Source organism: Diaminobutyricibacter sp. McL0608 (assembly GCF_039613825.1).
Lineage (GTDB): Bacteria > Actinomycetota > Actinomycetes > Actinomycetales > Microbacteriaceae > Diaminobutyricibacter.
In genome coordinates, this window is sequence record NZ_CP154826.1 from 970,302 (window position 1) to 1,027,451 (window position 57,150).

General features: G+C 67.7%; 51 protein-coding genes (2 of these 51 running past the window's edge). 28 read left to right on the plus strand and 23 right to left on the minus strand.

All coding sequences use genetic code 11. The features are described from left to right. Positions 1-647, minus strand: the 5' portion of a protein-coding gene (locus AAYO93_RS04505) for a glycosyltransferase family 2 protein (RefSeq protein WP_345763816.1). The gene continues 268 nt to the left of window position 1, outside the view; only the first 647 of its 915 coding nucleotides appear in the window; the start codon lies at positions 645-647; its stop codon lies off the left edge, out of view. 173 nt (positions 648-820) lie between these two features. Here AAYO93_RS04505 and AAYO93_RS04510 point away from each other — a divergent pair, with 173 nt between their 5' ends. Genes AAYO93_RS04510 through AAYO93_RS04520 form a run of 3 tightly spaced genes read left to right on the plus strand, consistent with a single transcriptional unit; the run spans position 821 to position 3,933 of the window. Next, entirely contained in the window at positions 821-2,041 is a 1,221-nt protein-coding gene (locus AAYO93_RS04510; RefSeq protein WP_345764814.1) for a rhamnosyltransferase WsaF family glycosyltransferase, read from the plus strand. Next, positions 2,034-2,963, plus strand: a complete 930-nt coding sequence (locus tag AAYO93_RS04515) for an NAD-dependent epimerase/dehydratase family protein (protein WP_345763817.1) — start codon at positions 2,034-2,036, stop codon at positions 2,961-2,963. The genes AAYO93_RS04510 and AAYO93_RS04515 overlap by 8 nt, the downstream gene beginning before the upstream one ends. Further along, positions 2,932-3,933 (plus strand): glycosyltransferase family 2 protein, encoded by a 1,002-nt coding sequence (locus AAYO93_RS04520; RefSeq protein WP_345763818.1) that lies wholly within the window; start codon positions 2,932-2,934, stop codon positions 3,931-3,933. The genes AAYO93_RS04515 and AAYO93_RS04520 overlap by 32 nt, the downstream gene beginning before the upstream one ends. Positions 3,934-3,939: 6 nt before the next feature. Here the strand turns inward: AAYO93_RS04520 and AAYO93_RS04525 are convergent, their stop codons facing one another. Together AAYO93_RS04525 and AAYO93_RS04530 are read right to left on the minus strand one after the other, a co-directional pair. Then, on the minus strand, positions 3,940-5,109 hold the full coding sequence (locus AAYO93_RS04525; RefSeq protein WP_345763819.1) for an ABC transporter ATP-binding protein: 1,170 nt from the start codon (positions 5,107-5,109) through the stop codon (positions 3,940-3,942). Between the two features lie 3 nt (positions 5,110-5,112). Then, positions 5,113-6,045 (minus strand): ABC transporter permease, encoded by a 933-nt coding sequence (locus AAYO93_RS04530; protein ID WP_345763820.1) that lies wholly within the window; start codon positions 6,043-6,045, stop codon positions 5,113-5,115. 193 nt (positions 6,046-6,238) lie between these two features. On the opposite strand from AAYO93_RS04530, the gene AAYO93_RS04535 reads away from it, so the two are divergent. The 5 genes from AAYO93_RS04535 (at position 6,239) to wecB (ending at position 12,970) form a co-directional block, all read left to right on the plus strand. Further along, positions 6,239-6,697, plus strand: coding sequence for a hypothetical protein (locus AAYO93_RS04535; protein WP_345763821.1), 459 nt, complete (start codon positions 6,239-6,241; stop codon positions 6,695-6,697). A 5-nt stretch (positions 6,698-6,702) separates the two neighbouring features. After that, the gene (locus AAYO93_RS04540; protein WP_345764815.1) at positions 6,703-8,991 is read left to right on the plus strand and encodes a hypothetical protein; all 2,289 of its coding nucleotides are present in this window, start codon (positions 6,703-6,705) and stop codon (positions 8,989-8,991) included. 48 nt (positions 8,992-9,039) lie between these two features. Further along, the gene (locus tag AAYO93_RS04545) at positions 9,040-10,536 is read left to right on the plus strand and encodes a DUF2142 domain-containing protein (protein ID WP_345763822.1); all 1,497 of its coding nucleotides are present in this window, start codon (positions 9,040-9,042) and stop codon (positions 10,534-10,536) included. Between the two features lie 66 nt (positions 10,537-10,602). Continuing rightward, a complete protein-coding gene (locus AAYO93_RS04550; protein WP_345763823.1) occupies positions 10,603-11,892 on the plus strand; it encodes a nucleotide sugar dehydrogenase in 1,290 nt (429 codons plus the stop codon). A 7-nt stretch (positions 11,893-11,899) separates the two neighbouring features. Beyond that, positions 11,900-12,970, plus strand: a complete 1,071-nt coding sequence (gene wecB / locus AAYO93_RS04555) for a non-hydrolyzing UDP-N-acetylglucosamine 2-epimerase (RefSeq protein ID WP_345763824.1) — start codon at positions 11,900-11,902, stop codon at positions 12,968-12,970. Here wecB and AAYO93_RS04560 read toward each other — a convergent pair. From AAYO93_RS04560 to AAYO93_RS04575, 4 genes are read right to left on the minus strand one after another with little or no spacing between them, the layout of a single operon-like run. Continuing rightward, complete coding sequence (locus AAYO93_RS04560) at positions 12,945-14,120, minus strand: glycosyltransferase family 4 protein (protein WP_345763825.1); 1,176 nt, start codon at positions 14,118-14,120, stop codon at positions 12,945-12,947. The genes wecB and AAYO93_RS04560 overlap by 26 nt on opposite strands. Further along, on the minus strand, positions 14,113-15,108 hold the full coding sequence (locus AAYO93_RS04565) for a Gfo/Idh/MocA family oxidoreductase (protein WP_345763826.1): 996 nt from the start codon (positions 15,106-15,108) through the stop codon (positions 14,113-14,115). The genes AAYO93_RS04560 and AAYO93_RS04565 overlap by 8 nt, the downstream gene beginning before the upstream one ends. Next, entirely contained in the window at positions 15,108-16,205 is a 1,098-nt protein-coding gene (locus tag AAYO93_RS04570) for a DegT/DnrJ/EryC1/StrS family aminotransferase (protein WP_345763827.1), read from the minus strand. Before AAYO93_RS04570 ends, AAYO93_RS04565 begins: the two co-directional genes overlap by 1 nt. Further along, positions 16,202-16,792, minus strand: a complete 591-nt coding sequence (locus AAYO93_RS04575) for an acyltransferase (protein WP_345763828.1) — start codon at positions 16,790-16,792, stop codon at positions 16,202-16,204. The genes AAYO93_RS04570 and AAYO93_RS04575 overlap by 4 nt, the downstream gene beginning before the upstream one ends. Before the next feature lie 249 nt (positions 16,793-17,041). On the opposite strand from AAYO93_RS04575, the gene AAYO93_RS04580 reads away from it, so the two are divergent. The 5 genes from AAYO93_RS04580 to AAYO93_RS04600 are packed head-to-tail and all read left to right on the plus strand — an operon-like array spanning position 17,042 to position 21,827. After that, entirely contained in the window at positions 17,042-17,689 is a 648-nt protein-coding gene (locus AAYO93_RS04580) for a glycosyltransferase family 2 protein (RefSeq protein WP_345763829.1), read from the plus strand. Between the two features lie 9 nt (positions 17,690-17,698). After that, positions 17,699-18,118 (plus strand): DUF2304 domain-containing protein, encoded by a 420-nt coding sequence (locus tag AAYO93_RS04585; protein WP_345763830.1) that lies wholly within the window; start codon positions 17,699-17,701, stop codon positions 18,116-18,118. Positions 18,119-18,128: 10 nt separating this feature from the next. Continuing rightward, positions 18,129-19,106 carry a UDP-glucose 4-epimerase GalE gene (gene galE / locus AAYO93_RS04590; RefSeq protein ID WP_345763831.1) on the plus strand — a complete coding sequence of 326 codons (978 nt, stop codon included), beginning with the start codon at positions 18,129-18,131 and terminating at the stop codon, positions 19,104-19,106. Further along, the gene (locus AAYO93_RS04595) at positions 19,103-20,674 is read left to right on the plus strand and encodes a DUF2142 domain-containing protein (protein WP_345763832.1); all 1,572 of its coding nucleotides are present in this window, start codon (positions 19,103-19,105) and stop codon (positions 20,672-20,674) included. The genes galE (AAYO93_RS04590) and AAYO93_RS04595 overlap by 4 nt, the downstream gene beginning before the upstream one ends. After that, positions 20,667-21,827, plus strand: a complete 1,161-nt coding sequence (locus AAYO93_RS04600; protein ID WP_345763833.1) for a glycosyltransferase family 4 protein — start codon at positions 20,667-20,669, stop codon at positions 21,825-21,827. The genes AAYO93_RS04595 and AAYO93_RS04600 overlap by 8 nt, the downstream gene beginning before the upstream one ends. On the opposite strand, the gene AAYO93_RS04605 is transcribed toward AAYO93_RS04600, so the two are convergent. The 3 genes from AAYO93_RS04605 to AAYO93_RS04615 are packed head-to-tail and all read right to left on the minus strand — an operon-like array spanning position 21,803 to position 24,989. Next, positions 21,803-22,894, minus strand: coding sequence for a glycosyltransferase family 4 protein (locus tag AAYO93_RS04605; protein ID WP_345763834.1), 1,092 nt, complete (start codon positions 22,892-22,894; stop codon positions 21,803-21,805). The genes AAYO93_RS04600 and AAYO93_RS04605 overlap by 25 nt on opposite strands. Then, positions 22,891-24,042 (minus strand): hypothetical protein, encoded by a 1,152-nt coding sequence (locus AAYO93_RS04610; protein WP_345763835.1) that lies wholly within the window; start codon positions 24,040-24,042, stop codon positions 22,891-22,893. Before AAYO93_RS04610 ends, AAYO93_RS04605 begins: the two co-directional genes overlap by 4 nt. Before the next feature lie 2 nt (positions 24,043-24,044). Further along, a complete protein-coding gene (locus AAYO93_RS04615) occupies positions 24,045-24,989 on the minus strand; it encodes a glycosyltransferase family 2 protein (protein ID WP_345763836.1) in 945 nt (314 codons plus the stop codon). Positions 24,990-25,109: 120 nt separating this feature from the next. On the opposite strand from AAYO93_RS04615, the gene AAYO93_RS04620 reads away from it, so the two are divergent. Together AAYO93_RS04620 and AAYO93_RS04625 are read left to right on the plus strand one after the other, a co-directional pair. Then, positions 25,110-26,279 (plus strand): glycosyltransferase family 2 protein, encoded by a 1,170-nt coding sequence (locus tag AAYO93_RS04620; RefSeq protein WP_345763837.1) that lies wholly within the window; start codon positions 25,110-25,112, stop codon positions 26,277-26,279. A gap of 1 nt (position 26,280) precedes the next feature. Next, positions 26,281-27,267: a glycosyltransferase family 2 protein gene (locus AAYO93_RS04625; protein ID WP_345763838.1), complete on the plus strand. Its 987-nt coding sequence runs from the start codon at positions 26,281-26,283 to the stop codon at positions 27,265-27,267. Here AAYO93_RS04625 and AAYO93_RS04630 read toward each other — a convergent pair. From AAYO93_RS04630 to AAYO93_RS04640, 3 genes are read right to left on the minus strand one after another with little or no spacing between them, the layout of a single operon-like run. After that, positions 27,239-28,549 (minus strand): O-antigen ligase family protein, encoded by a 1,311-nt coding sequence (locus tag AAYO93_RS04630; protein ID WP_345763839.1) that lies wholly within the window; start codon positions 28,547-28,549, stop codon positions 27,239-27,241. The genes AAYO93_RS04625 and AAYO93_RS04630 overlap by 29 nt on opposite strands. 9 nt (positions 28,550-28,558) lie before the next feature. After that, positions 28,559-29,845, minus strand: coding sequence for an O-antigen ligase family protein (locus AAYO93_RS04635; RefSeq protein WP_345763840.1), 1,287 nt, complete (start codon positions 29,843-29,845; stop codon positions 28,559-28,561). A 43-nt stretch (positions 29,846-29,888) separates the two neighbouring features. Then, entirely contained in the window at positions 29,889-31,067 is a 1,179-nt protein-coding gene (locus AAYO93_RS04640; protein ID WP_345763841.1) for an acyl-CoA dehydrogenase family protein, read from the minus strand. A 138-nt stretch (positions 31,068-31,205) separates the two neighbouring features. On the opposite strand from AAYO93_RS04640, the gene manA reads away from it, so the two are divergent. From manA to AAYO93_RS04665, 5 genes are all read left to right on the plus strand, one after another. Beyond that, complete coding sequence (gene manA / locus AAYO93_RS04645) at positions 31,206-32,426, plus strand: mannose-6-phosphate isomerase, class I (RefSeq protein WP_345763842.1); 1,221 nt, start codon at positions 31,206-31,208, stop codon at positions 32,424-32,426. Between the two features lie 48 nt (positions 32,427-32,474). Then, on the plus strand, positions 32,475-33,437 hold the full coding sequence (galE, locus tag AAYO93_RS04650) for a UDP-glucose 4-epimerase GalE (protein ID WP_345763843.1): 963 nt from the start codon (positions 32,475-32,477) through the stop codon (positions 33,435-33,437). A gap of 191 nt (positions 33,438-33,628) precedes the next feature. Further along, positions 33,629-33,949: a WhiB family transcriptional regulator gene (locus tag AAYO93_RS04655; RefSeq protein WP_345764816.1), complete on the plus strand. Its 321-nt coding sequence runs from the start codon at positions 33,629-33,631 to the stop codon at positions 33,947-33,949. 59 nt (positions 33,950-34,008) lie between these two features. Next, positions 34,009-37,104: a glycosyltransferase family 2 protein gene (locus AAYO93_RS04660; protein ID WP_345763844.1), complete on the plus strand. Its 3,096-nt coding sequence runs from the start codon at positions 34,009-34,011 to the stop codon at positions 37,102-37,104. Then, positions 37,094-38,533, plus strand: a complete 1,440-nt coding sequence (locus AAYO93_RS04665) for a DUF5719 family protein (RefSeq protein ID WP_345763845.1) — start codon at positions 37,094-37,096, stop codon at positions 38,531-38,533. The genes AAYO93_RS04660 and AAYO93_RS04665 overlap by 11 nt, the downstream gene beginning before the upstream one ends. 13 nt (positions 38,534-38,546) lie before the next feature. Here AAYO93_RS04665 and AAYO93_RS04670 read toward each other — a convergent pair whose 3' ends face one another. Further along, positions 38,547-38,990, minus strand: coding sequence for a metallopeptidase family protein (locus tag AAYO93_RS04670; protein WP_345763846.1), 444 nt, complete (start codon positions 38,988-38,990; stop codon positions 38,547-38,549). On the opposite strand from AAYO93_RS04670, the gene AAYO93_RS04675 reads away from it, so the two are divergent. The 3 genes from AAYO93_RS04675 to ahcY are packed head-to-tail and all read left to right on the plus strand — an operon-like array spanning position 38,989 to position 42,229. After that, complete coding sequence (locus AAYO93_RS04675) at positions 38,989-39,255, plus strand: DUF3499 family protein (protein ID WP_345763847.1); 267 nt, start codon at positions 38,989-38,991, stop codon at positions 39,253-39,255. The genes AAYO93_RS04670 and AAYO93_RS04675 overlap by 2 nt on opposite strands. Further along, positions 39,252-40,691: a phosphomannomutase/phosphoglucomutase gene (locus AAYO93_RS04680; protein ID WP_345763848.1), complete on the plus strand. Its 1,440-nt coding sequence runs from the start codon at positions 39,252-39,254 to the stop codon at positions 40,689-40,691. The genes AAYO93_RS04675 and AAYO93_RS04680 overlap by 4 nt, the downstream gene beginning before the upstream one ends. A 44-nt stretch (positions 40,692-40,735) precedes the next feature. Continuing rightward, positions 40,736-42,229, plus strand: coding sequence for an adenosylhomocysteinase (gene ahcY / locus AAYO93_RS04685; RefSeq protein ID WP_345763849.1), 1,494 nt, complete (start codon positions 40,736-40,738; stop codon positions 42,227-42,229). Between the two features lie 16 nt (positions 42,230-42,245). On the opposite strand, the gene AAYO93_RS04690 is transcribed toward ahcY, so the two are convergent. Beyond that, positions 42,246-43,154, minus strand: a complete 909-nt coding sequence (locus tag AAYO93_RS04690) for a cyclase family protein (protein WP_345763850.1) — start codon at positions 43,152-43,154, stop codon at positions 42,246-42,248. 1 nt (position 43,155) lies between these two features. Continuing rightward, a complete protein-coding gene (locus AAYO93_RS04695) occupies positions 43,156-44,007 on the minus strand; it encodes an RDD family protein (protein WP_345763851.1) in 852 nt (283 codons plus the stop codon). A gap of 17 nt (positions 44,008-44,024) precedes the next feature. Here AAYO93_RS04695 and AAYO93_RS04700 point away from each other — a divergent pair, with 17 nt between their 5' ends. Then, positions 44,025-45,020, plus strand: coding sequence for a stage II sporulation protein M (locus AAYO93_RS04700; protein WP_345763852.1), 996 nt, complete (start codon positions 44,025-44,027; stop codon positions 45,018-45,020). A gap of 6 nt (positions 45,021-45,026) precedes the next feature. Here the strand turns inward: AAYO93_RS04700 and AAYO93_RS04705 are convergent, their stop codons facing one another. The 7 genes from AAYO93_RS04705 to AAYO93_RS04735 all read right to left on the minus strand — a co-directional run bounded on the left by AAYO93_RS04705 (position 45,027) and on the right by AAYO93_RS04735 (position 52,537). Continuing rightward, positions 45,027-45,800 carry an aquaporin gene (locus AAYO93_RS04705; protein ID WP_345763853.1) on the minus strand — a complete coding sequence of 258 codons (774 nt, stop codon included), beginning with the start codon at positions 45,798-45,800 and terminating at the stop codon, positions 45,027-45,029. A gap of 131 nt (positions 45,801-45,931) precedes the next feature. Beyond that, positions 45,932-46,951, minus strand: a complete 1,020-nt coding sequence (locus AAYO93_RS04710) for a hypothetical protein (protein WP_345763854.1) — start codon at positions 46,949-46,951, stop codon at positions 45,932-45,934. 42 nt (positions 46,952-46,993) lie between these two features. Further along, positions 46,994-48,325: a DUF58 domain-containing protein gene (locus AAYO93_RS04715; RefSeq protein WP_345763855.1), complete on the minus strand. Its 1,332-nt coding sequence runs from the start codon at positions 48,323-48,325 to the stop codon at positions 46,994-46,996. 9 nt (positions 48,326-48,334) lie between these two features. After that, positions 48,335-49,342 (minus strand): AAA family ATPase, encoded by a 1,008-nt coding sequence (locus tag AAYO93_RS04720; protein WP_345763856.1) that lies wholly within the window; start codon positions 49,340-49,342, stop codon positions 48,335-48,337. After that, positions 49,339-50,616 carry a DUF4350 domain-containing protein gene (locus AAYO93_RS04725; protein WP_345763857.1) on the minus strand — a complete coding sequence of 426 codons (1,278 nt, stop codon included), beginning with the start codon at positions 50,614-50,616 and terminating at the stop codon, positions 49,339-49,341. The genes AAYO93_RS04720 and AAYO93_RS04725 overlap by 4 nt, the downstream gene beginning before the upstream one ends. After that, positions 50,613-51,266, minus strand: a complete 654-nt coding sequence (locus AAYO93_RS04730) for a DUF4129 domain-containing protein (RefSeq protein ID WP_434056669.1) — start codon at positions 51,264-51,266, stop codon at positions 50,613-50,615. The genes AAYO93_RS04725 and AAYO93_RS04730 overlap by 4 nt, the downstream gene beginning before the upstream one ends. 5 nt (positions 51,267-51,271) lie before the next feature. Continuing rightward, the gene (locus AAYO93_RS04735) at positions 51,272-52,537 is read right to left on the minus strand and encodes a hypothetical protein (RefSeq protein ID WP_345763859.1); all 1,266 of its coding nucleotides are present in this window, start codon (positions 52,535-52,537) and stop codon (positions 51,272-51,274) included. 174 nt (positions 52,538-52,711) lie between these two features. On the opposite strand from AAYO93_RS04735, the gene mtrA reads away from it, so the two are divergent. From mtrA to AAYO93_RS04755, 4 genes are all read left to right on the plus strand, one after another. Beyond that, on the plus strand, positions 52,712-53,395 hold the full coding sequence (gene mtrA, locus AAYO93_RS04740; protein ID WP_345763860.1) for an MtrAB system response regulator MtrA: 684 nt from the start codon (positions 52,712-52,714) through the stop codon (positions 53,393-53,395). A gap of 59 nt (positions 53,396-53,454) precedes the next feature. Beyond that, positions 53,455-55,071 carry an MtrAB system histidine kinase MtrB gene (gene mtrB / locus AAYO93_RS04745; RefSeq protein ID WP_345764817.1) on the plus strand — a complete coding sequence of 539 codons (1,617 nt, stop codon included), beginning with the start codon at positions 53,455-53,457 and terminating at the stop codon, positions 55,069-55,071. After that, the gene (locus AAYO93_RS04750) at positions 55,068-56,786 is read left to right on the plus strand and encodes an LpqB family beta-propeller domain-containing protein (RefSeq protein WP_345763861.1); all 1,719 of its coding nucleotides are present in this window, start codon (positions 55,068-55,070) and stop codon (positions 56,784-56,786) included. Before mtrB ends, AAYO93_RS04750 begins: the two co-directional genes overlap by 4 nt. 95 nt (positions 56,787-56,881) lie before the next feature. Further along, positions 56,882-57,150, plus strand: partial view of a ComF family protein gene (locus tag AAYO93_RS04755; protein ID WP_345763862.1) — the start only. Its footprint extends 442 nt past the window's final position; only the first 269 of its 711 coding nucleotides appear in the window; it begins with the start codon at positions 56,882-56,884; its stop codon lies beyond the right edge, outside the window.

A 57,150-nucleotide genomic window follows, 5' to 3' on the forward strand; every position in this document is an offset into this window, starting at 1 on the left:
GCGCGGCCCAGCCGGAATCCGAGGTCTACGTCCTCGAAGTACATGAAGTAGCCCTCGTCGAAGCCACCGACAGCATCGAAGGCGCTGCGACGCAGCAATACGCACGAGCCGCTCAGCCAGCCGACGGAGCGCTCGCCCGGAATCGACTCGTCTGCGCGATAGGCGCGCGTCCACGGGTTGCGCGGCCAGACGCCCGTGAGAAGAGCGTGGCCGACGCCGGTGCGCAGGGACGGCAGCCTCCGTGCAGACGGATAGGTCGTGCCGTCGGCGTTGAGCACACGCGGTCCGGCTGCGGCCGCGCCGGGGTTCGCGTCGAGTCGATCGCTGAGTGTGCGAAGGGCGCCCGGGCCCAGCTCGACGTCCGGGTTGGAGACCAGGATGTACTTCGTCTCGGCGCCCAGGGTGCGCACCGCCGCGTTGACGGCCCCGCCGTAACCGAGATTCTCGCCCACGGGGAGGAAGACGGCACCATGCGTCTCGGAGATCCGGCGCGACTCGTCCGCATCCCGCGAATCGTTGTCCGCGACGATCACCGTCACCGGTGCCGACTCGCTAGCGCGTACCGACGCGAGGAACGGTTCGAGGGCGCCGCTCGAGTTGTAGGTGACCGTGACGATGGCGACGGAATCGAGGGGGGTTGGGGACATCGCCGCCCATCCTATCCCGGCCGCCGGTGCGGTCCCCGCGAGCGAAGACAGGGCACATCCTCGACCCGCGCGCCCAGAGTCGACCATAACGTCGTTGTTACACTTGGTTGCTGCATCGCACGGCTACATAGTCGGGCTGCGTACGGACTGATGAATGAGGAACTAACGTGAGCATGATCGTCAAGGGCATCCGAGTGCTCGGAGCCGAAGGCCCTCGGGTCTTCCTGGCCCGGCTGTTCGCCAAGGCGCACGGCATGCTCGTCCGGCTTTCGCCGAAGATGCTCGTCCGCAACGAGGACGCAGCCCGTGTCGATTGGACGACCAGGCCGCCCCAGCTCGAAGACCAGATCACCGTCCGCGAAGGGCCGGTCGACATCGCATGGGTGATGTCGCCCCCAGGCAAGGAGAGCGGCGGGCACCAGAATCTCTTCCGATTCATCGACTTCGCCGAGAAGGCCGGTCACCGGTGCACCATCTACCTCTACTCGTCGATGGTCGACACTGTGAGCATCCCCGATGTGCGCTCCATGCTCGAGAAGTCGGCCGCATATCCGAACCTTGCAGCCGATATTCGCATGTACGAGCCCGAATCCGGTGTTCACGACTCCGCCCAGGCACTGTTCGCGACAGGGTGGGAGACCGCGTACCCGGTCTACCTCGATGAGTCCCGCGCGAAGCGTTTCTATTTCGTGCAGGACTTCGAGCCGAGCTTCTATCCCGTCGGTACGGAGTACGTCCTCGCTGAGAATACCTACAGGTTCGGATTCCATGGGATCACAGCCGGCGGATGGCTCGCCCACAAGCTCCACGCCGAGTACGGCATGAGCACAGACCTCTTCGACTTCGCGGTCGACAAGACCCACTACCACGTGACGAACACCAACCGCCGCGACGAGGTGTTCTTCTACGCCAGGCCCGTCACCGCGCGTCGGGCGTTCGAATTCGGACTCCTGGCGCTCGCCGACTTCGCCGCGATGAAGCCGGACGTCACCATCAACCTGGCAGGCTGGAACGTCTCGAACTGGGACATTCCGTTCAAATACAACAATCTCGCCAGCCTCGACATCTCGAAGTTGAACGACATCTACAACCGATGCGCCGCAGGTCTCGTGCTCTCGCTGACGAACATGTCGCTCCTTCCGCTCGAACTGATGGCCAGCGGCGTCACCCCCGTGGTCAACGATGCCCCGAACAACCGGCTGGTGTCCGACAACCCCTTCATCGAGTACGTCCCGGCAGCACCGCTGGCGATCGCACGCTCGATGGCTGAGATCCTCGACCGGCCGGATGCCGTCGAACGTTCCATCTCGATGTCCAAATCGCTCGCCAACGTCGACTGGGCCGACTCCGGCGCCCAGTTCGTCGAGGCCTTCGAAAGGGTGATGAGTGCCTAAAACCCTCGTGATCGGTGCGAACGGCTTCATCGGCTCGCACCTGGTGGATGCCCTCGTCGCCGCGGACCACGACGTTCGCGCATTCGACCGGTTCAGCTCGCGCACGCCCACCTTCACGTCCCGCGACGTCGAACTCGTGCAGGGGGAGTTCCTGAGCCGGGCCGACCTCGACTCGGCCGTCCAGGGCATCGACCTGGTCGTCCACGCCCTCTCCACGACGACGCCCGCGACGGCTGAGAGCGATCCCACGCTGGACATCCGAACCAATATCGCCCAGACCGTCGAACTCCTCGAGTCCTGCGTCGACGCCAACGTCGGCCATCTCTATTTCACGTCGACCGGGGGTGCGATCTACGGACCACAGGGCAAGGCCGAGTATTCGGAGTCCGACCGCGCGCTTCCCATCTCGCCCTACGGCATCGGCAAGCTCTCCATCGAGCACTACCTGCAGTACTTCAAGACCAAGCATGGACTCTCGTCGACAGCGTTCAGGGTCTCGAACCCCTACGGAACCCGCCAGCACCCCAATCGCAAACAGGGGCTCATCCCGATCGCGCTGCGGCAGATCGCGCTCGGGGCTCCCGTGATCCGCCTGGGCGACGGTTCGATGGTGCGCGACTACGTCTACGTCGAAGACCTGGTCCGGATGCTCGTTCCCGTACTCGGTCGCGCGACTGAGTACGGGCTGTACAACGTCGGCAGCGGGACGGGTACCACCGTCAACGAGGTGCTCGAGTCGCTTCGCCGGGTGGTCGGCGAGGATTTCGCGATCGAGGAACGACCCAAACCGCCGACCTTCGTCGACACGGTGGTGCTGAACACGTCGAGGTTCCGCACGGAGTTCGGCGAGATACCGATGACGCCGATGGATGAAGGGATACGCCGGACCTATGACGAAATCCGAGCCGCAACCGACCGCTGACGCGACGCCTCTTGCGACGGTGGCGATCCTCACCTACAACGGGGAGACGTACCTGCGGCGGATCCTCGAGCAGGTCAGCGCACAAGACGTCGAGGGCGAGGTCGAGATCCTGGTCATCGACTCCGGGTCCACCGACGGCACCCTCGGCATCGTCGCGGAGTTTCCGCATGTGCGGCTGCATCAGATCCCCAACAGCGAATTCGGGCACGGTCGCACCCGCAACCTGGCCGCCGAGCTCGCGCGCGGTGAATTCGTGGCCTACCTGACTCACGACGCCATCCCGGTCGACCGATCGTGGCTGCGCGAACTCCTCGCACCCTTCTCGATCGACCCTGCAATCGTCGCCGTGATGGGCAAGCAGGTTCCTCGTCGTGGAGCATTCCCCCTGCAGAAGTATGAGATCCAGGGCGTGTTCCGCACCTTCGGCCCGGATTTCGGCACGTCCGTGTTCTACAAGGACTCATTCGTGACCGACGAGGGCATCCTCGGCGTGATCAGTTTCTACTCGGACGTGAACTCGGCCGCGCGGAGGCGCTTCCTGCTCGACGTGATCCCGTATCGCGACGTGCGCTACGCGGAGGACCAGCTCTTCGGCAAGGATCTCATCGAGGCCGGGTATCGCAAGGCGTACGCTCCGCGTGCGAGTGTCGAGCACTCGAACGACCTCACGCGGGACGAATACCGGCAGCGCATCTTCGACGAGACCGTGGGTCTGCGCCAGATCGGAACTCCCATCGAACCGCTCAGCAACCGGGCGAGGCTGAGGCTGACAGCGCGCGGTATCGCAGGAGACAGTCTGCGCATCGTTCGGGACCCCGCGTTCAGCTGGAAGCGCAAGCTGTACTGGCTCGCGCTGAATCCGGCATACCAGGTCACGAAGTGGGAGAGCTACCGCAGGTCGACCCTGGTCGACATCGACGACCCCGAAGCGGTCAGGGCCGGCTCCCTCGAGCACGCCCGCAAGAAGTGAGCGAGCCTACTCGACGGTGACGGTCGGCGACAGGCGCAGGATGCCGTGGCCGATCGCTCCTGTCGGGGTGTCGAAGCTCACGGCGGCGGGTGCCTGATCGAAGTTGCGGCCCGTGTGGTCGCCGAGGCCGACATTGACCAGATACTTCCCCGTACCGATTCGAACGTCGGGGAACGTCATCGTGAGTACATGCTTGCCCTTGACATTGGGAAGGGAGACGTTCGTGTCCCACGTCGTTGCCTCGTAGAGCCGGGTCCCGAGCGGGGTGTCGATCGACATGCCCATACCCCAGTCGGGCACCGGCTGTCGGATCTCCACCTCGACGGTCAGCGTCAGGTCGGACCGTCCGTCGCGTTCGACCATGACGGCGCGCACATCGTCGATCAAGTACGGGAAGTCCTCGCGCCGGGTACCGTGACGCAGGTTGGAGGCGACGCGGTCTTCTTCATAGCCGTTGCGGAGGATACGGATGCCCTCGGCCGGGTCGCCGTCATGCTGGATGACGCCTCCGTGGAGCACGAGAACACGGTCGCAGAGGTTGCCGACCTGGTCGGCCGAGTGACTGACGAGGACGATCGTTCGTCCTTCGCGCTGGAATTCGGAGATCTTGTCCATGCACTTGCGCTGGAACGGCTCGTCGCCGACGGCGAGCACCTCGTCGACGAGCAGGAGATCGGGGTCGACGTGGACGGCGACCGCGAAGGCGAGACGCACATACATGCCCGAGCTGTAGAACTTGACCTGGGTGTCGATGAATGACTCGATGCCCGAGAACTCGACGATGTCGTCGAAGTAACGGTCGGTGTCCGAGCGGGACAGGCCGAGGATCGCGGCGTTGAGGTACACGTTCTCGCGGCCCGTCAGGTCCTGGTGGAACCCGGCGCCCAGCTCCAGCAGCGCCGCCATGCGACCACGGCGCGCGACCGATCCGGTGCTCGGCTGCAGAATGCCGCCGATCACCTTGAGGAGGGTGCTCTTGCCGGAACCGTTGTGACCGACGAGACCGACGGTCGAGCCGACCTCGATCTGAGTGCTCACGTTGCGGAGCGCCCAGAAGTCATCGCGGTGCTTGCGTGAGGTCTTGAAATTGACGAGTCGTTCCTTGAGCGATTTCTCTTTGTGCAGGACGAAGCGCTTCGAGACGTCGTCGACGCTGACCAGGATCGGTGCGGCCATGTTCTAGAGCTCCTGTGCGAAGTTGCCCTGAAGGCGGGAGAAGATGCGCTGAGCGAGCCAGACGAGGACCAGGCTGACGAGCAGAGTGATCGCGAGTCGCAGCGCCAGGTTGTCCGGCCACGCCTGGGTGAAGGCGCCGGTCGCTTCGGTGCCGGCGGCCCAGAGCGCCTTCTGCATGGCGATGATGCAGATCGTAACGGGGTTCGCGAGATAGATCTGCTCGAGCCAGTTACCGTGCAGGGCGTTGTGGACGAAAGTGTACGAGTACACGATCGGGGAGGCCCAGAAGAGGACTACGAGGGCGATTTCGACCAGGTGCTCGGTATCGCGAAGGTAGACGTTCACGGCCGACAGGACGAGGCCGACGGCTGTGGAGAAGACGATCAGCGTCACGATCGCCACCGGCGCGAACCAGAGGCGTCCGTCGCCTGGGAAGGAGGCAAGGAAGGCGATGGCGACGAGCAGCACGACTGCCTGGACCATGAAGTTGAAGATCGCGCCGCCGACAGAGCTCAGCGGGAAGATCTCCCGGGGGAGGTACACCTTCTTCACCAGGCCCGCATTGGAGACCATCGAGGTCGTCATGCCCGAGACGGTTTCTGCGAACAGGCCCCAGGTCGTCAGGCCGACGAAGACGAAGATCGCGAAGTCGGGCACCGCCCGCGCGGCTCCCAGGATCTGGCCGATCGCGAAGTAATAGATGAGGAGCTGGACCAGCGGGCGGACCAGGCTCCACAAGATGCCGAGCGAGCTGTCCTTGTAGCGTGCGCGAATCTCCCGGCGCACAAGGAGCCAGAGGAGTTCTCGCTGCGCCCAGATCTCGGCAATCGATTTGCCTGTGCCCGTGAAGAAGCCGGTCTTCTGTCCGACATGCTGCATCGGAAGTAAGGCGATCCGGGACGCGCGCTCCTGCGCTTCTGCGTCCATGGTGGTCATAGCTGTACTTGTCACTCGCCTCACCGACGCATTCGGTCGGTGCCTTCATCTCGGGTTCACATTCCGTTCGACGAACGGACAGGCTTGATTCTAAGGGAAATATCTGTACGTGTTGTGAGGGCCCGCGCGTGCACCTGGACGATAGCCTGAATGCGCCGCACCGACCGAGCGGCTGGATCACGCTGGGGAAACGATGACGACACCGTGGTGGAGCGCGCGCGCAATCGCCGCCTGCGCCCTGGTGGCGCTTGCCCTCACCGGCTGCACGGCCGCTGACGGCACCGGCCCGAGCGCTCCGCCTGGTTCTGCGGCGTCCGGCACCATCCCCGCATCCACTCCGACGCCGACTGCCCAGCCTGAAGCCGTCATCGTCGTGGCCTCCGTCGATGCAGACGGGAAGGCAGTCACGACATCGGGCTATGTGAACGGCATCATCGAAGACGGTGGATCCTGCGCCTACACACTCAGCTCCGGCAGCGCCGAGGTCACCACGACGACGGTCGGCCAGGCCGACACCTCGACGACCTCGTGCGGACAGGGGATCACTCCGATCGAGAAACTGTCCCGTGGCACGTGGAAAGTCGTGCTGTCGTACACCGCCGTGTCCCAAAGAACCGTGGTGTCAGAGCCCGTGAGTGTGGAGATCCCGTGAAACCCATGCGACTCCTGGCCGCTGCCCTGTCGATCGCGCTTGCCGTGACCGTCGTGAGCGCCTTCGAGACGGTCCAGCCAGCCGCGCAGGCCGCCGACGGACGACAGTTCGACCCGGGCGACATCATCAGCGATGCGCTCTTCTTCGACGGCACCGTGTTCAGCGCATCCGATGTCCAGGCTTTCCTCAACGGCAAGGTGTCGACGTGCCGGTCCGGGTACACCTGCCTCAAGGACTATCGCCAGACGACGACGTCGAAGGCGGCTGTGGCCGGGAACTGCAGCGCGTACGCCGGGGCGGCGAACGAGCTCGCCTCCGCCATCATCGCGAAGGTCGGTGCTGCGTGCGGCATCAGCCAGAAGGCCCTGATCGTGCTGCTCGAGAAGGAGCAGGGTCTCGTCACCGACGACTGGCCGGGGGCCGGACAATACCGCTCGGCGACCGGATACGGCTGCCCGGACACCGCCGTCTGCGACTCCCAGTACTACGGCTTCTTCAACCAGGTCTACAACGCAGCTCTGCAGTTCAAGCGCTATGCGGGCAGCCCGACGAGCTGGAACCATGTCGCCGGGCGAGTCAACGCCGTGCGCTACAGCCCGAATGCCGCGTGCGGTTCCGGCAACGTCTTCATCCAGAACCAGGCGACGGCCGGGCTGTACAATTACACGCCGTACCAGCCGAATGCGGCGGCGCTGGCCAACCTCTACGGAACCGGCGACGGCTGCAGTTCCTACGGCAACCGCAACTTCTGGCGGATCTACACCGACTGGTTCGGGTCGACCATCGCGGGCACGAGCCTCCTGCGCACGATGACCGATCCGACGGTCTATGTCGTCTCGGGAACGAACAAGTACCCCATCGCGAATGCGCAGATGCTGGCGGCCTACTCGCCGCTCGGGCAGATCGGCTATGTGTCCGCCCAGTACCTGAGCGCCTACACGACCATGCAGCTCGCCGGCCGCGTCCTTCGCTCCCCGGGCGGCACGATCTACTTCACCGACGCCAGCCTCAAGCTGCCGTTCACCAGCTGCGGCCTGGTCGTCGACTACGGCGGAAAGTGTGACTCGACCGGCTTCGTGCAGCTGACGGATGAGCAGCTGAGCCACTTCGCGCCAGGCCCGAACATGGGTCCGGTGCTCGGCACCACCGCCGGTGCGCGCTACTACATCACCGCCGGGACCAAACGCGAGATCCTCGACGACAAGTCGCAGGCGGCCGCGGGCCTGCCCGCCGGCTTCAATGTGCTCACCGAGAACGCCGTGTCGACTCTGCCGTACGGCAACCCGGTCATCCGCGATGCCGTCTTCGTCGCCGAGCGCGGAACATCCAACTATGCGTACCTCGGCAATGCGGCCCGCTATCCCGTCGACACCGCGGCCGTGGCGGGCGCCGGGCTGCCGAAGAGCGCGGTCGGCAGTCTCAGCACGGCCAGCCTGGCGAAGATCCCGGCGGGAGCCACGGCGTTCTCGGGCTTCGTCATGGTCCCGCCGGCGGCGGGCGCAGCACCCGGGCCGGTTTCGATACTCACCACGACCGGACGCTACACGTGGAGTGGATCGGCTTCGATACCCGCGGTGGCCGTGCCCCAGAGCCTGCTCGACACGTACCCGGTTCTGGGCGACATCGCGGCCGGCGCATCCATCAAAACGGCGTCGGACGCGACCGTCTATATCGTGATGACAGACAAGATCCTCCCCGTGGGCGCATGGGACTCCCTTCTGGCGCTGAACGGAGGAAAGACCCCGGCTATCACCACGGTGCCTGCAGCACTGGTCGCTGCGCTCCCGAAGGGCCCGGTCGCCCTGACCGCCGGCACACTGGTTCGCACGCCGACGAACGCCACGGTGTACCTCGTCGACGGTGTGACGAGCAAGGTCGCGCTGTCGGACTTCATCTACACCACTGAAGCCGGTATCACCACGTGGACGACGACGACGCAGTCTCGGCTCGACGCCTATCCACAGGCGACGACCCTGCTGGGCTTCGGCATCACCTGCGGGACGCAGAACTATGTCAGTGCCGGCGGATCGATCCACGCGGTGAGCGCAGACCTCCAGCCGGCGTACCCGTTCACGCCCGTGGTGCTGGACCAGTTCACGTGCGCGCTGCTGAAGATCGGCGCACCGGCCACAGCGTTCATCCGCACCCCGGACGGCTCGATCTACTACCTCGACGCCGGCAAGAAGCGGCCGATCACGTCGATGGCGAAGTTCGTCCAGCTCAGCCAGGGCAAGCCGTACCTGAACGTCGTCACGAAGTTCGGGGCGCTCATCCCGACGGGTCCGGCTGCCTGACGCCGGACGCGAGCGTCCGCACCTGAACCGAGCGGATAGGATGCACTGGTGCAATTCACCGAAACGGAGCCCCGTCGCGCATCGCGATTCGGTTCGATCATCCTCGTTCCGGTGTTCGCCCTCATCGCCTTGATGTGCTGGGCGTTCGCTTCGCCCATCGGCTCGAGCCCCGACGACGACTTCCACCTGACGAGTATCTGGTGCGGGCTGGGTGAGCGCCCGGGCCTCTGCGAAGCCGTTCCAGGACACCCTGACCAGCGCGCCGTTCCGTTCGCCGTGGGGGAGACGAACTGCAACCGTCATTTCGTCGGAAGTGTGGAGACCTGCCCCATCGACGGGCTCGGGGCCGGTTCGATGATCGCCACCGCGCGTGGCAACTTCAGCGGTGAGTATCCGCCGGTCTATTACGCGGCGATGAGCGTGTTCGCGAGCACGAACTTCACTGTCTCGATCCTTCTGATGCGGGCGATCAACGTCTTGCTCTTCGTCGGCATCACCAGCCTCCTGTACTACCTTCTCGGGCCGAGCCGGCGGCGCACCCTGGTATGGACCTGGTCGATCGTGATAGTCCCGCTCGGTGCGTTCCTGATCGCATCGAACAACCCGAGCGCGTGGGCCGTGATCTCAGGCGGCACACTGTGGCTCGCCCTGGTCGGCTACTTCGAGCGTCGGGGTTGGCGGAGCATCGTGCTGGGCTGCGTGGCTGCGCTCGCGGCGGTCATGGGGGCCGGCGCGCGTGCAGACGCCGCGATCTACTCCGTCATCGCCGTCGGGCTCGCCCTGCTCATGACCGTGGCGCGAACCCGGGAGTTCTGGCTGAAAGCCATCCTGCCCCTCGGCATCGTCATCGTCGCGGGCCTTTTCTACCTGGTCTCGAACCAGTCGAGTGTCGCGTCCGGCGGCCTCACCGGCACTCATCCGCCGAGTGCCACAGGTGGTTTCGGTCTGCTGTGGAACAACCTCCTCCAGGTCCCCTCACTCTGGTCGGGCGTGCTCGGCTCATGGGGATTGGGCTGGCTCGACACGATCATGCCCGCCGTGGTCCCGGTCCTGGGGGTTCTCGCATTCGGCGCGGCGACGTACACGGGTCTCGTATCCATGTCGGCCCGCAAGCTCGTCTCGCTCGTGATCGCTCTTGCCGCGCTCGTCGCGATCCCGGTGTGGGTCCTGACCAAGAGCAGCGCAGTGGTCGGGCAGGAAGTGCAGCCGCGGTACATCATGCCTCTGGTGATCATCTTCGCCGGCGTCGCGCTCCTTCAGGCGAACGGCCGTCCGATCCTGTTCACGCGGCTTCAGGCGATCGTCGTCGTGATCGGGGTGAGCGTCGCCAACGCGGCTGCACTCCACACGACGATGCGCCGCTACATCTCGGGGTTCAACGTCTTCGACTGGAACCTCGACCATTTCCAGCACTGGTGGTGGACCGGAGCGGTTCCTCCGATGGCGGTCTGGGTCGTAGGGATGCTGGCGTTCGCCGCCGCCGTCTATTTCGCTCTGGCCCATGCGCCGCGCGAGCGGACCATGCTGCCGGCGTCCGTTGCGTAGAATTACCAGTCGTCGTACCTCGCGGCCCGGCCGCAGCATCCCCGAAATGAAAAGGTCCCATCCGTCATGAAGATCGCCGTCATCGCCCTGGGCAAAATCGGACTTCCCCTCGCAGTGCAGTTCGCAGGCAAGGGCCACCAGGTCGTAGGGGTCGATGTCAACCAGCGCACCGTCGACCTCGTCAATACCGGGACAGAACCGTTCCCCGGCGAGGCGGAACTGCAGGAGCGGATGGGCGCGCTTGTGGCGTCCGGAGCCCTCCGGGCGACCACGGACTACGCCGATGCCGTCCCCGGCGCCGACGCTGTCGTCCTGGTCGTCCCGCTCTTCGTCGACGACGAGGCACGGCCCGACTTCGGGTGGATGGATGCGGCGACACGCTCGTTGGGCGAACACCTCACCCCGGGCACGCTCGTGTCCTACGAGACGACCCTGCCTGTCGGGACCACTCGCACGCGCTGGAAACCGATGCTCGAGGAGACGTCAGGCCTGATCGAGGGCACAGACTTCCACGTCGTGTTCTCGCCCGAACGTGTGCTCACCGGCCGCGTCTTCGCCGACCTGCGCAAGTACCCGAAGCTCATCGGCGCGTTCGACGCTGCCGGTGCTTCGCGCGCGACGGAGTTCTACGAGGCGGTCCTCGATTTCGACGACCGGCCCGAACTCGACCGCCCGAACGGCGTGTGGGATCTGGGATCCGCGGAGGCGGCAGAGCTCGCCAAGCTCGCCGAGACCACCTACCGCGACGTCAACATCGGGCTCGCCAACCAGTTCGCACGCTTCGCCGCGGACAACGGCATCGACATCTACCAGGTGATCGAAGCGTCGAATTCGCAGCCGTACAGCCACATCCACCGTCCGGGAATCGCCGTCGGCGGCCATTGCATCCCGGTCTATCCGCGTCTCTACCTGTGGAACGATCCGGCAGCCACGGTCGTCAGGGCCGCACGCGAGGCGAATGCTGAGATGCCGTCGTACGCCGTCGCTCTCCTCGAAGGCGCGCACGGTGACCTCGCCGGCCAGACCGTCGTCGTCCTCGGTGCCGCCTATCGCGGCGGCGTGAAGGAGACCGCGTTCTCAGGCGTGTTCGGCACGGTCTCCGCGCTGACGGAGCGCGGGGCCCATGTTCTGGTTCACGACCCCCTCTACTCGGACGAGGAGCTCTCCGCCCTCGGCTTCGTGCCGTACCACACGGGGACTCCCGCAGACGCCGCTGTGATCCAGGCGGACCACGCCGAATACCGCACCATCTCTGCCGTCGACCTTCCCGGGGTCCGTACTGTGATCGACGGCCGAGCCATCTCGCAAGCCGACCGCTGGGACGGCGCGACGTATCGCGTCATCGGAAAGCCGTGAGGCGGGCATGCGCGTCCTGAGCGTCGTCGGCGCCCGTCCGCAGTTCGTCAAGCTCGCCCCCATCTCGGCGGCGATGACCGGTCGCGCCGACCATGTCGTCGTCCACACCGGTCAGCATTACGACGAGCTCATGTCGGATGTCTTCTTCCGGGACCTCGGCATCCCTGCCCCCGACGTCAACCTTGCGGTCGGATCCGGAAAGCACGGCGCGCAGACCGGGACCATGCTCGCGGGCCTCGAACCGGTGTTCGAGGAGTACCGGCCCGACTGGGTTCTCGTCTACGGTGACACGAATTCGACCCTCGCGGCGGCACTGGCGGCTGTCAAACTGCACCTGCCTCTGGCGCATCTCGAGTCCGGCCTGCGTTCATTCAACCGTCGGATGCCCGAAGAGCACAATCGTGTGCTCACCGACCACGCGGCCGACCTGCTTCTGGCGCCGACCGAAGTCGCGATGAAGCACCTCGCAGACGAGGGACTGGGCGATCGCAGCGTGCTCGTCGGCGACGTGATGACCGACGTGCTGTACCGAGTCCGCGATTCGGCAGTCGCCGGAGAGCGGACTGCACCCAACGGGCTCGCCGACGGCGAATACTACGTCGCGACGATTCACCGGCCGGACAACACCGACGACGCAGCACGACTCGATCGCATCGTCGCAGCGCTGGCTGGGCTGGACCGACCTGTGCTGCTCCTCGCGCATCCCCGTCTTGTCGCGGCAGCGGCGAGTGCGGGGGTCTCACTCGACCGGGGCTCCATCGTGCTCACGTCGCCTCTGGCCTACCCAGAGCTGGTAAGCGCCGTCACCCGCAGCCGCGGGGTCGTCACGGACTCGGGTGGACTGCAGAAAGAGGCCTTCCTGCTGCGGGTACCGTGCACAACGGTCAGGCCGGAGACAGAGTGGGTGGAGACTGTCGAGCTGGGCTGGAACGTCCTGGTCGGCGATCGTGTCGAGGACCTCGCCGCGGCGGTCGAGCGGCCTCGACCCGATGCGACCTCTGCGGCTCCCTACGGTGACGGCCAGGCAGCGTCACGTGTCGTCGACGTGCTGCTCACGCGCGGCCGCGAAGGTCGATGACCTTCTCGACCGCCAGCACTGATTTCGCACCGACTGCGTCCAGGGAGACGTTCGCGGACGCCCACGCCGACAAGCGCCCGCGCTCGGCGGAGTCTGCCGGATCAGTCAGCACGGTCTTCATGGCCTCGACGACCGCGTCGACCTTCCAGTCGACCGTGATTCCGAGGCGATGCTCTTCGATCACCCGGCGCGTCGCTCCTTCGCCGGCGTAGATGACCGGAGTCCCGCAGCTGAGGCTCGTGAACGCCTTCGTAGCGAATGCGAAGTCGTAACCGCGATCGGGGCGCACCGACGCCAGGCTTGCGCGTGCACCGCGGAGCCAGAAGGCGACCGCTTCACCCCTGACCTGCCCTGCGAAGACGACCCGTTCGGGGCCGAGGGGAGCCGCGATCTCCCGGAGGAGCGGGAGTTCCGTGCCGCGGCCCAGCATGACCAGGCGTGCGGTGGGAAAGTCGCCGGAGATACGACGGAATGCTTCGACGAACACCTGGGCGCCCTGGATCTCCGACATGGTTCCGGCGTAGACGAGGTAGGGACCGGCCGGCTCGGGGCGCGCTCCGTCGGGAGAGAAGACCGCGGTGTCGATGCCCGTCCCGACGACGGTGATCCGTTCGGGTGCGACGCCGAAGGTGAGAAGTTCGCTCGCCACGCCGTCTGAGACGGCCAGGACGGCATCCGCTTTGCGGAGCACGAAGCCTTCGACCGCCCTCAGGACGCGCACGATCGCGGGCGAGACCCCGATGCCCTGCGAGGCCGTCGAGAGGATGTCTGCAGCGAAGTAGACATATCCGGTTCGTTTCAGCCGGCTGGCGAGATACACGGCGAAGCCTGTCGTCGGCGGGGGTTCGACGACGATCGCGTCGGGCCGTCGGCTGAACAGCAGGCGGAAGAAGAGCGGCACGTCGAAGGTCGCGTACTGGATGTACCCACGCACGGCGCCGGTCCTGTCCCGCAGCACCGGCCAGCGCCGGATACGGTCATCGCGAGCGTATTCGCCGTCGGGTGGACGTGTCGTCAGTACGCGCAGGTCGAAACCGGCCGCGTCGAGTGCTCGCGCAAGTGCGCCCAACCGGAAGGCGCCTGCGCCGCCTTCCGGTTCGAAGATACGGGATGCGATGACAACGCGGGGTCGTCGAGCGCTCTCAGGCACCGGCAATCGTCTCGGTGGTCGCGTTCTGAGCGGACTTCAGTACCGCCTCCGCGACCCGGACATTCTCGAGGCCTTCACGAAGCGTCACGACACCGGAGTCGAGTCCGAGGATGGCGTTGCGGAATTCTTCATGCTCGACACGCAGCGGTTCGCGCTTGGTGAGGGCGAACCGCACCATGGTGCCCTCGGAGACGCCGCGGAATGCCGCCACCGACTCCCATTCGGTGTTTACTGTGCCGTTCTCGAAGAAGGTGAGATCGCCGCTGATGGTGTCGGCGACGAACGCGCCGCGTTCCCCGGTGACCACGGTGACCCGCTCCTTCATAGGAGACAGCCAGTTGACCAGGTGGTTGGTGATCACGTTGTTCTCGAGAAGCGCGGTGAACGACACCATGTCTTCGAACTCGCGGCCGCTCCGGACCGTTGTGTGCGCCGACACGGAGGCGAACCGGCTCTGGGCAAGCCACGACGTGAGGTCGATGTCGTGGGTCGCCAGGTCTTTGACGACGCCGACATCCGCGATTCTCGACGGGAACGGACCCTGCCGCCGAGTGGCGATCTGATAGACCTCGCCCAGGTCGCCGGAGGCGATCCGCGCGCGCAGGCTCTGCAGGGCAGGATTGAACCGCTCGATGTGGCCGACAGCGCCGACGAGCCCACGGCTCTCGAACGCCTCGACGATGCGAGTGCCTGACGCGACATCTCCGGAGATCGGTTTCTCGATGAGGGCGTGCACCCCGGCGGCGGCCAGAGTGAGCGCGACTGCCTCGTGGTATGCCGTCGGAACGGCTACGACGGCCGCGTCGATGCCGACCGCGATCAGGTCATCGACGGATGCGGAGATCGCCAGGTCGCCTGCGACCCGGTGGGGGTCCCCCAGAGCATCGGCGACGCCCGCGAGTACGACTCCGTCGGTTTCGCGGATCACCCGCGCGTGGTGGCGGCCCATCATTCCCAGGCCCACGAGTCCGATCCTCAGGTCGGCCATTACGAACCCGCCTTCGCGAGGGCGTTGACAGCCGTGACGATGCGCTCGAGGTCGCCGCGCGAGAGGGACGGGTGCACCGGGAGCGAGAGTACTTCGGCGGCGGCCCGCTCGGTCTCCGGCAGGTCTTCGGTGCGTTGGAAGGAGGGGAGTCGGTGGTTCGGGATCGGGTAGTAGACCCCGCTGCCGATCGCGTACTCCTCACGAAGTGCCTGTGCGAAGCCGTCGCGGTCGTCGCTGACGCGGATCGTGTACTGGTGGTAGACGTGGGTCGCGTCCGCCGCTACCGGCGGAGTGACGACGCCCTCGAGGCCCGCATCGAAGAACGCGGCGTTGTCGCGGCGCTTCTTCGTCCACGCGTCGATCTTCGTCAGCTGCACGCGCCCGATCGCAGCGTGCAGGTTCGTCATGCGCGCGTTGAATCCGACGATCTCGTTCTCGTACTGCTTCTCCATGCCCTGATTGCGCAGCAGGCGGAGGCGGCGGGCGACCTCGTCGCTGCCGGTCGTGACGATACCGCCCTCGCCGGAGGTCATGTTCTTCGTCGGGTAGAGACTGAACATCGCGAACGAGCCGAAGGCGCCGACCGGGATTCCGGCTTTGGTCGCCCCGTGCGCCTGAGCCGCGTCTTCGAAGAGCTGGAGGCCGCGACTCGAGGCGAGGTCGCCGAGCGCGACCACGTCGGCGGGGTGGCCGTAGAGGTGGACGGGCATGATGCCGACGGTGCGCTCGGTGATGACCGAGGCGACGGAAGCGGCGTCGAGTGCGAAGTAGTCGGGCTCGATGTCCGCGAAGACGGGAGTCGCGCCGGTGAGTGCCACGGAGTTGGCCGTCGCGGCGAAGGTGAACGACGGCACGATGACCTCGTCGCCGGGACCGACGCCCGCTGCGAGCAGACCGAGGTGGAGACCCGCGGTTCCCGAGTTGACCGCGACAGCGTGGCGGCCGTCGACGAGGTGGGCCGAGAACTCGGTTTCGAAGGCGGCGACCTCGGCACCCTGAGCGAGCATCCCTGTCGCGAGCACAGCGTCGACGGCCGCACGCTCCTCGTCGCCGATGATCGGCTTGGCGGCCGGGATGAATTCCAGCTGCTCGCTCATGCGGAAACCTCTCTCAGTTCGTCGTTCTCTTCGCGGTAGTGCGCGCCCGTCACAGGGCAGACCCAGTCGCCGCCATCCGGTTCGAGCGGGACGCCCGCCCGGCCGACCCAGCGGATGCGTCGTGCGGGCACGCCGGCGACGAGAGCGAAATCCGGTACGTCCTTCGTGACGACAGCTCCGGCCGCGACTGTCGCCCATCGGCCGATCGTGAGCGGAGCCACGCAGACGGCGCGGGCTCCGATGGAGGCGCCTTCACGGATGGTGACCCCGACCGGAGTCCAGTCGTGGGCGCTCTTCAGTTCGCCGTCCGGGGTCACTGCGCGGGGGTACGTGTCGTTGGTGAGCACGACGGCCGGACCGATGAACACGCCCGCCTCGAGCACGGCGGGCTCGTAGACGAGTGCGTAGTTCTGCACCTTGCAGTTGTCGCCCATCACGACTCCCGTGCCGATGTAGGCGCCACGGCCGATGATGCAGTCACGACCCATCTGCACGCCTTCGCGCACTTGAGCGAGATGCCAGATCTTGGTGCCTTCGCCGATCGTCGCTTCACTCGACACATCGGCCTCGGGTGCAATAAAGACCAACGCGTCTGGTCCTCTCGGTGATTCGGGGCGAGGAAGGCGGGCGCTTCCGCAAAGAAACTACCATGTGAAGCTCGGCGGACGCCGGTCCGCGGGCGCCCGGGCAGCGTGTGTACAGGGGGACCTCAGGACCAGCCGGTTAGGATTGGTGCAGTCCGTCAGGCCGCGCCGACCTCGTCGGGGCAGCACACGCGCGAACCCATCTACCGAGGAGTCACCATCAGCACGCCCGTCGAGCAGCGTACCTGGCTCGTGGTCCCCCTCTACAACGAAGCCCAGGTGGTCCGCGCGGTCATCGAGCAGGCTCGTGCCACGTTCCCGAAAATCGTCTGTGTCGACGACGGCAGCTCGGACGCCTCCGTGGCAGAGGCGTCTGCGGCCGGCGCTGTCGTCGTGAGGCATCCCATCAATCTCGGTCAGGGGGCTTCCCTGCGAACCGGCCTCGACTACGCACTGCGCGATCCGGGGGCCGACTATTTCGTCACTTTCGACGCAGACGGTCAGCATCTCACCGACGACGCCCTCGCGATGGTGAAGATGCTCGACTCGCAGCCGCTCGACATCGTCGTGGGCTCGCGCTTCCTCGACGGGCGCACCTCCGTGTCCCGGCTGAAGCGGGTCGTCCTGAAACTGGGCATCCTGTTCGAGCGGCTCAGCACCGGGGTCCGCCTGACGGATGCGCACAACGGCCTCCGCGCGCTCAATCGGCACGCGGCAGAGACCATCGCCATTACGCAGAACCGTATGGCGCACGCCTCCGAGATCGTGTCGGAGATCGGCCGTAACAAGCTGAGGTGGGCCGAAGCGCCTGTCCACGTCATCTACACCGACTATTCCCGCTCGAAGGGCCAGTCGGTGTGGAACTCGGTGAACATCCTCAGCGACCTCTTCTTGAAATAGGAGCCCACCATGGACAACGGGCAATTCGTGATCAAAGTCATACTCGTGCTGGCGTTCGCCGCCTTCGCCGTCTTCCTCATGCTTCCGGGGCGAGGTGTACGGCATGCCGCGATCCGCCGTCTCGTCATGGTCGGCCTTCTCGCCGTCACCGTCATCGCCGTCGTCTTCCCGTCGGTCGTCACCGAGGTGGCGCACTTCGTCGGCCTCGGCCGCGGAACAGATCTGCTGCTCTACGGCCTGATCGTCGTGTTCATCGGGAATTCGCTTCTGGTGCAACGCCGCTACCGCAACACGGAGCGCCAGATCACGGAGCTCGCACGCCAGATCGCGATCCTCCAGGCGCGCGCACCGGCATCGGTCGGGACCAGCGCAGACCGAGAGGCCGAACACCCGGTCGACACCCCCGGCAGCCAGCGGCCGATCCCCTAGGATCGGTCGTATGCGGACCCTGGTCACCGGCGGAGCCGGCTACATCGGCTCACACGTCGTCCGTCTCCTCAGGAATCGCGGTGACTTCGTCGTGGTCGTCGACGACCTGTCGACAGGTTTCGCCGACAGGCTCGGCGACGCTCGCCTCGTTCGCCTCGACCTGGCGTCGGACACGGCTCCGGCGCTCATCGAGGCCGTGCTCCGCGAGGAGCGCATCGACGCGGTCCTGCACTTCGCCGCACGCAAGCAGGTCCATGAATCCGTACAGCGGCCGGCCTGGTATTACGCGCAGAACGTCGGAGGTCTGGCCAATCTTCTTCTCGCGATGGAAACCGCCGGCGTCTCCAGGCTCGTCTTCTCGTCCTCCGCGGCGGTCTACGGCGATGTCGAGGGTGACGCGGTCGCCGAGTCCGCGCCGACGCATCCGGTGAATCCGTACGGACGGACCAAACTCATCGGCGAACAGCTCATCGGCGATGCGACGACCGGATCCGGTCTCTCCGCGGTCAGTCTCCGCTACTTCAATGTGGGAGGCGCCGGCTGGCCCGAGCTGGCCGATCGCGCGGTCCTCAATCTCGTGCCGATGGTCTTCGAGCGCATCGACGCCGGTCTGCCGCCTCTGATCTTCGGCGACGACTATCCGACGGTGGACGGCACCTGCGTGCGCGACTACGTGCACGTCCTCGATCTCGCGGATGCACACATCGAAGCACTCGACCACCTCGCCGCCGGAATGCACGGACACGGCGTGTTCAACGTCGGGACCGGCGAAGGGACGAGTGTCCGCGCGATGGTCGAGGAGATCCTCGCGACCGCCCGCTCCCCGCTGCAGGCCGAAGTCCGCATCCGGCGTCCCGGAGACCCGGCCAGCGTGGTCGCGTCACCCGCACTGATCGCGGAGAAGCTCGGCTGGCGGGCCGAGCGCGGGCTCGACGAGATCGTGCGTTCGGCGTGGGATGCCCACCTGACCGGATCGCCGCGCGAGTGAGCGCGACGGTCGACGTCACGCGGCAGCGGTCTCATTCCGCCGGCACCTTCTGGATTCCGTTCGCATTCGTCGCCGTCCTGGCCTGCCTCTGGGCGCTGGCCAGTCCGCTCTTCTCGGTTCCCGACGAGAACGCGCACGCCACGAAGGCGATCGCGCAGGTGCGGGGTGAGCTGGTGGGCGCGGCCGAAGCGGGCAAGAAGTACCTCGTCGTCGACCTGCCGCCCGGTTACCACTACAACCATTCCGCGATGTGCTACCTCTTCGTTCCCACGAAGTCGGCTCATTGCGCGGCACGTTTCGGCGACGGGACCGGCACTGCCTACTTCGAGAACTGGGTCGGCGCGTACAACCCGATCTACTACTACCTCGTCGGATGGCCGAGCCTCCTCACTGACAACGGTTCCGTCGGCGTCTACGCGATGCGGATCGCAAGCGCACTGCTCGGCGCTCTGCTGCTGGCCTGGGCGTTTCAGGCAGCGCTGTCGTCGATCCGGGCACGCTGGCTTCCGTTCGGGCTTCTCCTCGTGACCGGCCCCATGGTGCTCTATCTCCTGGGTTCGGTGAACCCGAACGGCGTCGAGATCGCTGCGGCTGCCGCACTGTGGGCATCCCTGCTCCGTCTTCTCGAACGCCACGATGACCGGCTTGAAGCCGTCTGGAGCAGCCTGCCGACCTGGTACCTGTGGCTGATCGTCACCGTGTCGTCGATCCTGCTCGCGAACGCGCGGTCGGTCGGACCGCTCTGGCTGGTCGTCGTGGTCGGCGCGTGCGTCGCAATCACGGGCCTCCGCGCGGCCAAGGCCTTTTTCACACGTGGCCGGAACTATCTCTGGATCGGCGCGATCGCTGTGGGTACGCTGTTCGCCGGCGTCTGGACCCTCGCGACGAACGGGGCCGGTGCCCAGGCGGGCACCGCGGACGCGCCCCTGGTCGGCAAGGGCTTCTTCTCCGGCTTCGCCGCCATGATCCGGTTCACCCCCGGTTTCCTCCAGCAGCAGCTCGGCGTCTTCGGCTGGCTGGATACGCCGCTGCCGTGGATCCTGTACGCCGCGATCTCGATCGCCATCGGCGTGCTTGTGCTGCTGGCGCTCACCGGCACGAACCGGCATTCGGCCATCGTCATCGTTTCGGCGCTGGCCGCGAGCATCCTGATCCCCGCCATCGTCCAGGCACTGACGATCAGCCGCACCGGCCTGATCTGGCAGGGCCGGTACGGGCTGTTCCTGTTTCTCGCCATTCCACTGCTGGCCGCCTGGATGCTCTCGACGCCGGCCGGTGCACGGGTCGCGTTCCTGTCGGTCCGGGTCACCTGGATCGGGCTGGCGCTGGCGGGTGCGTTCAGCATCGTCGCCTTCTTCGCTGTGATGCGCCGTTATGTCACTGGTTTCGGCGAGGGCATCGGCGCGATGTTCCACCCGGACTGGCAGCCACCGCTCGGTTGGGAGGTGCTGCTCGGGCTGTACATCCTGGCGGTGGCAGGCTTCGTCCTCTGGCTCGGCTTCCGCGCACGCCGGATCGCTGCGCTGGACGACGGCCGTACGGTGCCTGCGGCGGCGCTTCGTGGCTAGCCTGCGCATAGCGATCGCCTACGACTGCCTGTACCCCGTGAACACGGGAGGCGGCGAACGCGTCTACCGCAGGATCGCGGAACTGCTGGTCGAGCGCGGTCATCGCGTCGACTACCTCACCCGGAGCCAATGGGATGCCGAGGGTCCGGACGCCACGTTCCGGATCGTTCCGGTGTGGTCGGGTGAGATCTACAACGCCGCCGGTGGACGGCTCAACAGCGCAGCGGTCGGCTTCGCGCGCGCCGTGTTCGCTCACCTCAGCCGTCATCGCGGTGAGTACGACCTGGTCATCGTGAGCGCCCTTCCCGTGCTGAACGTCTTCGGCGCCTGGGCAGCCCTGCTCGGGTCGCGTACGCGCCTCGTCAGCGACTGGCTCGAGGTCTGGACCTGGCGCAAGTGGCGTGAGTACTCGGGAGTGCTCGTCGGCACGATCGCGTTCCTGCTCCAGTTCGCTGCCCTGCGGATGGCCTCGGAGATCACGGTCAACAGTGCGTTCACGGGCGCGAGGGTGCAGCGCTATCGCCGGCGCAGCAGGCCGCTGGTGCTGGGACTCCTCGACCTGGTCGGGACGGCCGACGCAGGTGACGCCGTGCCGGTGGATTCCGGCCTCGTCCTGTTTGCCGGTCGTCACATCCCGGACAAGCGGCTTGCCGCTCTTCCGCCGGCGCTCGCAGTGGTTCGCAGGTCGCACGGTGACGCGCACCTGGTGCTGACGGGCTCAGGTCCGGAGACGCAGCGTCTCCGGGATGCGGTCGCCGCCTCCGGTCTGGGAAGCGCCGTCAGGATAGTCGGACGCGTGGACGACGAGGAGCTCGACCGGCTGATGGCCTCGGCCGCCGCGCTCGTGAATCCGTCGCGACGGGAGGGGTTCGGACTGGTGGTCGCTGAGGCGTCCGCCAGGGGGACACCGAGCGTCGTGGTCGCAGGAGAGGACAATGCCGCGGCCGAGCTCGTCCACGACGGTGTCAACGGGTTCGTCGCGACGTCCGCGTCGGCCGCAGACCTCGGCTCCGCGATCCACCGTGTGCTCGACGCGGGGGAGTCGCTGAGGGCTTCGACCCTGGCCTGGTTCACCCTCGCGCGCGAAACCCAGAATCTGGGGCGCTCCGTCGACGAGCTGCTGGCGCGTTACGACGCGTCGAGGGTTCGCTGAAAACTGCGTACGGTACTGAGGGCGGCGGCCGTCCACGTGAAACCGGCGGCGCGTTCGCGGCCGAGCGTGGAGAGCTCGCGACGTTTCGCCGGGTCTGCGAGCAGCCGACGGATGGTGTGGGCGAGTCCTGAGGCGCTTGTCGGATCGGAGTACACCGCGGCCCCGCCGCCGATCTCGCGCAGCACCGGCAGGTCGGAGCAGATGACCGGGCATCCGCGTGCCATGGCCTCCAGAACGGGAAGGCCGAATCCCTCGAACAGTGTCGGGAAGACGATGAGGCTCGCTGTGGCGTAGAGGCGTTCGAGCTCCGCGTCCGGCACCCAGCCGAGCAGCTGGACGCGGTCGGCGAGGCCGAGCCGCTCGACGACCGGCGCGAGAGGGTCGTCACCGTGACTGCCGGTGATCACGAGGCGGGGGCGCTCCGCATCCGGAATCAGCGCGATGGCCTCCAGCAGCATCCTGAAATTCTTGTGCGGCATGCGATTGCCGACGCTGAGCAGGAGGCGCTCGTCGCGTGCGATCCCGGGGTCGGGAAGCGTGCGCGCGCTCCCGGCGAGGGGGATGACGTCGATCCGTTCAGGAGGCACGCCGAGCACGCGCTCGATGTCGTCCCCGGATGCGCGACTCACGGTGATCACGCGGGCGGCCGACCGCGCCGCGCCACGGACAAGCCCGCGCAGCACCGGAGCGTAGGGCCCGGGCACCCACTCCGGGTGCCGGAAGGGCAGCAGATCGTGGACTGTGAGGACGACGGGCGCCGTCGATCGCCACGGCCCGATGTTCGCGGGGGAGTGGATGAGTCCCGCTCCGAGTCGCCGGGCCGCGCGGGAGACCGCCGTCAGCTCCCCGCGGGCCCACGACACGCGGTTCTCACCGCTGATCCTGCTGGCAACGACGTCGCCGGGAAACCATGAGGTATCCGTCTCCGCCAGTTCCGTCGAGGCGAATCCGACGAATTCCAGTCCCGAGTCGACGGAGCCGAGTTCGCGGTAGAGGTTGCGGGCGTACGACTCCATTCCACCCTTGGTCCCGGTGTAGTAGAGGAGATCGACGAGGACGCGCGTCACGACGCTTCCACGGCTTCCGCCCGGGCGACCTGACGACGTCGGGCCAGCTCGTACAGCAGCGCCTGGAGCAGTTCGCCTGCGAGCAGCACGGCGAAGATCCAGGCGAGGCTGTTCAGGGCGATGACGGCCACCGCGCATCCGAACGTGACGACCGCGACGCTCGCGCGCAGCACCGTGAGGAGCTTCGCCTGACCCATGCGGCGCAGGGCGGCGAACGGGATGGTCGTGGCGAGCGACGCGGCGCGCCACAGGCAGGCGATGAACAGGGGGACCAGTGTGGCTTCGAGTGTCCAGGCCTGGGCGAAGATGAACTCGAAGACGCCGAGGAACTCGCAGACGAAGATCACGACCACGGCGGCCGCCACCGAGACCGCTGAGACGACGATGTCGAGCGTGGAATGCTGCTTGAGCAGGCGAAGACGCATGAAGTTGAGCGGAATGGACAGAAGGCCGGAGACTGTGGAGATCGAGGTGAACAGCACAGCCGGGACCGGACCGAGCAGAGCGAGGATCGTCGCGTTCAGCAGAGGGTAGATGCCTCCGGTGATCGACACGTCTGCGACGACCCAGGCCATGACACGGGGTTCGGGCCGGCTCGCCTTGTGCGAGACCGGGAGGGACCGGATGATCGTGGCGATCACGATTCCGGTGACGAGGGGGATGAGACCCCACGGCTGCCCGGCGAACGCGGCGAGCACGCCGATGAGGGCGCCGGCGCCGACGGAGATCGCTGCCCAGAGCTCGCGGATGTCGAGCCGTTCGGCGACCGACACTCCGCGCCCGACCTCGAGCGAAGCGAGCAGGATGGGAAGGCCGATGCAGAGCACCACCGCGTTCTGGTATTCGATCGCGATGACGATGGCAGTGAGCACCGACAGGCCGGCCAGCCAGAGCGGGAAGGTCACGCGCCGTTCGGTTCCGGCGGAGCTCAGCCGGGACTCGACCACGACCGCGAAGGTGACCTGGCCGAAGAACGTGCCGATCAGCACGGCAACGGCGATCCAGCCCTGCTCCTGGATGGAGAACACCCGCGACGAGATCGAGACGGTCGCGGCGGGGATGACCGCCAGTGACACGCCGCCGACCAGCGTGATCAGGGAGAGGGCCGCGCTTTTCAGCCGCAGTTCGGGTGGGAGGTCGGTCGTCATCCTCAGGCCCGCCGATCGCCGACACGGAGGCGAAGGGACTCGGCGAACCCGATGCTGTAGTCGACACCGGGGATCTGCCGCGACCGGCGGAACGCCGATCCGCCCGCGCGCCACCCCGCCAGCCGTCCCGTCGTCGAGGCGATGTCGCGGGAGAGGAGCAGATCTCCTACGCAGACGATCGCCTCGGTGATGAGGGCGCGGATGCCGTAACGCCCTCGCAGGACGCCGTAGGCGCGCAGCAGGTAGCCGCGACCGAACCCGGCCTTGCGGCGCTGCGAGGCGGAGCCGCGTCCCGACGTCGCGCCGCCGAGGTGTGTTCCCCTGGCCTCGGCGACGAGGCCTGAGCGCCAGCCTGCGGCGCTCAGCCGGAGTGCGAGATCGAGCTCTTCCCCGTACATCACGATGCCTTCGTCGAGTAGTCCGACGTCGTCGAGGGCGGAGCGCCGGTACGCCGCCGCGGCGCCGTACGGACCGAGAAGCCGGGTGGCGGGGCCTTTCGCCAGCGCCTCGGCTACGGTAGCGCCGTTGTACCGGACGAACCCGGCCATCGTCGGGTCGGCGCAGATCCCGAAGGCGTCCACGCGCCCATCGGGTTTGAGCAGCAGGGGACAGGCGCTTCCGATCTCCTCGTCGTCGAAGGCGGCCGTAAGACGCTCCACGAGCTCGGGTTCGGCGTCGACATCATTGTTGACGAGGATCACGATCTCGGCGGATCCGGCGCGGATCCCCGCATTGCACGCACCGGCGAAGCCGAGATTCCGCTCGAGCGCGACCACCGTGACCTCGGGATATTCCTCGCGAAGGCGGGAGACGGTGTCGTCGGGTCCTGCATCGTCGACGACGATCACGTGGTGAGCCGCGGACTGTCGCCGGAGGTGGTCGAGGCAGGACCGGGTGAGCTCCCACTTGCCGTACACCGGAACGACCACGTCGACGGTCGCGGTCACCGGCTCTCGATCCTCACCATCCCTCAACTATCGCATCACCGGAGGGGCCGCCGGGGGCGGCGCGGCTGAGCGGTTATGATCGGAGCGCCTTTCCACTTCGAATGAGGACACTTCCCTTCCATGACTGCCGTCCAGGTGATCGAGCTCACGATCCTGATGCCCTGCCTCAATGAGGCGGAGACGCTCGCCACCTGCATCGACAAAGCCAGGGGTTATCTCGACCGGAGCGGCGTCGTCGGCGAGGTCGTCATCGCCGACAACGGGAGCACCGACGGCTCGCAGGCGATCGCGGAAGCCCACGGTGCCCGGGTCGTCAACGTCGTCGACAAAGGGTACGGGGCCGCGCTGCTCGGCGGCATCGCGGCGGCCAACGGTACCTACGTGATCATGGGCGACGCAGACGACAGCTACGACTTCGCCAACCTCGACCAGTTCGTCGAGCGGCTGCGCGCCGGCGACGAGCTGGTCATGGGCAACCGGTTCCGCGGCGGGATCGAGCCCGGCGCGATGCCGCCGCTCCACAAGTACCTCGGCAACCCGGTGCTCTCCTCGATCGGCCGGCTCTTCTTCCGGTCGCCGATCAAGGACTTCCACTGCGGACTCCGCGGATTCAACCGGCGGGCGATTCTCGACCTGCATCTCCAGACCACCGGCATGGAGTTCGCGAGCGAAATGGTGGTGAAGGCCTCCCTCGGAGGGCGACGGGTGAGCGAGGTCCCGACGACCCTGAAGAAGGACGGCCGGTCCCGTCCGCCGCACCTGCGCAGCTGGCGGGACGGCTGGCGCCACCTCCGCTTCCTGCTCATCTTCAGCCCGCGCTGGCTCTTCCTCGTGCCGGGTACCATCGCGTTCGGACTGGGGATCCTGGGCACTTTCGTGCTCACCTTCGGCCCGTTCTCGATCGGCGACGTCGGTTTCGACGTTGCGAGCCAGGTCTACCTGGCCGCTCTCGCCGTCGTCGGCTACCAGGCCGTGATCTTCGCGATCCTCTCCAAGATCTACGCCCAGCACGAGGGCTTCCGAATACCCCGAAGCCGCAACTTCGACAGGCTCGAGAGGAGGATCAGCCTCGAATCGAGTGCGGTCGTCGGTTTGATCCTCTTCCTCCTCGGACTGACCGTCGCGATCGTCCAGGTCGTGATGTGGAGCAACACCGGATTCGGAGCGCTCCAGCTCGACCAGACCGTGAGAACGGCGATCGCCGCTGCCCTCCTGATGATGCTCGGGGCCCAGACGATCATGGCGGGGATGTTCCTCGGCGTGCTCTCGGTGGTCCTGAAGCGTTCGTGACATGACGGCGGAGATCTCGGTCGCCCTGTGCACATACAACGGCGCCGCCTTCGTCGAGGAGCAGCTGGTCAGCATCCTCGACCAGGGCCGTGTTCCCGACGAGCTCGTGATCTCCGATGACGGATCGTCGGACGGCACGCTCGGGATAGTCGCCGCGACGGTCGAAGCGGCCGTGGCGCGCGGTGCCGCACCCGACGTGGTCGTGCTCGCGGGATCGACGCCATCCGGCGTGACTGCCAACTTCGAGAAGGCGATAGCGCGCACGACCCGCCAGCTCATCGCACTCAGCGACCAGGACGACATCTGGCATCCCGGCAGGCTGGCCGCACTGGCGGCACGTTTCGACGACGACGCACTGACCTTCCTGCACACGGATGCGCGGCTCGTCCGCGAAGACGGATCACCTCTCGGAGCGACGCTCTTCGAATCGCTCGAGCTCTCTGACGAGGAGCTTCGGCTCGAAGAGAGCGGACGCGCGTTCGACGCCCTGTTACGCCGTAACCTCGCGACCGGCGCGACCGTGGTCTTCCGCCGCGAGCTCCTCCCCGCTGCGCTCCCGTTTCCGCCGGAGTGGGTCCACGATGAGTGGCTGGCGGTCATCGCGGCGGCGACCGGCCGGGTCGGGGTCGTCCGCGAGTCCACGATCGACTACCGCCAGCACGGCAGGAATCAGATCGGGGTCACCGAACCGACCCTCCGCTACAAGGTGGGCCGCGTGCTGGAGCACCGGGGGGACCGCAACACGAAGCTCGCGAAACAATTCCGGGTGCTCGCCGACAGGCTCGAAGGGCTCGGGGATGCGGTTCCCAAGGCCTCCGTGGACGCGGCCAGGCAGAAAGCCGAGTTCGAAGCGAAGCGTGCCGCCATGGCCCCGAACCGTCTTCGGCGGATCGGCGGCGTCATCGCACTCGCCCGACGGGGACTCTACGGGCGGTTCGCCAGCCGCGGACGCTCGGACATCATCCGCGACCTCCTGCAACCGGCTTAGGTTCGTGCCGGGGCAGAGCGCTGCGCCAGCTCATGCCCTGTGAGGCCTTGACCGCGCACACGACGAGCAGAAGCCAGCCGGACTCGACGAGGATCGAACTCTCGAACACGCTCGTGACGAGGAGTGCGACGAGCACGAGAGGCGCCCAGACGTAGACCACACTGCGCTTGTTGGAGGCCAGCAGCCAGGAGCGGCCGAACGCGAGCGCGATGAGAGCGACGAACAGGATCAGGCCGATCAGTCCGACCTGGAGGTAGACGTCGAGGTAGGCGTTGAGTCCGTTCGCGTGTTCGGCCCCGGTGTTCGCCTGGATGGCGGTGAACGGATACAGCGTCTCCGGCCAGCCGCCGACCCACCCCCAGCCGAGGATCTGGTTGACCGGGATGAGCTGCCAGATCTGGATCCAGAGCCGGTAGCGCACCGAGAAGTCTGCGCGGGCATTCAGCAGGTCGATCACTCGCGTGCGGTAGATGTAGGCCAGCACGAGCGCGAGGACGGTGATCGCGGCCAGGCCCCACTGGTAGAAGGGCCGCAGCCGGGGCGGCACCTTCCTGACCGCGTACAGCGCGAGGGTCGCAAGACCGACGATGACCGAGACGGCGGCGATCACGGGGGAGTGGGTGAGGAGGATGCAGAGCACGGCGAGGGAGATGCTCGCGGTCGCGGTGACCGGCCGGACCGAACGCGTGCGGAGCTCCACGAGGAAGGTGACGAACGCGATGAGAGCGACGATGCTCAGCTGGTTGCGGCTGCCGAAAAGACCCTGGATCGGGCCTCCGGCGGCGATGTTCCCCTGGATGCCGAGGAAACGGATCGGCAGGTCGATCAGCAGGCCGCTCAGCACCTCGAGCCCGAGCGACACGGTCAGCAGCACGCGCAGCACGTCGCCGACCACCCGCACGATCTGAATGGCATCGCGCACCAGTGCGATGTAGATGCCGAGGAAAGCGAATGTGAGCTGATAGCCGATGCCGGCGAACGTCGCCCACTGGTAGTTGCTCCAGAAGATCGAGAGGGCGCACCAGCCGACGAAGACGAGGATCGAGATCGGGAGGAGGCCGTGCCACTCGATCGTCTCGCGCTGGGCGATGAACGAGATCGCCGCCAGTATCGCCAGCGCCGCGAGCGCCCCGATGAGCCCAGGCCAGCCCATGACGCTGCGGACGGCGTGCGTCGAGAACCCGACGCCGACCGCGACGAGCGAGAGAGCGGATGCGAACCGCGCCGACCCGAAGAACTCCGTGAGGGCGGCCGGCACCAGGGGTCGACGGGTCACGGCCATGCGCCAATCTTACGGCGCGGCACGTTTCGTCTTCACGGAGATGACGACCAGGAGCATCCAGCCCGCCTCGACCAGCATCCTGCTCTCCGCCGCGCTCTGCGCGACCAGCGCCGCGATCAGCAGCAGCGGGAGGAGGGTGAGGGAGGTGTAGGGGAGATCGTCGGAGACGCTGATCCGTGGCCGGTCGACCGCCAGGAACCAACTGCGCTTCACCGTCGTGGCGACGAGGAGGATGAAGATCACGAGGCCGAGAACACCGAGCTGAAGCCAGACATCGAGCCACGCGTTGTGCGCCTGCAGGTAGGTCACGCCCTTGCGTACCGCGAGCGTCGTGAACGGTTCGACCCAGGGCACCCAGTAGCTGACCCATCCCCAGCCGAAGGTCGGGCGCTGTGACGCCAGCGCCGTGACCGAATGCCAGATGTCGAGCCGGCCGGTCAGGTCCTCGCTCTTGCCGAAGAGTTTCAGCAGCTGACCGGAGAACGCCCAGACAGCCGCGACTGCGACCACGACGGTAGCGAGCATGGTCAGGTAGACCGGGCGCCTGCGGTCGGGGTGTGCTCGGCGCATCCACAGCGCGAAGAGCAGGACGACAGCGGTGAACACGGCGGCGATGATGATGGTCGCCGACCGGGTGAGCACGAAGGTCGCGCCGGCCACGACGAGCCACGCGATCCCCCAGCCGCGACGGACGACCCCGTCGGCGAGTTGCACGCCGAACACGACGAGTGCGAGCAGAGCGACCATCGCCAGGAGGTTGCTGTTGCCCTGGATGCCCTGGATCTGGCCACCGTGGAAGAGGAGTCCGCGGCTCCAGTAGAACGCCTGCGGAACCTTCTCGGTGCCGTAGTCGGTCCAGAACGGCAGCACGGGATGCCGGATGAACGCGGCCACGACGAACTCGAATAGCAGGGAGAGGCCGAGGATCCAGCGGAAGGCATGCGACAGCGCGCGCAGCAGCTCGGGCCATTCGAGGCACAGCGCGAGGAAGAGGGCGACGATCGTCGTGCACCATTGCAGCGCGACGCCGAGGGCGCTCGCCCCGGGATAGTACGACCAGGCGATCGACAGCGTTGCGAGCAGAAGGAACAACCCGAGGGTCACCGGAAGCTTGCGCCAGAGCAGCGGAGGGCGGATGCGCACGAGAAGCACGATGCTGCCGACCACGAGACCGGCGGCGATCAGCCCCCAGCCCCACCAGCTCAGCAGGTTGCGCCAGAAGTCGCCGGCGAACAGCGTGAAGACCAGGAGGGTCGAGAACGCACCGACGGCGACAGGTCTACGCGCAGTGCTCATTGGGCAAGGTTATTGGATTCGCGCCTGCGCGCCGGTGTGCGGCTCAGGCGAACGCGGCCGAGCCGGTGATGCTGCGGCCCACGATGAGGGTGTTCATCTCGCGGGTGCCCTCGTAGGAGTACACGGCCTCCGCATCGGCGAAGAACCGGATCACGTCGTAGTCGAGCACGATTCCGTTGCCCCCGAGGATCTCGCGGCACCAGGCGACCGTCTCGCGCATCCGGGAGGTCGCGAAAGCCTTGGCGAGTGCGGAGTGCTCGTCGCGCTGTTCGCCGTTGTCGAGCATCTCGGACACGCGCGTGCACACGCCGATGCTCGCTGTGATGTTGCCGAGCGACTTCACGAGCAGGTCCTGGATGAGCTGGTGCGCGGCGAGCGGCTTGCCGAACTGCACGCGCTCCTGCGCGTAACGCAGCGCGGCTTCGTAGGCGCCCACCGCGACGCCGACCGCAGCCCACGCCACCTCGGCGCGTGTCAGCCGAAGCACCTTCGCCGTGTCCCTGAAGCTGTTCGCGCCCTGCAGGCGCAGGCGCTCGGGCACCACGACGTTCTCGAGGGTGATGTCGGCGTTCTGCACCATCCGCAGGGACTGCTTGCCCTCGATCTTCGTGGCCGTGTATCCGGGGGTCGACGTCGGGACGATGAAGCCCTTGACCTGGCCGTCCTCGGCGCTTTTCGCCCAGATGATCGTGATGTCGCTGAAGGTCGCGTTGCCGATCCAGCGCTTGGAGCCGTTGAGCACCCAGTCGTCGCCGGAACGGGTCGCGATCGTCTGAAGCCCCTGAGCGGAATCCGACCCGGATTGGGGCTCGGTGAGGCCGAACGCGCCGAGCACTTCGCCGGACGCCAGCTTCGGGAGCCATTCAGCGCGCTGCTCGGCCGAGCCGCAGACGCCGAGAGCGCCGACGACGAGCCCGTTCTGGACACCGACATAGGTGCTGACACTCGCATCGACACGTGCGAGTTCCAGCGCGACCCAGCCGCGGAACACTGCGGAATTCTCGAACGCCTTGGTCTCGTCGAAACCGAGACCGATGACGTCCCGGCTGTGGAGCCCGGGGATGACGGAGACGGGGAACTCGGCCCTCTCCCAGTGTTCGTTGACGATCGGCTTGACGTCGTTCTCGAGGTACGCACGGAGCTCGGCCACGAAGTCCTTCTCGCGGTCTGTGAGGAGGTTCTCGTAGCCGTAGAAGTCGCTCGCGAGGGTCTCGAATGCCATGTGTGCTCCGTTGCGGTGAGGTTCGCGCCGCGTCGGGGCTGCGAACGGGGATCGGTCCGCAGGCCAGCCTATTGACGAGCGCGATGGCGGCAAAAGCAATTGGTAGTTTGGTCTAACGATCGAAAGGGACCGTCTCGGATGTTTGTGCGCATCGGCAACACCCCACGCGACTACGCCTGGGGGTCCACGACCGCCATCGCGGAGCTCCTCGGGCACACCCCGTCCGGAGGCCCGGAGGCAGAACTGTGGCTGGGTGCGCATCCGGGTTCGCCGAGCGCGATCCTCGACCCCTCGGCGACGGGCGGCGCCCGGACACTCGCCGAGTGGATCGACCGCGAGCCCTCGGCCGCGCTCGGGGCGCGCGCCACGCGCCTGCCCTACCTGCTGAAGGTGCTGGCCGCAGCCGGACCGCTGTCGCTCCAGGCGCATCCGTCGTCCGAGCAGGCGAGGGAGGGCTTCGCCCGCGAGAACGCTCTGGGATTGCCGCTGGATTCGCCCGACCGCAATTACAAGGACCCGTTCCACAAGCCGGAGCTGATCTACGCGCTGAGCGAGACGTTCGATGCGCTCAGCGGGTTCCGCGAGCCGGAGACGAGCGCGGGCGTTCTGGAGTCCCTCGCCGAGTCGACGGATGAGAGAGGTCGCGAGCTCGTCGGGCTGCTGACGACGCGACTGCGGGCGGGGAGCGCTGGCGACGCGCTCCGGGCATCCACCGCCTGGCTGCTCGGCGGCGATCCGAACGTCCGCCATCTCGTCGACGTCGTCGTCGCGGCCGCTGAACGGTCCCATGGCGCCCGAGACACCCGGCTCGCATCGGCCATCGACACCGTCGGACTGCTCGCCCGTGCGTTCCCGGGCGACCCCGGCATCGTGCTCGCGCTCCTGCTCAACCGCACGACGCTGAAACGGGGCGAGGTGCTGTACCTGCCCGCGGGCAACGTCCATGCCTATCTCGGTGGACTGGGAATCGAACTGATGGCCGCCTCTGACAATGTTCTGCGCGGCGGCCTGACCGGCAAGCGCGTCGATGTGCCCGAACTGCTGACGGTGCTCGACTTCTCGCCGTTCACGGTGACCCCGCTCGCGCCCGCGTACGCCGGCCCGGGGCTGGCGATCTACCGGCCGGACGTGCAGGACTTCGCACTGGATGTCGTGCACCTCGACGAAACGGTTGGAGCGACGACCGTTGCGCTCCCCGGGCCCGCGGTGGCGATCTGCACCGGCGGTGCGGTCGACCTCACGGGGGCCGGCCGCAGCCTCACCCTGTCGCGCGGCGAAGCAGTGTTCGTAACGCCGGATGAGCGGGAACTCGCGATCTCCGGCGCCGGGACCGTGTTCATCGCCACCCCGAACGCGTAGATCGACCCGATAGGGTTCTTTGTTCCGGTCCAGTGAGGAGGGCGACGCATGGCGTGGTTGGTGACAGGCGGCGCGGGATACATCGGTTCGCACGTGGTGCGGGCCTTCCGCGACGAGGGCATCGAGGTCGTCGTGGTCGACGACCTCTCGAGCGGGCATGCCGAGTTCGTGCCGGCGGACGTCCCCTTCTACCGGGGCACGTTGCTCGACGGTGAGCTCCTCGAGACCGTATTCCGCGAGCACACCGTCTCGGGAGTCGTGCACATCGCAGGCTTCAAGTACGCGGGTGTGTCGGTGCAGCGCCCGCTGCACACCTACGAGCAGAACGTCACCGCAACGGCGGTGCTCCTCGCTGCGATGCAGGAGGCCGGCGTCGATGCGATCGTCTTCTCGTCGAGCGCGGCGGTCTACGGTACTCCCGACACGGACCTCGTCACCGAGTCGACTCCGAAGGCACCCGAGTCGCCGTATGGGGAGTCCAAGCTGATCGGGGAGTGGCTGCTGCGCGATCAGGGCATCGCGGTCGGTCTCCGCCACACCTCGCTGCGTTACTTCAACGTTGTCGGCTCGGGTTCCGACGACCTCAGGGACACGAGTCCGCACAATCTCTTCCCGATGGTGTTCGATGCGCTCGTCGAGGGACGCGTTCCGCGGATCAACGGCGACGACTATCCCACCGCGGACGGAACCTGCGTGCGCGACTACATCCACGTCTCCGACCTCGCGACCTCGCACGTCGCAGCGGCGAAACGGCTCGATGCCGGCCTGGCGATCGAGCCCGTGTACAACCTCGGCAGCGGTGACGGAGTGTCCGTGGGCGAGATCATGGCCGCGGTCGCGTCGGTGACCGGAAAACCTTTTACCCCAGAAGTGGGGCCGCGACGCGCAGGGGATCCAGCCCGTATTGTCGCATCAGGCGAACTTGCGGCTCGAGACCTCGATTGGCGCATGCGGCACACGCTGGCGCAGATGGTAGGCAGCGCTTGGGCCGCGCGACAGGCCGTTTCCTGATCCTTCTCAGGAAACAGGGGTAGAACGCCCGGGCGTGTCGCGATTGTTGCCGTCCACCGGCGCGTCGCAAACCCTCGATGGCCAGTTGAGGCTTTACGATTCGCGACTTGACTAGTGCGAACTACACCGGTGTAATTACTGTTAACACGTTCGTTGACGTGGAATGCACGACACATGGGTGGGAGATCGATATGGCTGGTCCCGAATATCGCTCTGGAGTCCCCGACGACTGGTTTGTCGATCCGGTCAGACTCGGCGTGCCAGGGGTTCGACAGTCCGTCGACGACGGCAATCCGCTCGCCTGGCAGTCCGATTCGCTCTGCGCGCAGACCGATCCCGAGGCATTCTTCCCCGAAAAGGGCGGATCGACCCGGGATGCCAAGAAGATCTGCGCATCGTGCGAAGTGCGCTCACAGTGCCTCGAGTACGCACTCGCGAACGACGAGCGGTTCGGCATCTGGGGTGGCCTGTCCGAGCGCGAACGCCGCAAGCTGCGCAAGCGCGCCGTCTGATTTCCGGCGCGCCCACGGGCTGACGTCCGATCCACCGGCGCCAACTTAGGCTGTCTCCGATGTATCCGAGAGTCACAGCCATCATCGTCGCCCGCACTGGAGGCGACCGCCTTCAGCGCACTCTCGACGCCCTCAAAGCCCAGACAAGGCAACCGGATGTCGTGATCGCCGTCGACTGCGCGTCCACCGACGATGCGGCACAGCTCCTGGCCGATTTCGGCCCGACGCATCTCGTGTCGGTGAGAGAGAAACTGCCCTTCGGAGCCGCGGTCGCCACCGGTGTTCGGGTGACGCCACCGGCGGCCGGGGACCACGACTGGCTCTGGCTGCTCGCCCAGGACACCGCGCCGGAGCCGGATGCGCTCGAGGCTCTGCTCGGGGCGGTCGAGGTCTCGCCCTCGGTCGCTGCGGCCGGGCCCAAGCTCGTCGAATGGGACGCGCCGCACACCATCCGCGAATTCGGCGAGGCGATGACCCAGTTCGGCGCTGCGGTCAATCTCGTCGAGAACGAACTGGACCAGGCACAGCACGACGGACTGAGCGACGTCCTCGGCGTCTCGCCGGCCGGACTGATCGTGCGGCAGTCGCTGTGGGACGAGCTCGGCGGTTTCGATCCCGCTCTCCCTGCGGTCGACGACGGCCTCGATTTCTGCGTGCGCGTGCGACTGGCCGGCTTCCGCGTCGTCCTCGTCCCCTCGGCCCGCATCGCGATCGCGGGCGATGGCGTCGCCGGTCCCAACTCGTCGCGGAAGGGTCGCGTGCGCCGCCGGCTCCTCCGGGAACGCAGGGCCGCGCAACTCCACCGCCGCATGGTCTACGCTCCCGCGGCCGCAGTACCGGTCCACTGGCTCTCCCTCGTCCCGCTCGCGCTGTTCCGCTCGATCGGCCGCATCGTCGGCAAGGAGCCGGGAGCGATCGGCGGCGAGTTCGCCGCTGCCTTCCGCACAGCGTTCGCCGGAATACGGGTGAGTTCTGCGCGGCGCAACCTGGCGCGGCATCGCGTTGTCGGCTGGGCGGCGATCGCACCTCTCCGTATCCCGATCGCCGAGGTGAAGCGCGCCCGGGCCCTGAAACGTGAGGCCGCCTACGTCGCGCTCCGCGGCGAACGACGCGACCTCAACTTCTTCGGCGGTGGCGGCGCCTGGACAGTGCTCGCCGCGGCAGTGCTCGGGATCGCCCTGTTCTTCCCCCTGCTCGGTGCGAACACACTCGGTGGGGGCGCCCTCCTTCCGATGCCGTCGAGCGTCGCCGAGTTGTGGACCACGCTCGGCTACGGCTGGCGCGACGTCGGTCTCGGCTTCGTCGGGGCCGCCGACCCGTTCGCCGCGGTGCTCGCCGTCCTCGGAACCCTGACGTTCTGGCAGCCGTCGTTCTTCCTCGTGGCGTTGTACTTCACCGCACTTCCGCTGGCCGCTCTCGGTGCCTGGCTGCTCGCATCCCGCCTCACACAGCGGTCCAGCCTGCGTGTGTTCGCGGCGCTCGCCTGGGCGATCGCCCCGCCCCTTCTCATCGCGATGCAGACCGGCCGCCCGGCCGCGATCCTCGCCCACCTCCTCCTGCCGTGGCTGTTCTACGCGGGCATGGCCGCTGCCCGCTCGTGGGCGGCAGCCGGAGTCACCGCCCTTCTCGCCGCGGCCACGGTCGCGTGCGCACCGTCGCTGATCCCCGCCCTGCTCGTGATCTGGGTGATAGCCCTCGTGCTCAGCCGAAGACGGTTCGCGCGGCTCATCCTGGTGCTGTTCCCCGCGGCAGTCCTGTTCGCGCCGCTGGTCTGGCAGCAGGCGCAGCGCGGCGCGTGGTTCTCGCTCTTCGCGGATCCCGGCGTCGTGATCCAGAGCCGGCCGGTACCGGCGTGGCAGCTCGCGCTCGGATTCCCCGACGGGATGCTCGGAGGCTGGCACACGCTCGCCGCCGAACTCGAGATTCCCGGCGTCGGCCCGAGTGTCGTCGTCGCCGTCCTGCTCGCGCCTCTTGCTGTGCTCGCGCTGCTGTCGCTCTTCCTGCGGGGTTCCGCCCGTGCCGTCGTCGCGCTCGTCGTGGCGCTCCTCGGCTTCGCGACCGCGGTCGCCGCCACCCTCGTCTCGGTGTCCGTCTCCGCGTCCGTCGCTGTGCTCATCTGGCCGGGTGCGGGAGTCAGTCTCTACTGGCTGGGACTCGTGTCGGCCGCCGTCATCGGCCTCGGCCCGGTCGGGCGCTTCGCGGCCCTTCCCGCCTTCGCGACACTCGCGACGATCGCCATCGCCGCAGCTCCGGCTGCCATCGCCATGCCGGTCGGGGCGTCCTCGGTGCAGGCGACGGACGGACGCACCCTGCCCGCAGTCGTCACGGCAAACGCGACGAGCGCCCCGCGAACGGGCACCTTGCAGTTGACGGCGCAGCCGAACGGGGGGATCGCAGCTGTGCTGCTGCGCGGCGCCGGGGCGACGCTGTCCGGTCAGAGCACGCTGAGCAGCACCGATCGCACCCTCTCGACGGACGAGCAGTCTCTCGCGACCCTGGCCGGCAACCTGGCATCGCAGAGCGGCTTCGATCCCACACCCGAGCTGAAGTCGCTCGGAATCGATTACGTACTTCTCGCACCGGCCTCGACGTCGATCGATTCGAAGGCGGCCACCCCCGCGGCGAAGGCGACGAGCCTGCGTGCCACGATCGCACTCGACGCTGACGCCGCTCTGGTGCCCGTCGGCCGAACCGCGACAGGCGCTCTGTGGGGGTTCCAACGCGGTACCACAGACGTACCGCCTGCCGCGCAGATCCCGCCCGACGCCGGGGGCGTCTGGCGCACGATCATCCTGATCGTCCAGGCTGTGGTGATCGGCCTCATCCTGCTGCTCTCGATCCCGGCGCGACGCACGTACGAGAGCCTCATCGCGGAGTCGATCCGACGTCCGAAGCGCGCGACGAAGCCCGGCGGGGCCGGGGCGGCAGAATCCGCGGACGTGTCCGAGCCCGGCGATGACGACGAAGCCGACGATGGCCCGGATGCGGACGACGACGATGACGCGCGTTCCGACCTCGACGCCGACCTCGAGGATGACGACCTCGAAGAGGATTCCTGGCCGGACGAGCGGACCCCGTCGTCGAACGACGACGACGAATGGGATCGCCAGGAACCGGCGGTCGCCCGCGCGAACGGAGGCGACAATGCCGAGTAGACGAGGAATCGCCCGCGAGAGCGCCCGCGCCATCGCCGGCATCGCCGGGATCGGAATCGCCGCCCTTGCGATCGCGGGTGCGACCTGGCTCCCTCTTCCGAGTTTCACTGTGAGGCCCCCGTCGTCGACGGTGGCTCCCGTGCCGACGGCACAGGAGCGGACCTGCCCGGGCCCGCTGCTGACCCTCGCATCCAACGCATCGGCGGCGACCGGTGCGGCGGCTTTCGCACCCCCGACCATGGTCTACGGCACTGACTCCGGTGCCCAGATCCAGACCCGCACGCTGACCCCCGTCGACGACACCCAGGGCGAGAGCAACGGAACGCCTCTTGCGCTGACCGTGCCCGCCCCCGCGGGTGCTGCCACACCACCGCTCGTCGGCGCGGCGCAGTCTCAGCAGGCCGCCCTGGAAGACTTCGCGGGCATCGCGGCCGCGTCGTGCGACGAGGCGCAGGCGGACAGCTGGCTGGTCGCCGGGGCGACCACCCTGGGACAGACGAGCCTGGTGCTGCTGTCCAACCCGAGTACGGTCCAGGCGACCGTCGACCTCACGATCTACTCGGAGGCCGGCGCCGTCACGGCTCCCGGTGCGACCGGGATCACCGTCGCTCCGGGCACGCAGCGCGTCGTAGCGCTCGCCGGACTCGCGCCGACCGCCGCCGCGCCCGTGGTCCACGTCGTCTCCTCCGGCGGCCGGGTCGTCGCCTCCCTCGAGCAGAGCGACATCGTCGGAATCTCCCCGCACGGCGTCGAACTCGTCGGCGCCACGGCTGCTCCGGCCACCCATCAGGTGATCCCCGGGATGATCATCCGTTCGCTCGCCGCCATCCAGTCCGCCCAGGGCGGCGAAGGCTACGGGAGCGACCTGCCGGCCGTCCGGCTGTTCGTACCCGGCACAGAGGCCGCGACCGTGCGGATCGGAGCCCTCGGCGAAAAGGGGACGGTCATGGGCAACTCCTATTCGGCGACTCTCAAGCCCGGTATCGCGACGGAGATCCCGCTCGACCATCTCAGCGACGGTAACTACACGGTCACCATCGACTCGACGAAACCACTGGTCGCAGCCGCGCGCACCTCGGCCGTCTCGGGAAAGGCGTTCGACTTCGGGTGGTTCGTGGCAACGCAGCAGGTCGAGGACTCGTTCCTTGCGGCCGTGCCTCCGGGACCGGGCGGTTTCCTGCACTTCGCGAACAGCGGAGAGGACGGACCGGATGCCACGGTGAAGATCGTCGTCAAGGGTGCGACGAAGTCACTGGTCGTTCCGTCCGGGGGAAGTGCGGGCATAGCGCTCGCGACGGGAATCTACTCCGTCACCGGGGCGAAGGGGCTCTACGTCTCTGCCAGCCTCAGCGGCAAGGGACTCGTATCGTCGTTCCCGTTCGGCCCTCCTGGGCCATTGGCCATGCCGATCGAGGTCTACCCGAAATAGCGGCTTCGCGGCTTCAGTAGTGCCGGAAACGCTCCGGCGCGAGATCCCACGGGTCTTTGCCGAGAAGCTCGGCGACCGCACGGAAGACACAGCTCTCGACGAGCATCCGCTGGTGCAGTTCGTCGTTGCGATGCAGCTTGCTCAGCCGCTGGATCGGGACGCGGTAGAGGATGATGCGGCGTTCGCGCGGGTCGACCCGCCAGCGCTCGACGCCATCCGGTCCCACCGCGTTGATCGGGGCAGCGGCCACCTCGAAGCGCACGTGCTCGAGCTCCGCAGGCCAGATGCCCTTCAAGTAGTCGGCCGTCGCAGCGACTGTCATATCGAACAGGTCGATGCGGTTGTGCAGCATGGGCAGATGGGGCCCCGTGACCGGGCCCCGCGCACCCCGACCGTGACGATTCCGCCAGCGGGCGGCGGCAGGCGGCTCACTGCTTGCGCGGCGGGAACGGGGCATGTCGTCATCCTACGTCGCCTTCGGCTCCGATAGTCTGGGCGCGATGCTGACCCGACCGTGTTCCCGTGTCGCGTGCCCCCGAGATGCGGTGGCGACGCTCACCTACGTGTATGCGGATTCGATGGCCGTCCTCGGGCCGCTCAGCAACGCGCACGAACCGCACGCCTACGACCTCTGCGCCATTCACGCAGAGCGGCTCTCGGCTCCACAGGGCTGGCAGATCGTGAGACACTCCGTGCTCGGTGAAGTAGGTTATGGGAGGTGAACACCTCTCTCTCGCCCGAACAGATCCACGCCAACTTCGACGCCGCCGTCAAGACCTATGATGTGCGCGGCCTCGTCGGAGTGACGCTGACCGTCGAGATGGTCGAGGCGATCGGCGCCGCCTTCGTCGACGAGATCGGCGCGGCCGGACAGGATGTGGTGGTCGGCCACGACATGCGTGATTCGTCTCCCGGCTTCGCTGCGGCCTTCTCCGACGGTGTGCGCGCCCGTGGCGCCAATGTGGTCGCCCTCGGACTGTGCTCGACCGACGAGTCCTATTTCGCCTCAGGCCACCTCCAGGCGCCGGGCGCGATGTTCACCGCGAGCCACAACCCCGCCACCTACAACGGCATCAAGCTGTCGAGGGCGGGTGCGCAGGGCCTCAGCCGCGACACCGGTCTCGCGGCGGTCCGGGAGCGTGCGGAGAAATACCTCGTCGACGGTTTCGAGAGCGTGGCCGAACCCGGCGACCTCCGCGAGGTCGACGTGCTGGCCGACTACGCCGGATTCCTGCGCGGACTGGTGGACCTCTCCGCAATCCGGCAGCTTCGGATCGTCGTCGATGCAGGAAACGGGATGGGCGGACTGACCGTTCCGGCCGTCCTCGGACAGGCGGCCGGACTCCCGGCGTTGCCGATCGAGATCATCCCGCTCTATTTCGAACTCGACGGCACATTCCCGAACCATGAGGCGAATCCGCTCGAACCGGCGAACCTCGTCGACCTGCAGAAAGCCGTCATCGAGAACGGCGCCGACCTCGGGCTGGCGTTCGACGGCGACGCGGACCGCTGCTTCGTCGTCGACGAAAGGGGAGAGGCGGTCAGCCCGTCCGCCGTGGCCGCCATCGTCGCGGTGCGCGAGATCGCGCGTGCCCGCGCCGCTGATCCGGATGCGGAGATCGTGGTGATCCACAACCTGATCACCTCGAACATCGTGCCCGAGACCATCCTGGCCGCCGGGGCGACACCGGTGCGGACCCGGGTCGGACACTCTCTCATCAAAGATGCCATGCGCGAGACCGGCGCGGTCTTCGGCGGCGAGCACTCGGCCCACTACTACTTCCGCGATTTCTGGAGTGCCGACAACGGGATGCTCGCTGCGATGCACCTGCTCGCCGAGTTCGGCGCACAGGACGGGCCGCTGTCCGCGCTCTCCGACGCCTACACGCCGTACGCCGCCTCCGGGGAGATCAACTCCACCGTCGCCGACGTGCCCGCCGCCTTCACGCGCATCGTCGAGGCCTTCACCGGTCGCGGCGAATTCGACGAGCTGGACGGGCTCACCGTCACCGGCTTCGTTGCGGGAGATGAGCCGTTCTGGTGGTTCAGCGTGCGCCCGTCGAACACCGAACCGCTGCTGCGACTCAACGTCGAGGCGGCCGATATCGCCACCATGGCGCGCGTCCGCGACGAGGTCCTCGAGCTCATCCGCCGCTGAGTCACACGGCTCGGGCCAGGTCCGGCGAATGAGAGAATGACTGCATGGTCAACGCACCCTCCCTCGCCGATTCCGACACCGTGCTCCCGTTCAAGGTCGCAGACCTGAACCTCGCCGAAGCGGGCCGTCACCAGATCCGCCTCGCGGAGAACGAGATGCCGGGGCTCATGGCGTTGCGCGCCGAGTTCGGTGAGTCCAAGCCACTGGCCGGTGCCCGGATCGCGGGTTCCCTCCACATGACGGTGCAGACCGCGGTCCTCATCGAGACGCTGGTGGCCCTCGGCGCCCGCGTGCGCTGGGCGAGTTGCAACATCTTCTCGACACAGGACGAAGCGGCCGCTGCCGTCGCGGTCGGACCAGGTGGAACCGTTGCCGCGCCGTCCGGTGTCCCGGTCTTCGCGTGGAAGGGCGAGACGCTCGAAGAGTACTGGTGGTGCACCCAGCAGATCTTCGACTGGACCGCAGAGGCCGCTGAAGCCGGCGCCGAATGGATCGGACCCAACCTCATCCTCGACGACGGGGGCGACGCGACCCTCCTGGTCCACTCCGGCCGCGACTTCGAGCTCGCGGGGGTCGTGCCCGCCGATGCCGTGGGAGACAGCCACGAATACCGTGTGATCCTTGCAGCGCTCCGCGCATCCCTCGCCACGTCGTCCGATCGGTGGACGCGGATCGCGGCCGGGATCGTCGGCGTCACAGAGGAGACGACGACCGGTGTGCACCGCCTCTACGAGCTCGAGCGCGAGGGCAAGCTCCTCTTTCCCGCGATCAACGTCAACGACTCCGTCACGAAGAGCAAGTTCGACAACAAGTACGGCATCCGTCACTCGCTTCCTGACGGCCTCAACCGGGCGACCGATGTGCTCATCGGCGGAAAGGTCGTATTCGTAGCCGGCTACGGCGACGTCGGAAAGGGCGCAGCTGAGGCGCTGCGAGGCCAGGGCGCCCGCGTGATCGTGAGTGAGGTGGACCCGATCAACGCCCTCCAGGCAGCCATGGACGGCTTCCAGGTGGCCCGGATCGAGTCGGTCGTCGACTATGCCGACATCTTCATCACCGGAACGGGGAACCTCAACGTCATCACCCCGGAGCACATCCTCCGCATGAAGCACCAGGCGATCGTCGCCAATGTGGGTCACTTCGACAACGAGATCGACATGGCGGGGCTCGAAAGCCTCGCCGGCACGGAGAAGATCGAGATCAAACCGCAGGTGCACGAGTGGCGTCTGCCCACCGGTCGCAGCGTGCTGGTGCTCTCCGAAGGCCGACTGATGAACCTCGGCAACGCCACCGGGCACCCGAGCTTCGTCATGAGCAATTCGTTTTCCAACCAGGTGCTGGCCCAGATCGAGCTGTACTGCGAGCCGGAGAAGTATCCGACGGGCGTGTATGTGCTTCCGAAGCATCTTGACGAGAAGGTGGCACGACTCCACCTGGACGCGCTCGGTGTCGAGCTCACGGTGCTCACGCCCGAGCAGGCCGCGTACATCGGCGTGAGCGTTGATGGTCCTTATAAGGTGGACCACTACCGGTACTGAGCCTCAGGGCAGTTCGTCAGGGCAGTTCGGCGAACGCCCTCACAGGGAAGGTTCCGAAACCCTCCACCTTCGGCGGCACGGCGGTGAACCGCGCTCCGCGGGCGGGAACGCCCCCGAGGCCGGTCAGGTGCTCGACGACATGGATTCCCGCTGCGAGCAGGATGCTGTGCGCGGGCCGCTGCCCGCCGGACTCGGTGTCGTCGATGTTCAGCGAGTCGATACCGACCAGGGCCACGCCCGCCTCCGCCAGGTGGAGTGCGCCGTCTTCGGTGAGGAACGGCGATCCCGCCGCGTAGGCCGGTGTATCGAAATGACGGTCCCAGCCGGTATGCAGGAGCACCGCGACACCGGACAGGTCCCGGTCGAAGAACACGGACGCCGGGATGCCGCGCCGCAACGCATCGGTGAGGTGGAAGACCTCGGCCGGAAGCCCGACGAGCGTCTCCAGGCGGAGCGAAGCCAGATCGCCGCCGTCGGCGTAGCGGTGGAACGGGCTGTCGAGATACGTGCCCGTGTTGCCGATCATCGTGATGACGTCCATCGCGAATTCGGTGCCAGGCGCATACTTCGTCCGTGATGCCTCACGGGTCAGGTGCGGTGTGATGACAGGCTCGGGAAGGCCCGGATAGGTGACGAGACCCGCCCGGACGGTGTGGCTCAGGTCGACGATCCGCGGCTCGGACGGCGTCTCCGCAGGCTCGCTCACCACGCCACGGCTTCCGCGATGGGGCTCCTCGACGATGGCGAGCGAATGGAACTCGACACTGCCGACGAGTGCGAGCCCCAGATGCTCGACGAGAAGGCGTGCGACGTCGCCCTCCTGGACGTCCTTCGACGGCAGGTCGAGCCGGAAGCCGGTCGCTTCCAGGCTCCCGCCGTTCGCGAACGCGATCGTGGCGTCGAAATGTGCGCGGTAGTCGGTCATGTCACCTTTCCGGGAAACGGTGGGGAAGCGCGTCGAGGACCGGTGCGAGGCGGTCGAGACGTTCGCGTTCGAGTGTCAGCGCTCGGAAATCGCGTTCGCGCCGCAGGGCGGCCACGCCGACGAGGAACGTCTCGGCGTCGACCTCGGGAAGAGGGGATACGAATGACGCCGCCTCCCCGGCGAGCTCGGCACTCAGACCGGCCCGTGCAGCGGGAGTCATGCCCGGCGACTGGTGCAGGAACTGCGCGATCCGGCGTGACAGGCGGTCGGGGAGCCGCGCGACGTCGGCTATGGACGCCCACGCTGCGAGCTGGGGCGGCATCCCGTATCCGACGGCGTCGGCGGCCGGAACCCGCTCCAGCTGGCTGTAGGTGCCGGCGATGAGGTCGCCGAGGCGCTTGGACCGTGAATTCAGCAGACCGACCAGCGCCGCCAGGCCGCCGAACGTCATGTAGATCTCGACGACACCCGTGAGAGCCCGGATGAAGGCATGCCGCACCTGGGTCGCGCCGCCGTCGTCGCGCACGATGCGTCCGCCGACAGCGAGTTTGCCGACCGAGCGCCCGTGCGTCGCGACCTCGACGGTCATCGGCGCGATCACGAACGAGAAGACCAGGCTGATGGTGACCAGCGCGGTCCGGAGCGCCTGGTCGAGCCCGCCCGACGTGAACACGATCGTGAGGACGAGGACGACGAACAGGATGACGTAGACCAGCCAGTCCAGTGCCGTGCCTGCAGCGCGGAGGATGTACGAGGTCGGCTTCACGTCGAGTGCGACGGCCTCGCCCGTGACCAGTTCGCGTTCGACACCATCGTCGACGAGGTCGATGCGCGGAGCCACCGGTGCAGCCATGGCTATCATCTAAGCAGATGGACCTCGACGCATACTCCGCAGCGCACCGCGCCGAGTGGGACCGGCTTGCCGCTCTCGCCAGGCAGCGGTCGCTCAGTGGCGAGCAGGCGGACGAACTCATCGACCTCTACCAGACGGGTGCGACCCAGTTGTCGGCGATCAAGACGCAGGCGGGGTCGACCACCCAGGGCGATCGGCTGTCGGTGGCACTCTCGACGGCGCGGCTGCGCTTCACGGGAACCGGGGCCAACATCCTGTCCCAGCTGCCGCGGTTCTTCGTCCTGCAGTTGCCGGCGGCACTGTACCGTCTCCGCTGGCTGACGCTGGCCGTCGCCGCCGCTTCGCTGGTCGTGGCCGGCCTCTTCGCCTGGTGGGCGCTGGGCGACCCGCAGGTGATGGCGAACTTCGGGTCGGATGCGCAGCTGAGGCAGATCGTCGACCACCAGTTCGTCGACTACTACTCCAACAACCCCGCTGCGTCGTTCGCGGGGCAGGTCTGGACGAACAACGCCTGGATCGCGGCCCAGTGCATCGCGTTCGGAATCGTCGGGTTCTACGTGCCGGCCGTGCTGATCCAGAACGCCCAGAACATCGGGACGTCGGCCGCCGTGCTCTTCGCCTACGGCCGCGGAGACGTGTTCTTCCTCTACATCCTCCCGCACGGCCTGCTGGAGCTGACCTCCATCTTCGTCGCGGCCGCTGCGGGGATGCGGATCTTCTGGGCGTGGATCGCACCAGGCCCGCGCACCCGGGCACAGGCGCTCGCGGAGGACGGGCGCGCCCTGTTCACGGTCGCGGTCGGCGTCATGCTCACCCTGTTCGTGTCCGGGCTCATCGAAGGCTTCGTCACCCCGTCGGACCTGCCGTGGCCGGTGAAGATCGGCATCGGCGTCCTGGCGCTTGCGGCCTTCCTCGTCTACATGCTCGTCGTCGGGCGGCGGGCGGTGCGGCTGGGCGCATCGGGGGACCTGGACGAGTTCGAGGCCGGCGCACGGACGATCGTCGCCGGCTGAGCTTGTTCAGCTCTTGCGGACGCCGTCGAAGATCAGCTTGAAGGTCGAGCCGGCGATGATCGCACCGACGATGGGCGCGACGATCGACAGCCAGAGCTGGGCGAGTGCCGTCGGCCCACCGTAGATCGCTGTGGCGATGGAGCGGGCCGGGTTGAACGACCCGTTCGAGATCGGGATGGCGATGAGGGCGAGCACGGTGAGCGTGAGCCCGATGGCGATGGGTGCGAACCCGGCGGCGCCGCGGGAGCCGGTGACGGCGAGGATCACGAACACCAGAACGGCTGTGGCGAGGATCTCGACGAGGAGAGCCGAGACGAAGGAGAATCCGCCGGGGGACAGTTCGCCCCAGCCGGTCGAGGCGAAGCCGCCGCTACGGGCACCGGCGAGGAATCCGTTCGGGCCGCCGGCGGCGATGGCGACGAGAAGCGTGCTCGCAGCGATCCCCCCGATGAGCTGCGCCGCGATGTACGGAGCGACGTCCTTCCAGGCGAATCGGCCCGCGATCGCCAGGCCGATCGAGACGGCCGGGTTGAAGTGGCCGCCCGACACCGGGCCGAAAGCGTACGCGCCGACCAGGACGCTGAGACCCAGCGCAAGCGCGACGCCGAGGAACCCGACATTCAGTCCGCCTTCGCCGCCGCTGAAACCGGCCGCGAAGATCGCCGTCCCGATGACCCCGAAGACCAGCAGGAAGGTGCCGGCGACCTCCGCCCCGAATCGCGCTCCGAAGGTCGGAACGGTGACGATGGCGGGGGCTTCGGTGGCGTGGCTCTGGGTCATGACCGTCTCTCAGTTGGCATTCGGCAGGCTCCGATCGGAGCCGCTCCAAAAACGTACTGGAACCCGGACGCGTCGCGGCCGTCATCGGGCCGTATGTCGCGGGTGCGCCGGCCGGGTCGCACGTGTGAACGTCAGGACCGGCCCGAGGCACCGGCCGCCGCGTCGCGGTAGACCTTCTCGAGGACGGGGATCCAACGGTCCGGCGTGTGCTTGTTCAGCACCCACGGCCGCGCGTCCAGGCGGTTGGAGGATTCGCGTGGGTCTTCGAGTGCGACGAGGGTCTGCTCGACGAGGTCCGGCACGGAGCCGAGGAGCACGGGCGGGGGATCGCCACCGTCCTGGAGCTCAGGGACGGGACACAGGACGGTCGGTCCGATCGCCATCGCCTCCAGTTCACTCACCGCGATGATGCCGGCGGACTGACCGATCGCCACATCGGCCGACGCGATCAGGTCGAGGAATGCAGGATGGTCGAGCCTGGGCACGAGTTCGACGCCGAGCGCGGCCGCGTCCCGTGCGGCCGGCCCCCAGTCCAGCCCCAGCAGCCGTGTCCCCGGCGGAAGGGCGGACCGCAGCGCCCTCGCGGTCTCGAGTTGCGTCTCGACACCCTTGGTGTCGTCCCAGCGAGACACGAACAACACGGTGGGTTCGCCGCGCTCCGATCCCGGACGCCATGCGGGTAACGCATCGGGATCAACGAATGCGGGCATGTACGCGGCGTCCGCACGGGCAGTGGTGGCCTCTTCGACCGTGTCGAGGTTGGTGTAATAGACGGCGCTGGCCCCATCGATGGCCAGCTGGACCTGGTCGTGCGTCGCCGGGGCTCTCCAGAGGCGACGGATATCCGTGCCGTGCAGGTGCAGCGCATAGGGCCGCTTGCGGATGTACGCGTGCTGCAGCAGGCCCACCGCGGTCGCGTAGTGCACGTGGATCACGTCGCTCGTCAACGCCGTGCGCATGTGGCGGAGCACGTACGGGACCTCCGCCAGCCTGCCCGCACCGCCTCCGAAACCTTCGGCAGGGCGGACCAGCTCCGGCGGGACATAGCCCCACGTCAACCCCTGCCGCGCGGCCGCGGCGACGAGTGAACGAGCGACGAAAGCACAATCGTTGAAGTGGGTGACCCGCGGGGCAGGCGTCGGAGTGGCCATTCGGCAATTCTGTCATCGACGCCGACGAACGCTGTTCAGCGCTCAGAGGCGTCCGGCAGCCTTGAGGGCGAGGTAGTGGTCGCTGAGCGCAGGGGGGAGATCTGCCGGCGCGCCTGTCACGACATCCGCGCCGAGGCGTCGGATGGCGGCAGCGATGCGGGCGATATCGAGGAGAGAGCGCTCTGCGGCGGCAGCGCGGTACACCTCTGCCCGGTCGGCGCGCTGCGTCGTCGCGCGGATCGCCTCGGGGTCGGTGACGGAAGCGACGACGACGGTGTGCTTGCGCGTGAGCTGCGGCAGCACCGAGAGAAGGCCGTGCGACGCACCCGGCGCGTCTATCGAGGTGAGGAGCACGACGAGCGCCCGCTGGCTGGTGATCGACGACACCTGGCCGGGCACGGCCGCCCAGTCCATCTCGATCAGTTCGGGGTCGATTCCCGCCATCATGTCGACCGTCCGTGCGAGGAGCTCGGGACCATTCGCGCCCTGCACGCGCCCGCGCACCCGCCGGTCGTACGCCAGCACATCGACCCGGTCGCCCGCGCGGGTCGCCAGCGCTTCGAGGAGCAGGGCCGACTCGTACGCTGTGTCGATGCGGGGTTCGTCGTCGATTCGCGCTGCCGCAGTGCGTCCCGTGTCGATCAGGATGATCACCCGGCGATCGCGTTCCGGCCGCCAGGTTCGCACCATCACGCGCTGCCCGGCTCCGCCCGACGGGTCGTGCCTGCGGGCGGTGGCACGCCAGTCGATCGACCGCACGTCGTCGCCGCGCACGTATTCGCGCAGCGAGTCGAACTCGGTGCCCTGGCCGCGAAGCATCACGCTGGTCATGCCGTCGAGTTCGTGCAACCGTGCGAGCCGTGAGGGCAGATGCTTGCGCGCGTTGAAGGCCGGGAGTACGCGGATGCGACCGGGCGCCGCGAGGGTCGCCTGCCGGGCCCAGAGGTGGAGGGGACCCCACGCCCGCACGGTCACGTGTCCAACTCGCCGTTCACCACGTCGGGTCGGCACCAGCGTCGTCGTCACGCGCCTGCGCTCGCCCGAGGGGATGCTCACGCGGGCCCGAGTAGTGCGAGCACCGGCGGACGGTTCCCACCCGTCGCGGACGACGCCGCGCAGCGTCCGCCCGCCGGTGTTCGTGAGGTAGAGCTCGCTGAGAGCGTCGGTGCCCAGCCTGATCCGACCCGGCACCCGGCGCTCGACCGCCACACGCCGCGGGGATGCCGCAAGTGCCAGATCGACCGCCCCGGCCGCGACCACCAGCACGAGCCATCCGGCGAGCACGCGCAGGGCCGCGTCGGCGTCGGCGCCGAAGAGCACCAGGGGGATGATGCCGAGCGCGATGAGCGCGACATAGCGGCCGGAGACGGTCATGGCGCGACTCTAGATCGGGACCTGGACCTGCTGGACGATCGAACGGAGGATCGCATCCACCTCGACGCCTTCCAGCTCGGCCTCCGGACGCAACTGAACGCGATGACGCCACACCGGCAGGAGCATGGCCTGGACGTGGTCGGGCGTGATCGAGTCGTAGCCGGACAGCCAGGCCCAGGCCTTCGCCGCCGCGAGCAGGGCCGTGGTCCCGCGTGGGCTGACGCCGAGTTTGACCGAGGGGCTGCGCCGTGTCGCCCGGGCGAGGTCGACGATGTAGGCGAGCACATCCGTCGACGCCCCGACCGACGCTGCCGCGGCGCGAGCGGCGGCGAGCTCTTCCGCGCCGAGCACCGGCGTCACGCCGGCAGCGGCGAGGTCGCGCGGGTTGAAGCCGGCCGCATGGCGCCGAAGCACCTCGACCTCGCTCTCGCGCTCCGGGATGTCGAGCGTCAGTTTGAGCAGGAACCGGTCGAGCTGGGCTTCGGGCAACGTGTACGTGCCCTCGTATTCGATGGGGTTCTGAGTGGCTGCGACGATGAACGGGTCGGGGAGGAGCCGGCTGACGCCGTCGACGCTCACCTGGCGCTCCTCCATGGCCTCCAGCAGCGCGGACTGCGTTTTCGGGGGCGTGCGGTTGATCTCGTCGGCCAGGAGGATGTTCGTGAAGACGGGTCCCTCCCGAAACTGGAAGCCCCCGGTCTGGCCGTCGTAGACCAGCGAGCCGGTGACGTCGCCCGGCATCAGGTCGGGCGTGAACTGGATGCGGCGCGTCTGCAGGCTGAGCGCCTGGCTCAGGGATCGCACGAGGAGCGTCTTCGCAACACCGGGAACGCCTTCGAGGAGCACGTGGCCACGTGCGAGCAGGGCGATGATCAGGCCCGTCACCGCGCCGTCCTGCCCGACCACGGCCTTCCCGACCTCGGTGCGGACCCGGCTGAGCGCCATTCGAAGAGCGGCGCTGTCCGCTGCGGGGGCGCTTGCGGCCGGCGGGGTCGATTCCGTGGAGACGTCGGTCATGGTTCCATTCTTCCGGTCGGACGGTCGTTTGCGGGATTGACGGCCGCCAGTGTGGCCGATTCGAGTCGGGCGAGCCGATCGGACAGCGACACGAGCTGGGCGTCCGTTCGCGGCTGCGCATCGACGAGCAGCTCGCGCACCGAGGTCCGGGCGGTCCCGGTCAGGGCAGCGACCGTATCGCACACCTCGTCGACGGATGCCGTGGATGCCAGGCCTACAGCAGCACCGAGCCGGCCGATGGCGCCGATCCGCAGGCTGTCGAGGGCGCGCAGCCGGGCCGAGGACCGCTGGTAGAGGCGTGCGCGCCCCTCCATCGTCTCGCCGCTGCGCACGAGGACCGGCAGGTTCTCGACAACCAGCGGGCCGAAGCGGCGGCCCCGCCAGACGGCCGAGGCGATGAAGACCACGACGAGGAGGAGTACGAGCGGGGTGACCCAGCCCGGTGTCAGCGCGTTGAGGTCGGGCGGACCGCTCGCGGGGACGTCCTGCAGAGTCGGCAGGTACCAGACCAGCGATGGATGCTCGCCGAGGAGGTTGAGGGCGAGCGCTGCGTTGCCCGCGCGTGCGATTCCCTCGTTCTCGAGGACGCTGGTCGAGCCGATGAGCTGGAGCGTCGTCCCGCTCGCCGTGTCACTGACGAACGCGAACCCGCCGTCGCCCGTGGGGAAGCATCCGGTCGGTGCAGTGCCCGCGTCGCCGGCTGAGATCCGCAGCACGGGCGACTTCGCCGTGGGCTCGATCGTCTGCGCCCGGTTCGCGGCGAGCACGCTGCACGACGCGGCGAGCGCCCCGGTTCTCGTCGCGGTGCCTGCGTTGTGGGCGGCGGGCGCCAGGGAGTGGAGCGCCGCGAAACCGGGATCCACGACGACCAGCGTCGAGGCGCGGGTCTGGAGTTCTGTGTAGCGGTTCTCGTCGAGATAGCCCTGGGGGTCGTAGACGAGGATCGTGCCGTCACCGGGCGCAAGCTCGCGTACCTGAGCGATGGTGGACGCGGTCTTCACGTCGACCCCCTGCTGCCGCAGGACCTCGACGAGCGCCTTGGCGCCGGCGGGAGCGGGGTTCGCGGCACCGAGAGGTGTGCCCTGGTTGTGGCCACCCGTCGCGAGAAGGCCGATCGCCGCGACCAGGACCGCGATGATCGCGAGGACGATCCATCCGACGCTGCGCCGGGCGACCTGTCTCGGAGACGAGGAGATCGCGGGCGCATCTGGGGCGGGATCCGCCACCGACGACTGGTCGGGTGCGGTAGTCGGCGCCGAATCGGTCATCGTCATCGGGCCGCCACCTCCTCGAGAGGATCGGCGAGTGCTGACGGACGTGCAGCCTGCAGGGCCGTGTCGAGCGCGACCAGCTCGTCGTACTGCGCCTGCGTGGCCGAGCCTCCGAGATAACGCACGCGGTCGAAGGTGCGCGCAGCGTTCGCGAGGCGCTGGCTCTCGGCAGGAACGGCGGATGACGCGCGTGCGGCGAATCCGTTCGCCGTCGTACCGGGCAAGAGCATCACGATCGTCCGCTCGTCGAGGGACTGGGCGATCGCGCGGAACCGCTCTTCGAGGGCGAGCGTCCAGTCGCCGGTCGCCGCGGCACGGTCGGATGCCCTCCGGAGAGTCGCCGAGTCCCTCGCATCCTCCGCGCCAAAGAGCGTTTCGCTCCCCAGCCGGCTCCGCCGGTTGATGCGCGGAAGCCCGAAGACGACGAACGCGACGACGAGCAGCACTACGGCCACGAGGACGATGACGACGAGGAGCAGGCCGCTGAAACGTCCGCCCCCGGCGGAGAACAGGGAGGCGAGCCAGTCCTGCACCGCCTTGGAGGCCAGGTCGAACCAGGTCGGCTTCGCTGCCTGGTACTCGGGTTTCGCAAGTTCCTGGACGACCCAGTCGTGCGCCTGGGGAGCGTCGGGGTCCACCGGGATGGACGTCACCGGCCTCATGTGCCGGGAGGGGCCGTCGCTGCAGCGGGCGGCTCGGCCGGCTGATACGGATCGGGCAGGCCGGCGACCCCGCTCTGACGTGCTTCGACGAACCGGATGAGGTGCAGGTCGAGCCCCTCTTTGCGCATCCGCAGGTCGAGGTAGATCAGAGCGACCGCGGACGACTGCACCACAGCCATCACGGCACCGATCACGGCGCTCACGACCGTGGAGATCACGTTGATGCCGAGCTGGGACAGGAACACCTGCGCCACCGAAGGGTCGGAGGCCGACGGGCCGAGGCCGGTCGGGTTCACGAGGATGGTGACGAAGCCGCCGACGAGCGCGATCGGAGTGGTGATGATCTGCGTGACGAAGTAGACGATCAGCCCGATGAGCACGATGACGCCCAGCGTCTTCCAGAAGAAACCACGTGTGAGGCCCCAGGAGCGCGCCATCGACGCGCCGATGCCGAGACGCTCGAGCACGATCGCGCTCGGGACGAGTGCGAGTTTCGTGTTGAGCCACACGACGACGACGGCGCCGAGACCGGCGACGACCGAGTACGCGACACCGGCCCCGATCATCGCCTGGCCGCCGGCGAAGATCACGACGGCGATGGTCGCGAGGACTCCGACCCCGACGGTGAGCGCGACCGAGAGCAGGAGCGTCCAGCCGATCAGCGCGCCGATGCGCGATCGGGTGAGCCGCCACAGCGATCCGAGAGTGAGTTTCTCGCCGAGGGTCTCACGTGCCACCTCGTTGACCACGATGCCCTGCAGGAGCGACGTCGAGACGGCGGAGACCAGGATCGAGACGAGGCCGAGGACTATGGCCCAGCCGACGGCCCCGGCCTGGAGTGCCCCCTGGTCGGCCGCGGACGCGTTGTCCACGCGGCTGAAGAGAAGCGTCACACCGCCGATGATGAGCAGCGAGACGATCGCCTGCGGGATCCCCTGGATGAGGAGGGCGGCGCCGACGGTGACCTTCGGGTTGCGCCGGAGCACTTGGAAGGGTGCGCCGATGAGGGTCCCGAAACTGAGCGGACGCAAGGGGACGAGTCCGGGCTTCGGAGGGGGAGTCCAGCCCGGTTGCTGTCCGTACGGCGGAGGGGCTCCGTAGGCCTGCTGACCGTAGCCCTGCTGCCCGTAGGGATACGGCGGCGGGGGCGGTGGTGGCGGCACACTGTCCGGCGCGTACTCGCCGTAGCGGGGCTGAGGCGCAGGTGCGCTACCCGGTGCCCGCCAGTTCTCCTCGGCGGGCCCTGGTTGCTCTCCAGTCACGTGATCGCTCCTTCTACCCCGGTTCCGGTGCGGATTCCGTTACCATGCTGGCACATCAGTGCGCATCCGCTCGTCAGGCGTTCACGATCCGTGCAGGTGTCTCGACTACTCTTGTGCAAGAAGTTCTATGGCTTGCCGCGCACCAGCCGCGGCGCCCCAGCGGGAAACGGGTATATGAACGGTCGCATCCTGGTTGTCGACGACGACACCGCCCTGGCCGAGATGATCGGCATCGTGCTGCGCACGGAGGGCTTCGATCCGCAATTCTGCGAAGACGGCGCGCTCGCGCTCGATGTGTTCCGCACGTCCAAGCCCGACCTCGTGCTGCTCGACCTGATGCTCCCCGGCCTCGACGGAATCGAAGTGTGCGGGCGCATCCGTGCAGAGTCGGGTACGCCGATCATCATGCTGACCGCGAAGTCGGACACGGCGGATGTGGTCAAGGGCCTCGAATCCGGCGCCGACGACTACATGGTCAAGCCGTTCAACCCCAAGGAGCTCGTGGCGCGCATCCGCACCCGGCTCCGGCCGGCGCCGGCCGCCCCCGCGGTCGAGCAGCTGCGGATCGGCGACCTCGTCCTCGATGTCGCCGGGCACGAGGTCAGACGGGGCGAGACGCGGATCAACCTCACTCCGCTCGAGTTCGACCTCCTGCTCGCGCTCGCTTCCAAGCCTCAGCAGGTCTTCACGAGGGAGATGCTGCTCGAGCAGGTCTGGGGCTACCACTACAAGGCAGACACCCGGCTGGTGAACGTCCATGTGCAGCGACTCCGGGCGAAGGTCGAGGACGACCCGGACAACCCGAGGATCGTCATGACCGTGCGCGGGGTCGGATACCGCGCAGGCGCAGTCACCTAGGAGTTCGGGTGGCCGAGGATTCGCGTACCCGCAGGGTGGGCTGGCGGCGGTGGTGGCAGATGGCACCGGCGCGGGCCGCCCACCTCTGGCGTACCTCGCTCCAGGTGCGCACGGTGACGATCACCCTGGCGCTGACCGGTATCGCCATCCTCGTGACCGGCATCTACATGTCACTCAGCATCGCGAACGATCTCTACCAGTCGCGCCTCGACCAGGCCCTCCGTGATTCGAGCCGCGCGACGACTGCGGCCCAGACCACCCTGAACGCGTCGGACATCACCGGCGGCGACTCCGTGAGGAATCTGCTGGATTCCGCACTGCAGACGGTCAAGGCGTCGACGTCGAGCCGGTTGATCGCCGCATTCCGCGTGCCCGGCCAGGATTCGACGTTCCTCGCGCCCGCCGACCGGTCGAGCCCCGGCCTGTCCGGCGATGTCATCTCCGATCAGCTGCGCACGGCCGTCCAGCACGGCGGGACGAAGCAGTTCTACCAGTCGGTGAAACTCCCCGGCGCGAACGGGGCGACCGACCCCGGGATCGTCGTCGGGTCGCAGCTGACGCTCCCCGTCGTCGGGCATTACGAGCTGTACATCGGCTACGACCTGAGTGACGCCGAGAGCACCCTGCTCTTCGTCCAGAGCACCCTGCTGCTCGCCGGCCTCGCCCTCATCCTGCTCATCGGCGCGGTGACGTGGGTGATCGTCCGGTTCGTCGTCCGCCCGATCAGGGTGGCGGCCGAGACGAGCGAGAGACTGGCGGCCGGAGACCTCGCTGTGCGCATGCCGGAGAAGGGGGAAGACGTCTTCACCTCGCTCGCGCGCTCGTTCAACGGGATGGCCGACAGCCTCCAGAGCCAGATCAACCAGCTGGCGACGCTGTCGCAACTCCAGCAGCGCTTCGTATCGGACGTCTCGCACGAACTGCGGACGCCGCTGACGACCATCCGGCTCGCAGGCGACGTCATCTACGACCAGCGCGAATCCTTCCCTCCGGCGACGGAGCGCACCGCAGAGCTGCTCCACACCCAGATCGAACGGTTCGACCTGCTGCTGTCCGACCTCCTCGAGATCAGCCGGTACGACGCCGGTTCCGTGGTGCTCGACCCCGAGCCGACCAATCTGGTCCGGCTCGCCGAGGACGCGATCGACGGGATGCACTCCCTCGCCGAACAGAACGGCAGTGAACTGAGACTCGAAGCGCCGGGCGGCTACTTCGAGGTCGGGATGGATCCGCGCCGCATCCGCCGCATCGTGCGCAACCTCCTCGGCAACGCCATCGAGCACGGGGAGGGCCGGCCCGTCGTGGTCACGGTCGACAGCAACGAGAGCGCTGTGGCCCTCGCAGTGCGCGACTACGGGCTCGGGATGAACCAGCAGGAGGTCAACCATGTGTTCGACCGGTTCTGGCGCGCCGACCCGTCGCGCAAGCGCACCATCGGCGGAACCGGCCTGGGGCTCGCGATCTCGCTCGAGGACGCGACCCTGCATTCGGGCTGGCTGCAGGTCTGGTCCGCGCCGGGCGCCGGCTCCTGTTTCCGGCTGACATTGCCACGCGTGCCCGGCCGGGGCATCGCGTCCTCACCGCTTCCGCTTCCTCCCGATGACGCCGGGGCCACCGGCGAGATGCCCGTCGTCGGCTCCGCCGCCGATAAGGCCGGGACGGAGGTGCACCCGTGAGCCGCCGATTCGCGGCGCGGGTCCGCATCCTCGCCGTCGTTGCCGCCTTCGCGGCGGCGCTCGCCGGCTGTGCGAGCATCCCCGATGATGGTCCGGTCCGCCAGGGCGCGCCGATAGCCCAGCGCAACGATCCGCTCGACCTCGACTTCAACCCGTCGCCGCCGGCGACGGGGGCGACACAGGACCAGATCGTCCACGGGTTCATCGATGCGGCGTCCAGCCCGAAGAACGACTTCCAGATCGCGCGGGAATACCTGACGGCATCGATGTCGTCGTCCTGGAACCCGAACGAGTCCGTCACGGTCGACCAGGGCACCGGCAGGCTGTATAACCAGCTCGCGAACGGATCGTCGTCGGCCCGCTGGCAGGTCGACGTGACCCCGGTCGCGAACGTCGATTCGGTCGGCGCGTACCACGGGGTGTCGTCGTCCACGCCGATCTCCCTCCGCTACGACCTGGTGAAGGTGAACGGCGAGTGGCGCATCTCGGTCGCCCCCAACGGGGTCGTCATCGATGACCCGACCTTCCGTGCCGTCTACGCACCCCAGACCCTGTACTTCTACAACGCTTCGTTCACCTATCTCGTGCCCGATCTGCGCTGGTTCCCGTCGCGGGTCGGAAACGCGGCCACCAGGGTGACGAACGCCGTGCTGGCCGGCCCGGCGAAATGGCTGGTCGGTGCCGTGACCTCGGCCTTCCCGCCCGGTACGCAGCTGGCCCTGCCCTCGGTCACGATCTCGAACGGGCGAGCGGACGTCGACCTCAGCTCGCAGGCGGGACAGGCGGATGCCCTCACACTGCAACGCATGAAATACCAGCTGGAGCAGAGCCTGGGTTCGATCGTGTCGTCCGTCCAGTTGTCGATCGAGGGGACGACGCAGAGTGTCGCGGGTCTCTCGGCGGCCAACGCGCCCATCCAGGATCCCCAGGTCGACAATCACGCGCTCGCCTACCGCAACGGGCAGTTCGGCCTGCTGTCGGCGACGACGGTCGAGGACATCCCCGGCATCTCGACAAAGGTCGCGTCGCTGCATCCGACCTCAGCGTCGCTGACCGCGAACCACGACACCGCGGTGGTCCTCTCGCAGGGGCACGTCTACGTCGTCCGCAAGGCCGACGCGGCGCCGCTGCGTGTGGATGCGCGTGCTGGACTGATCGCGCCGGCCGTCGACAACTACGGGTACGCGTGGTCCGTTCCCGCGGATAAGCCGGGCGCGCTCGTCGGAATCGGGTCGGACGCGGTCCAGAAGGCGATCAAGACGAACTGGCCGAACGCGACGCGCATCGTGTCGCTCCAGGTCTCCCGCGACGGAACCCGAGTGATCGCCGTCCTGCTGTCCGGCTCGACGTACTCGCTGGTCGCGTCGGGAATCGTGCGAGGTCAGGACAATCTGCCCACGTCGCTCACGGAGCCGATCGAACTCGGATTCGGTCCCGGCAAGCCGCTGTCGGCCACCTGGATCGATCAGCTGAACGTGGCGGTGCTGAGCAACACCGGCCAGGACGGCACAGCGATAGCCCTCCAGCAGATCGGGGGGACGCTGAGCTCGACGACCGGGCCGGCGAGCGGAGCGACGATCGTCGGCGCGGCGGGTCTGTCGTCGTACCTGGTGCTGACCTCCGACGGTTCGCTCCAGGCGCCGACCGGCACGGGCTGGCAGGCGCAGGCGGACAAGGTCGGTGCGCTGGGAACGCAGCTGGGGCAGCCCCAGTAGCCCTGTCATCCCTCCACAACCGAGGGAGCCGTCCACTCCTCCACAGATCTGGTGACAGTGACCGTGACTGGTTCCTCCACCCGGATGATGGAGTGATGGGAGAGCTGGTTACGATGCTGCGCGAGGCGTGGCTGGATGCGCTCGCGGTCGTGGCGCCGACGGAGTGCAGTGGATGCGGGGCTCCCGATCGCGCACTCTGCGTCAGCTGTCGAGCCGATCTCGCTCCCGTCCCGACACCCGTCGACCTGTCCGGTGTCCCCGTCTGGGCGGCGCTCGACTACGGTTCCGTCCCGAGATCGGTGCTTCTCGCGTTCAAGGACGGCGGGCGAACGGATGCTGCGCCGGTGCTCGCCGGCGCGCTGCG

What these genes read in the sequence shown, in the direction of transcription:
- AAYO93_RS04510 (WP_345764814.1), top strand. Translation starts at nt 821, where the DNA reads ATGATCGTCAAGGGCATCCGAGTGCTCGGAGCCGAAGGCCCTCGGGTC.
- AAYO93_RS04520 (WP_345763818.1), top strand. Translation starts at nt 2,932, where the DNA reads ATGACGAAATCCGAGCCGCAACCGACCGCTGACGCGACGCCTCTTGCG.
- AAYO93_RS04525 (WP_345763819.1), bottom strand. Translation starts at nt 5,109, where the DNA reads ATGGCCGCACCGATCCTGGTCAGCGTCGACGACGTCTCGAAGCGCTTC.
- AAYO93_RS04530 (WP_345763820.1), bottom strand. Translation starts at nt 6,045, where the DNA reads ATGACCACCATGGACGCAGAAGCGCAGGAGCGCGCGTCCCGGATCGCC.
- AAYO93_RS04535 (WP_345763821.1), top strand. Translation starts at nt 6,239, where the DNA reads ATGACGACACCGTGGTGGAGCGCGCGCGCAATCGCCGCCTGCGCCCTG.
- AAYO93_RS04540 (WP_345764815.1), top strand. Translation starts at nt 6,703, where the DNA reads ATGCGACTCCTGGCCGCTGCCCTGTCGATCGCGCTTGCCGTGACCGTC.
- AAYO93_RS04550 (WP_345763823.1), top strand. Translation starts at nt 10,603, where the DNA reads ATGAAGATCGCCGTCATCGCCCTGGGCAAAATCGGACTTCCCCTCGCA.
- wecB (WP_345763824.1), top strand. Translation starts at nt 11,900, where the DNA reads ATGCGCGTCCTGAGCGTCGTCGGCGCCCGTCCGCAGTTCGTCAAGCTC.
- AAYO93_RS04565 (WP_345763826.1), bottom strand. Translation starts at nt 15,108, where the DNA reads ATGGCCGACCTGAGGATCGGACTCGTGGGCCTGGGAATGATGGGCCGC.
- AAYO93_RS04570 (WP_345763827.1), bottom strand. Translation starts at nt 16,205, where the DNA reads ATGAGCGAGCAGCTGGAATTCATCCCGGCCGCCAAGCCGATCATCGGC.
- AAYO93_RS04585 (WP_345763830.1), top strand. Translation starts at nt 17,699, where the DNA reads ATGGACAACGGGCAATTCGTGATCAAAGTCATACTCGTGCTGGCGTTC.
- galE (WP_345763831.1), top strand. Translation starts at nt 18,129, where the DNA reads ATGCGGACCCTGGTCACCGGCGGAGCCGGCTACATCGGCTCACACGTC.
- AAYO93_RS04610 (WP_345763835.1), bottom strand. Translation starts at nt 24,042, where the DNA reads ATGACGACCGACCTCCCACCCGAACTGCGGCTGAAAAGCGCGGCCCTC.
- AAYO93_RS04620 (WP_345763837.1), top strand. Translation starts at nt 25,110, where the DNA reads ATGACTGCCGTCCAGGTGATCGAGCTCACGATCCTGATGCCCTGCCTC.
- AAYO93_RS04625 (WP_345763838.1), top strand. Translation starts at nt 26,281, where the DNA reads ATGACGGCGGAGATCTCGGTCGCCCTGTGCACATACAACGGCGCCGCC.
- AAYO93_RS04630 (WP_345763839.1), bottom strand. Translation starts at nt 28,549, where the DNA reads ATGGCCGTGACCCGTCGACCCCTGGTGCCGGCCGCCCTCACGGAGTTC.
- AAYO93_RS04635 (WP_345763840.1), bottom strand. Translation starts at nt 29,845, where the DNA reads ATGAGCACTGCGCGTAGACCTGTCGCCGTCGGTGCGTTCTCGACCCTC.
- AAYO93_RS04640 (WP_345763841.1), bottom strand. Translation starts at nt 31,067, where the DNA reads ATGGCATTCGAGACCCTCGCGAGCGACTTCTACGGCTACGAGAACCTC.
- manA (WP_345763842.1), top strand. Translation starts at nt 31,206, where the DNA reads ATGTTTGTGCGCATCGGCAACACCCCACGCGACTACGCCTGGGGGTCC.
- galE (WP_345763843.1), top strand. Translation starts at nt 32,475, where the DNA reads ATGGCGTGGTTGGTGACAGGCGGCGCGGGATACATCGGTTCGCACGTG.
- AAYO93_RS04655 (WP_345764816.1), top strand. Translation starts at nt 33,629, where the DNA reads ATGGCTGGTCCCGAATATCGCTCTGGAGTCCCCGACGACTGGTTTGTC.
- AAYO93_RS04660 (WP_345763844.1), top strand. Translation starts at nt 34,009, where the DNA reads ATGTATCCGAGAGTCACAGCCATCATCGTCGCCCGCACTGGAGGCGAC.
- AAYO93_RS04665 (WP_345763845.1), top strand. Translation starts at nt 37,094, where the DNA reads ATGCCGAGTAGACGAGGAATCGCCCGCGAGAGCGCCCGCGCCATCGCC.
- AAYO93_RS04675 (WP_345763847.1), top strand. Translation starts at nt 38,989, where the DNA reads ATGTCGTCATCCTACGTCGCCTTCGGCTCCGATAGTCTGGGCGCGATG.
- AAYO93_RS04670 (WP_345763846.1), bottom strand. Translation starts at nt 38,990, where the DNA reads ATGCCCCGTTCCCGCCGCGCAAGCAGTGAGCCGCCTGCCGCCGCCCGC.
- ahcY (WP_345763849.1), top strand. Translation starts at nt 40,736, where the DNA reads ATGGTCAACGCACCCTCCCTCGCCGATTCCGACACCGTGCTCCCGTTC.
- AAYO93_RS04690 (WP_345763850.1), bottom strand. Translation starts at nt 43,154, where the DNA reads ATGACCGACTACCGCGCACATTTCGACGCCACGATCGCGTTCGCGAAC.
- AAYO93_RS04695 (WP_345763851.1), bottom strand. Translation starts at nt 44,007, where the DNA reads ATGGCTGCACCGGTGGCTCCGCGCATCGACCTCGTCGACGATGGTGTC.
- AAYO93_RS04700 (WP_345763852.1), top strand. Translation starts at nt 44,025, where the DNA reads ATGGACCTCGACGCATACTCCGCAGCGCACCGCGCCGAGTGGGACCGG.
- AAYO93_RS04705 (WP_345763853.1), bottom strand. Translation starts at nt 45,800, where the DNA reads ATGACCCAGAGCCACGCCACCGAAGCCCCCGCCATCGTCACCGTTCCG.
- AAYO93_RS04710 (WP_345763854.1), bottom strand. Translation starts at nt 46,951, where the DNA reads ATGGCCACTCCGACGCCTGCCCCGCGGGTCACCCACTTCAACGATTGT.
- AAYO93_RS04715 (WP_345763855.1), bottom strand. Translation starts at nt 48,325, where the DNA reads ATGACCGTCTCCGGCCGCTATGTCGCGCTCATCGCGCTCGGCATCATC.
- AAYO93_RS04720 (WP_345763856.1), bottom strand. Translation starts at nt 49,342, where the DNA reads ATGACCGACGTCTCCACGGAATCGACCCCGCCGGCCGCAAGCGCCCCC.
- AAYO93_RS04725 (WP_345763857.1), bottom strand. Translation starts at nt 50,616, where the DNA reads ATGACGATGACCGATTCGGCGCCGACTACCGCACCCGACCAGTCGTCG.
- mtrA (WP_345763860.1), top strand. Translation starts at nt 52,712, where the DNA reads ATGAACGGTCGCATCCTGGTTGTCGACGACGACACCGCCCTGGCCGAG.
- mtrB (WP_345764817.1), top strand. Translation starts at nt 53,455, where the DNA reads ATGGCACCGGCGCGGGCCGCCCACCTCTGGCGTACCTCGCTCCAGGTG.